General features: G+C 73.2%; 46 protein-coding genes and 2 pseudogenes (2 of these 48 cut by a window edge). 24 read left to right on the top strand and 24 right to left on the bottom strand.

Annotated elements, in window-relative coordinates; translation table 11 throughout:
- The 9 genes from ACIBSW_RS38660 to ACIBSW_RS38620 form a co-directional block, all read left to right on the top strand.
- Positions 1-507 carry the 3' portion of a LysR family transcriptional regulator gene (locus tag ACIBSW_RS38660; RefSeq protein WP_354729633.1) on the top strand. It extends 393 nt beyond the left edge of the window, so only the last 507 of its 900 coding nucleotides appear in the window; its start codon lies beyond the left edge, outside the window; its stop codon occupies positions 505-507.
- Between the two features lie 78 nt (positions 508-585).
- A complete protein-coding gene (locus tag ACIBSW_RS38655) occupies positions 586-1,647 on the top strand; it encodes a class 1 fructose-bisphosphatase (protein ID WP_354729635.1) in 1,062 nt (353 codons plus the stop codon).
- The gene (locus ACIBSW_RS38650; protein WP_354729637.1) at positions 1,647-2,519 is read left to right on the top strand and encodes a phosphoribulokinase; all 873 of its coding nucleotides are present in this window, start codon (positions 1,647-1,649) and stop codon (positions 2,517-2,519) included. The genes ACIBSW_RS38655 and ACIBSW_RS38650 overlap by 1 nt, the downstream gene beginning before the upstream one ends.
- Positions 2,516-3,451, top strand: coding sequence for a phosphoribulokinase (locus tag ACIBSW_RS38645; protein WP_404799593.1), 936 nt, complete (start codon positions 2,516-2,518; stop codon positions 3,449-3,451). The genes ACIBSW_RS38650 and ACIBSW_RS38645 overlap by 4 nt, the downstream gene beginning before the upstream one ends.
- A 5-nt stretch (positions 3,452-3,456) precedes the next feature.
- Entirely contained in the window at positions 3,457-4,191 is a 735-nt protein-coding gene (locus ACIBSW_RS38640; protein WP_354730289.1) for an HAD-IA family hydrolase, read from the top strand.
- Between the two features lie 298 nt (positions 4,192-4,489).
- Positions 4,490-5,158: a response regulator transcription factor gene (locus ACIBSW_RS38635; RefSeq protein ID WP_354730291.1), complete on the top strand. Its 669-nt coding sequence runs from the start codon at positions 4,490-4,492 to the stop codon at positions 5,156-5,158.
- Positions 5,143-6,300, top strand: a complete 1,158-nt coding sequence (locus ACIBSW_RS38630) for a GAF domain-containing sensor histidine kinase (RefSeq protein WP_354730293.1) — start codon at positions 5,143-5,145, stop codon at positions 6,298-6,300. Before ACIBSW_RS38635 ends, ACIBSW_RS38630 begins: the two co-directional genes overlap by 16 nt.
- A 94-nt stretch (positions 6,301-6,394) precedes the next feature.
- On the top strand, positions 6,395-7,021 hold the full coding sequence (locus ACIBSW_RS38625; protein ID WP_354730295.1) for an ATP-dependent Clp protease proteolytic subunit: 627 nt from the start codon (positions 6,395-6,397) through the stop codon (positions 7,019-7,021).
- Between the two features lie 73 nt (positions 7,022-7,094).
- Positions 7,095-7,712: an ATP-dependent Clp protease proteolytic subunit gene (locus tag ACIBSW_RS38620; protein ID WP_354730297.1), complete on the top strand. Its 618-nt coding sequence runs from the start codon at positions 7,095-7,097 to the stop codon at positions 7,710-7,712.
- Here the strand turns inward: ACIBSW_RS38620 and ACIBSW_RS38615 are convergent, their stop codons facing one another.
- The 3 genes from ACIBSW_RS38615 to ACIBSW_RS38605 all read right to left on the bottom strand — a co-directional run bounded on the left by ACIBSW_RS38615 (position 7,713) and on the right by ACIBSW_RS38605 (position 10,041).
- Entirely contained in the window at positions 7,713-8,099 is a 387-nt protein-coding gene (locus tag ACIBSW_RS38615) for a helix-turn-helix domain-containing protein (RefSeq protein ID WP_404799592.1), read from the bottom strand.
- A gap of 93 nt (positions 8,100-8,192) precedes the next feature.
- Positions 8,193-9,161: a hypothetical protein gene (locus ACIBSW_RS38610; RefSeq protein ID WP_354730299.1), complete on the bottom strand. Its 969-nt coding sequence runs from the start codon at positions 9,159-9,161 to the stop codon at positions 8,193-8,195.
- A 70-nt stretch (positions 9,162-9,231) separates the two neighbouring features.
- Positions 9,232-10,041, bottom strand: coding sequence for an NADPH-dependent F420 reductase (locus tag ACIBSW_RS38605; RefSeq protein ID WP_404799591.1), 810 nt, complete (start codon positions 10,039-10,041; stop codon positions 9,232-9,234).
- Between ACIBSW_RS38605 and ACIBSW_RS38600 the strand changes: the two genes are divergently transcribed.
- On the top strand, positions 10,040-10,909 hold the full coding sequence (locus ACIBSW_RS38600; RefSeq protein ID WP_354730303.1) for a hypothetical protein: 870 nt from the start codon (positions 10,040-10,042) through the stop codon (positions 10,907-10,909). The genes ACIBSW_RS38605 and ACIBSW_RS38600 overlap by 2 nt on opposite strands.
- A 4-nt stretch (positions 10,910-10,913) precedes the next feature.
- Complete coding sequence (locus ACIBSW_RS38595; protein WP_354730305.1) at positions 10,914-12,221, top strand: O-antigen ligase family protein; 1,308 nt, start codon at positions 10,914-10,916, stop codon at positions 12,219-12,221.
- Here the strand turns inward: ACIBSW_RS38595 and ACIBSW_RS38590 are convergent.
- Positions 12,168-12,356 carry a hypothetical protein gene (locus ACIBSW_RS38590; RefSeq protein WP_354730307.1) on the bottom strand — a complete coding sequence of 63 codons (189 nt, stop codon included), beginning with the start codon at positions 12,354-12,356 and terminating at the stop codon, positions 12,168-12,170. The two genes, ACIBSW_RS38595 and ACIBSW_RS38590, sit on opposite strands and share 54 nt — an antisense overlap.
- A 279-nt stretch (positions 12,357-12,635) precedes the next feature.
- Here ACIBSW_RS38590 and ACIBSW_RS38585 point away from each other — a divergent pair, with 279 nt between their 5' ends.
- Complete coding sequence (locus ACIBSW_RS38585; RefSeq protein WP_404799590.1) at positions 12,636-14,303, top strand: cellulose binding domain-containing protein; 1,668 nt, start codon at positions 12,636-12,638, stop codon at positions 14,301-14,303.
- Between the two features lie 15 nt (positions 14,304-14,318).
- Here ACIBSW_RS38585 and ACIBSW_RS38580 read toward each other — a convergent pair whose 3' ends face one another.
- Complete coding sequence (locus tag ACIBSW_RS38580) at positions 14,319-16,691, bottom strand: hypothetical protein (RefSeq protein ID WP_354721800.1); 2,373 nt, start codon at positions 16,689-16,691, stop codon at positions 14,319-14,321.
- 79 nt (positions 16,692-16,770) lie between these two features.
- Complete coding sequence (locus ACIBSW_RS38575) at positions 16,771-17,619, bottom strand: ABC transporter substrate-binding protein (protein WP_354721801.1); 849 nt, start codon at positions 17,617-17,619, stop codon at positions 16,771-16,773.
- A 112-nt stretch (positions 17,620-17,731) separates the two neighbouring features.
- On the opposite strand from ACIBSW_RS38575, the gene ACIBSW_RS38570 reads away from it, so the two are divergent.
- Entirely contained in the window at positions 17,732-19,306 is a 1,575-nt protein-coding gene (locus tag ACIBSW_RS38570; protein WP_354721802.1) for a methyl-accepting chemotaxis protein, read from the top strand.
- A 27-nt stretch (positions 19,307-19,333) separates the two neighbouring features.
- Here the strand turns inward: ACIBSW_RS38570 and ACIBSW_RS38565 are convergent, their stop codons facing one another.
- The 3 genes from ACIBSW_RS38565 to ACIBSW_RS38555 are packed head-to-tail and all read right to left on the bottom strand — an operon-like array spanning position 19,334 to position 22,002.
- Positions 19,334-21,052 (bottom strand): acyl-CoA dehydrogenase family protein, encoded by a 1,719-nt coding sequence (locus tag ACIBSW_RS38565; RefSeq protein WP_354721803.1) that lies wholly within the window; start codon positions 21,050-21,052, stop codon positions 19,334-19,336.
- Positions 21,053-21,098: 46 nt separating this feature from the next.
- Positions 21,099-21,677, bottom strand: a complete 579-nt coding sequence (locus ACIBSW_RS38560; RefSeq protein WP_354721804.1) for a PadR family transcriptional regulator — start codon at positions 21,675-21,677, stop codon at positions 21,099-21,101.
- Between the two features lie 25 nt (positions 21,678-21,702).
- The gene (locus ACIBSW_RS38555; RefSeq protein WP_354721805.1) at positions 21,703-22,002 is read right to left on the bottom strand and encodes a hypothetical protein; all 300 of its coding nucleotides are present in this window, start codon (positions 22,000-22,002) and stop codon (positions 21,703-21,705) included.
- 295 nt (positions 22,003-22,297) lie between these two features.
- Here ACIBSW_RS38555 and ACIBSW_RS38550 point away from each other — a divergent pair, with 295 nt between their 5' ends.
- Together ACIBSW_RS38550 and ACIBSW_RS38545 are read left to right on the top strand one after the other, a co-directional pair.
- Positions 22,298-23,020 (top strand): hypothetical protein, encoded by a 723-nt coding sequence (locus ACIBSW_RS38550; protein WP_354721806.1) that lies wholly within the window; start codon positions 22,298-22,300, stop codon positions 23,018-23,020.
- The gene (locus ACIBSW_RS38545) at positions 23,017-24,372 is read left to right on the top strand and encodes a glutamate decarboxylase (protein WP_354721807.1); all 1,356 of its coding nucleotides are present in this window, start codon (positions 23,017-23,019) and stop codon (positions 24,370-24,372) included. The genes ACIBSW_RS38550 and ACIBSW_RS38545 overlap by 4 nt, the downstream gene beginning before the upstream one ends.
- A 60-nt stretch (positions 24,373-24,432) precedes the next feature.
- On the opposite strand, the gene ACIBSW_RS38540 is transcribed toward ACIBSW_RS38545, so the two are convergent.
- The 4 genes from ACIBSW_RS38540 to ACIBSW_RS38525 form a co-directional block, all read right to left on the bottom strand.
- Entirely contained in the window at positions 24,433-27,807 is a 3,375-nt protein-coding gene (locus tag ACIBSW_RS38540) for a Neogenin (RefSeq protein ID WP_354721808.1), read from the bottom strand.
- Between the two features lie 113 nt (positions 27,808-27,920).
- Complete coding sequence (locus ACIBSW_RS38535) at positions 27,921-28,844, bottom strand: ATP-binding protein (RefSeq protein WP_354721809.1); 924 nt, start codon at positions 28,842-28,844, stop codon at positions 27,921-27,923.
- 46 nt (positions 28,845-28,890) lie between these two features.
- A complete protein-coding gene (locus ACIBSW_RS38530) occupies positions 28,891-31,122 on the bottom strand; it encodes an ATP-binding protein (RefSeq protein ID WP_354721810.1) in 2,232 nt (743 codons plus the stop codon).
- Between the two features lie 103 nt (positions 31,123-31,225).
- On the bottom strand, positions 31,226-31,720 hold the full coding sequence (locus ACIBSW_RS38525; protein ID WP_354721811.1) for a hypothetical protein: 495 nt from the start codon (positions 31,718-31,720) through the stop codon (positions 31,226-31,228).
- A gap of 148 nt (positions 31,721-31,868) precedes the next feature.
- Here ACIBSW_RS38525 and ACIBSW_RS38520 point away from each other — a divergent pair, with 148 nt between their 5' ends.
- The 5 genes from ACIBSW_RS38520 to ACIBSW_RS38500 all read left to right on the top strand — a co-directional run bounded on the left by ACIBSW_RS38520 (position 31,869) and on the right by ACIBSW_RS38500 (position 40,628).
- Positions 31,869-32,147 (top strand): hypothetical protein, encoded by a 279-nt coding sequence (locus ACIBSW_RS38520; protein ID WP_354721812.1) that lies wholly within the window; start codon positions 31,869-31,871, stop codon positions 32,145-32,147.
- Positions 32,144-33,352, top strand: coding sequence for an acyltransferase (locus tag ACIBSW_RS38515; RefSeq protein WP_354721813.1), 1,209 nt, complete (start codon positions 32,144-32,146; stop codon positions 33,350-33,352). Before ACIBSW_RS38520 ends, ACIBSW_RS38515 begins: the two co-directional genes overlap by 4 nt.
- 96 nt (positions 33,353-33,448) lie before the next feature.
- Positions 33,449-37,198 (top strand): hypothetical protein, encoded by a 3,750-nt coding sequence (locus ACIBSW_RS38510; RefSeq protein WP_354721814.1) that lies wholly within the window; start codon positions 33,449-33,451, stop codon positions 37,196-37,198.
- Entirely contained in the window at positions 37,195-38,172 is a 978-nt protein-coding gene (locus ACIBSW_RS38505) for a metallophosphoesterase (protein WP_354721815.1), read from the top strand. Before ACIBSW_RS38510 ends, ACIBSW_RS38505 begins: the two co-directional genes overlap by 4 nt.
- Positions 38,173-38,300: 128 nt before the next feature.
- Positions 38,301-40,628, top strand: coding sequence for a right-handed parallel beta-helix repeat-containing protein (locus ACIBSW_RS38500; RefSeq protein WP_354721816.1), 2,328 nt, complete (start codon positions 38,301-38,303; stop codon positions 40,626-40,628).
- A gap of 45 nt (positions 40,629-40,673) precedes the next feature.
- Here ACIBSW_RS38500 and ACIBSW_RS38495 read toward each other — a convergent pair whose 3' ends face one another.
- Genes ACIBSW_RS38495 through ACIBSW_RS38480 form a run of 4 tightly spaced genes read right to left on the bottom strand, consistent with a single transcriptional unit; the run spans position 40,674 to position 45,148 of the window.
- Positions 40,674-41,813 carry a glycosyltransferase family 4 protein gene (locus ACIBSW_RS38495; protein WP_354721817.1) on the bottom strand — a complete coding sequence of 380 codons (1,140 nt, stop codon included), beginning with the start codon at positions 41,811-41,813 and terminating at the stop codon, positions 40,674-40,676.
- A complete protein-coding gene (locus tag ACIBSW_RS38490) occupies positions 41,810-42,664 on the bottom strand; it encodes a glycosyltransferase (RefSeq protein ID WP_354721818.1) in 855 nt (284 codons plus the stop codon). Before ACIBSW_RS38490 ends, ACIBSW_RS38495 begins: the two co-directional genes overlap by 4 nt.
- A gap of 47 nt (positions 42,665-42,711) precedes the next feature.
- The gene (locus ACIBSW_RS38485) at positions 42,712-43,857 is read right to left on the bottom strand and encodes a glycosyltransferase family 4 protein (protein WP_354721819.1); all 1,146 of its coding nucleotides are present in this window, start codon (positions 43,855-43,857) and stop codon (positions 42,712-42,714) included.
- A gap of 13 nt (positions 43,858-43,870) precedes the next feature.
- On the bottom strand, positions 43,871-45,148 hold the full coding sequence (locus ACIBSW_RS38480) for a polysaccharide biosynthesis protein (RefSeq protein WP_354721820.1): 1,278 nt from the start codon (positions 45,146-45,148) through the stop codon (positions 43,871-43,873).
- A gap of 108 nt (positions 45,149-45,256) precedes the next feature.
- On the opposite strand from ACIBSW_RS38480, the gene ACIBSW_RS38475 reads away from it, so the two are divergent.
- On the top strand, positions 45,257-46,669 hold the full coding sequence (locus tag ACIBSW_RS38475; RefSeq protein ID WP_354721821.1) for a thymidylate kinase: 1,413 nt from the start codon (positions 45,257-45,259) through the stop codon (positions 46,667-46,669).
- Positions 46,666-48,945: a hypothetical protein gene (locus ACIBSW_RS38470; RefSeq protein ID WP_354721822.1), complete on the top strand. Its 2,280-nt coding sequence runs from the start codon at positions 46,666-46,668 to the stop codon at positions 48,943-48,945. The genes ACIBSW_RS38475 and ACIBSW_RS38470 overlap by 4 nt, the downstream gene beginning before the upstream one ends.
- Before the next feature lie 79 nt (positions 48,946-49,024).
- Here the strand turns inward: ACIBSW_RS38470 and ACIBSW_RS38465 are convergent.
- Positions 49,025-49,717, bottom strand: a pseudogene (locus ACIBSW_RS38465) (glycosyltransferase family 2 protein); the annotation flags it as partial.
- Positions 49,718-49,837: 120 nt separating this feature from the next.
- Here ACIBSW_RS38465 and ACIBSW_RS38460 point away from each other — a divergent pair.
- Positions 49,838-50,416 (top strand): hypothetical protein, encoded by a 579-nt coding sequence (locus ACIBSW_RS38460; protein ID WP_354721823.1) that lies wholly within the window; start codon positions 49,838-49,840, stop codon positions 50,414-50,416.
- Positions 50,417-50,478: 62 nt separating this feature from the next.
- Here the strand turns inward: ACIBSW_RS38460 and ACIBSW_RS38455 are convergent, their stop codons facing one another.
- From ACIBSW_RS38455 to ACIBSW_RS38430, 6 genes and pseudogenes are all read right to left on the bottom strand, one after another.
- Positions 50,479-51,168, bottom strand: a complete 690-nt coding sequence (locus tag ACIBSW_RS38455) for a response regulator transcription factor (RefSeq protein WP_184995242.1) — start codon at positions 51,166-51,168, stop codon at positions 50,479-50,481.
- Positions 51,169-51,237: 69 nt separating this feature from the next.
- Entirely contained in the window at positions 51,238-52,017 is a 780-nt protein-coding gene (locus tag ACIBSW_RS38450; protein WP_354721824.1) for an EAL domain-containing protein, read from the bottom strand.
- 154 nt (positions 52,018-52,171) lie between these two features.
- A complete protein-coding gene (locus ACIBSW_RS38445; protein WP_354721825.1) occupies positions 52,172-52,651 on the bottom strand; it encodes a glycosyltransferase in 480 nt (159 codons plus the stop codon).
- An 82-nt stretch (positions 52,652-52,733) separates the two neighbouring features.
- A complete protein-coding gene (locus tag ACIBSW_RS38440; protein WP_404799596.1) occupies positions 52,734-53,300 on the bottom strand; it encodes a TetR/AcrR family transcriptional regulator in 567 nt (188 codons plus the stop codon).
- Positions 53,258-54,622: pseudogene (locus ACIBSW_RS38435) on the bottom strand (methyltransferase); the annotation flags it as partial. The pseudogene ACIBSW_RS38435 and the gene ACIBSW_RS38440, both read right to left, overlap by 43 nt.
- The gene (locus tag ACIBSW_RS38430; RefSeq protein ID WP_354721826.1) at positions 54,619-55,509 is read right to left on the bottom strand and encodes a hypothetical protein; all 891 of its coding nucleotides are present in this window, start codon (positions 55,507-55,509) and stop codon (positions 54,619-54,621) included. The gene ACIBSW_RS38430 and the pseudogene ACIBSW_RS38435, both read right to left, overlap by 4 nt.
- A 136-nt stretch (positions 55,510-55,645) precedes the next feature.
- Here ACIBSW_RS38430 and ACIBSW_RS38425 point away from each other — a divergent pair, with 136 nt between their 5' ends.
- A protein-coding gene (locus ACIBSW_RS38425) for a cellulase family glycosylhydrolase (RefSeq protein ID WP_354721827.1) crosses the window boundary here: on the top strand, positions 55,646-57,316 show its 5' portion. It continues 210 nt past the right edge of the window; the window shows 1,671 of its 1,881 coding nt (coding positions 1-1,671); its start codon is at positions 55,646-55,648; its stop codon lies off the right edge, out of view.

Here is a 57,316-nt window from a genome sequence, read left to right as displayed (position 1 = left end):
GTCGCGGCGCTGCTCGCCGATCACCGCCTGGACGTCGTCATCGGCGGGCGGCCCGGCGCCGGCCAGGTCACCCGGGCCACCCGGGCCAACTCGATGGTGGTCGTGGCCGCGCCGGGCGCGGAGGAGGACCTCTCCCGGGTGAACTGGCTGCTGCGGGAGGCCGGCTCGGGCACCCGGGACGCGACGCTCGCGCTGCTGCAGCGGATGCAGCTCGACCCGCCGCTGCTGACCCTCGGCTCGGTCGGCGCGGTGGTGTCGTCGGCGGCGCTCGGCCTCGGCGTCACCCTCGTGTCCACCGACGCGGTCGAGGCGCAGCTGCGCGGGGGCACGCTGCGCCGGATCCCGGCGCCCGGCACCCCGCTGAGCCGGCCGTGGCACGCGGTCACCACGGCCGCCCCGACCGCCACCACGGAGCTGTTCCTGCGCCACCTCACCGAGCCGCGGCACGCGGGCGAGCTGGCGTTCCGGGTGGCCCGATCTCATCCGCCCACCCGCCCGCGCGGGTGAGGCACGCGGGCCGCACCGCCCGTACGTTCGGCGCAGCCCATGACGCCGCCGTCGCGGCCCGACCGTTGGGGGACCGCCGTGCCGAACCTGACCGAGACCGCCGCCGGCCCGGTCGCACCGCCCGGGCGCATCACGCTGACCCGGCACACCATCGAGCAGGAGCACCGGCACCTCGACTCGACGGGTGACTTCTCCGGCCTGCTCAACGCGATCGCCACGGCCGTGAAGATCATCGCCAACCAGGTCAACCGCGGCGAGCTGGCGGCGCCGGCCGCGCGCCTGGCCCGGGTGAGCGACGAGGTGATGACGGCGGAGACCCTGTGGGGCGGGCACCTGGCCGCAACGGCGTCCGCGGCGGGCGCCGGCATCGTCGGGGTACCCGCGCCGTACCGGCGGGGCAAGTACCTGCTCGCCTTCTCCCCGCTCGACGGGTCGGACGGCATCGACGTGAACCAGTCGGCCGGGACGATCTTCTCGGTGCTGCGTACCCCGCGCCCGGGCGCCGATCCGCGGGCCGAGGACTTCCTGCGGCCCGGCACCGAACAGGTCTGCGCCGGGTTCGCCCTGTACGGGCCGGCGACCATGCTCATCCTGACCACCGGCGACGGCGTCGACGGCTTCACCCTCGACCGCGACATCGGGGCGTTCGTCCTCACCCACCCGAGGATGCGGGTGCCCGAGCAGACCCGGGAGTTCGCCATCAACAGCGCCAACGAGCGCTACTGGGAGGCGCCGGTGCGGCGGTACATCGGCGAGTGCCTGGCCGGCCGGAGCGGGCCCCGGGAGCGGGACTTCACCATGCACTGGGTGGCGTCGCTGGTCGCGGACGCGTTCCGCATCCTCACCCGCGGCGGCGTCGTCCTCTACCCGGCCGACAGCAACCCGGGCCGGACCGGCCGGCTGCGGCTGCTGCACGCGTGCAACCCGATCGCGTTCCTCGTCGAGCAGGCGGGCGGGCGGGCCGGCACCGGCCGCGGCCGGACCATGGAGCTCGCGCCGGCGCGGCTGGACCAGGGCGCGCCGCTGGTGTTCGGCTCGCGGGCCGAGGTCGAGCGCGTCGAGCGGTACCACCACCAGCCGGGCGACGAGAGCTTCGACGGCTCGCTGTTCAACGTGCGCTCGATGTTCCGGGCCGGCTGATGTCGGCCGAGCACCCCGTGGTGGCCATCACCGGCTCCTCGGGCGCCGGCACCACGTCGGTGACCCGTACGTTTCAGCACATCTTCCGCCGGGAGGGCCTCACCGCCGCCATCGTCGAGGGCGACTCCTTCCACCGCTACGACCGGGAGGAGATGAAGAAGGAGACCGCCGCGGCGGCGGCGAACGGCAACCCGAACTTCTGCCACTTCGGGCCCGAGGCGAACCTGCTCCCCGAGCTGGCGGAGCTCTTCGAGGAGTACGGCCGGACCGGCACCGGCCGGCTGCGCCGCTACCTGCACGACGACGAGGAGGCCGCGCCGTTCGGCCAGGACGCGGGCACCTTCACGCCGTGGCAGCCGATCCCGCCCGGCACCGACCTGCTCTTCTACGAGGGGCTGCACGGCGCGATCGTGACGCCGGACGCCGACGTGGCGCGCCACGCCGACCTGCGCATCGGCGTCGTGCCGATCATCAACCTGGAGTGGATACAGAAGCTGCACCGGGACCGGACCCAGCGCGGCTACTCCGAGGAGGCGGTGATGGACACGATCCTGCGCCGGCTGCCGGACTACGTGCACCACATCTGCCCGCAGTTCTCCCAGACGCACATCAACTTCCAGCGGGTGCCCACCGTGGACACCTCGAACCCGTTCATCGCCCGCACCATTCCGACCGCCGACGAGAGCTTCCTGGTCATCCGCTTCGCCGACCCGAAGGGCATCGACTTCCCGTACCTGCTGTCGATGCTGCACGACTCCTTCATGTCCCGGCCGAACGTGATCGTCGCGCCGGGCGGGAAGATGGAGCTGGCGATGCAGCTGATCTTCACCCCGATGATCCTGCGGCTGATGCGCCGCCGGATCCCGGCATGACCGCGGCGCGCGCCGCCGGCGGGCCGGTCGGCGCGCGCCCGGTCATGCTCGCGGTCGGCGGCGACAGCGGCTCCGGCAAGACGACCCTCGCCCGCGGGCTCGCCGAGGCGATCGGCCCGGGGGAGTGCACGTCGATCTGCGTGGACGACTACCACCGGTACGACCGGGCGCAGCGGTCGGCGCTGGGGCTGACCGCGCTGTCGCCGGAGGCCAACCACCTCGACATCATGGAACAGCACCTGCAGCTGCTCGCCATCGGCCAGCCGATCCTCAAGCCGGTGTACGACCACCGCGGCGGCACGTTCGCCCGGCCCGAGTACCTGCGGCCGCGCCCGTACGTCATCGTCGAGGGGCTGTTCCCGCTCTTCTCCAAGCTGTCGCGCGCCTGCTTCGACGTCACCGTCTTCGTCGAGGTGCCGGAGGAGCTGCGGCACCGGTGGAAGATCCGCCGGGACACCACCGCCCGGGGCTACACCGAGGCGCAGGTGCGCCGCGAGCTCACCCGGCGCGAGCCCGACTCGGCCGCGTACATCCGCCCGCAGCGCGGCTTCGCCGACATCGTGGTGCGGTTCGCGACGGCGCCGGACGGCTCCGACCCGCCGGGCGCGCCGTCCACCGCCGAGCTCCTGCTGCGCCCGACGGTCCAGCACCCGCCCCTGGCGCGGCTGCTCGCCGGCGGCGCCGGCGCGGCCATGGACCTGGGCGTCGTGCGCGACGACGACGGCAACGCGGTCGACCGCCTCCGGGTTCGCGGGCGCGCGGCCTCGGAGGAGGCCCGGCTGCTGGCGAAGGCGCTCTGGGAGATCGTCGGTCGCGGGCGGGAGCTTCCCCGCGGGCTCGGCCGGCTCGCCGACGGCGCGCACAGCGAGCCGCTCGCGATCACCCAGGAGATGCTGCTGTTCCACCTCATGCAGGAGGTTTATCAACGGTGAAGGCGGTGATCTTCGATGTCGACGGCACCCTCGCGGAGACCGAGCGCGACGGGCACCGCCAGGCGTTCAACCTGGCGTTCCGCGACCACGGCCTGCCGTTCCACTGGGACGTGGCCGAGTACGGGCGGCTGCTGGCCGTGACCGGCGGCCGGTACCGGCTGGCGTGGTACCTCGCGGAGCAGGGCCTGAGCGACCCGGCCGGCGCGGCGCGGGTCCTGCACCGGACCAAGACCGCGCACTTCGCCGCCTGGCTGCACGCCGGCCCGCTGTTCCCGCGCCCCGGCGTGCACGAGCTCCTGGCCGGGCTGCGCGACCAGGGCGTACCCGTCGCGATCGCCACGACCGGCCGCCGGGAGTGGGTGAGCATCCTGCTCAAGCGGCTGTTCGACGACATCGGGTTCGCCGCCGTGGTCACCGGGGACGACGTCGCCGAGCTCAAGCCGGACCCGGAGGTCTACCTGCGGGCGCTGTCCCGCCTGGACGTCGACGCCCGCGAGGCCGTCGCCGTCGAGGACTCCCCACCCGGGCTGGCCGCCGCGACCGCCGCGGGGATCACCTGCCTGGTGGTGGCCTCGGAATACCACCTGGACATGCCGTTCCCCGGTGCGGCGGCGGTCCTGCCGGGCTACCTGGCGACGGACCTGCCCGACGCGGGCACACCCGGGGTCTTCGGCGACGGGGTCACCGCGGACGCGCTGCGGCGGCTGCACTCGGCGGGGCGGGGCCGCGGCGCGCGCTGAGCGTGACTGTCCGATCACGACACCTCGACATCGACCGATGGTACCCGTACTATTCCCTGCAAATGCCGACCAATGACCGGGCCAGCCGCCCGCGCATCGGTCCGGCATCGAGGCAACGACGTCCGGCGCTGGTGACCGACCGGCAGGACCGGACGTGGTTGCGGTCGCGGCTGGACCACGCCTCGCCGCGGCTGACCGCGCGGCTGCCGCACGCGCCGCACCGGGCGGACCCGGCCCGCACCCGCGCTCGACCTCATCCCCGACCGTTCATGCCGTGCGCGCCGGGAGGAGTTTCACCGTGAACAGCCCTAACCGCACGCCGATCCGGGTATTGCTGGTCGACGACCACGAGATGGTGCTGCAGGGGCTGCGGGCCATGCTGGCCCGGTTCCCGGACGAGGTCGAGGTGGTCGGCTCGGCCGGCGACGAGGCCGGCGCGGTGCGGGCCGTCACCACGCACCGGCCCGACGTGGTGCTCTGCGACATCCGGCTGCGCCGCGACAGCGGGCTGGACGTGTGCCGCGCGATGCGGGCCGCGGAACCCGGCACCAGGGTCGTGTTCCTCACCGTCTACGACGACGAGCAGCACCTGTACCAGGCGCTGCGGGCCGGCGCCTCGGGCTACCTGCTCAAGCGGATCGACGGCGACGAGCTGCTGCGCCACCTCGAGAACGTCCAGCTCGGCGACATCGTCATCGACCCCGGCCTCGCCGGGCGGGTGGCGACCGCCGCCGCGCACCTGCGGCACGGCGAGTTCTGGCCCGGCGCGCGGCTCGGCCTGACCCAGCGCGAGAGCGAGGTGCTGGCGCTGCTCGTCGGCGGCCTGTCCAACAAAGCCATCGCGGCGCGGCTGGTGGTCAGCGACGACACCGTCAAGACGCACCTGCGCGGCCTCTACCGCAAGCTCGAGGTCAACGACCGCGGCTCGGCCGTCGCCGTCGCGCTGCGCGAATGCCTCTTCCATTGACCGACCTCATCGACCAGGTCCGCGGCTGGGTGACCCGCGAGCCGTCGCTGCCGGCGGTGTTGGAGCGGGTGGCCGGCGCGCTGACCGGTGCGCTGGCCGCCGACGGATGCCTGGTTTTCCTCGTGGCCGACGACGGCGACCTGGTGCTCGGCGGCGGCCACCCCGCGCCCGGCGAGCCCGGCCTGCGGCTGCCGCGCGGCTTCGGGGTGACCGGGCGGGTGGCGGCCGACGGGATCCCGGTCGTGCTCGTCGACGACCGCCCGCGCAACCCGCGCCACCGGGAGCTGCTGGGGCTCGGCGCCGGCGACCCGGTGTCCCGGCTGTGCGTGCCCGCGCGGGTGCCGGGCGGCGGATGCGTCGCCGTCCTGGCGGTGTTCAGCCGGCGGCGGCGCGCGTTCGGCGCCGGCGAGGTCGACACGGCGCAGGCGGTGGCGGACCTGGTCGCGCTGCGCGTACGCCTGTCCGCGCTGGCCGAGGCCGTCGACGGGTACCGGAGCCTGCGGGACAGCGCGGTCGCGGACACCGTGGCGATGCAGGAGGCCGAGCGCCGGCGGATCGCCGGCGACCTGCACGACGGGGTCACCCAGGCCATCGCCGGCCTCAGCTTCCACCTGTCGGCCGCGAAGGCGGCCCTGCGCGACGGCGACATCGGCGACGTCGCGCGGCAGGTCGGCGCGGCGGCGTCGCTGGCCGATCTCGCGTACGGCGAGACCCGCAGCGCCATCTCCGGGCTCAGCAGCCCGATCCTCGACGACCTCGGCCTCTCGGCCGGCCTGGCCGGACTGGCCCGCAACGTGCCACACCTGCCGATCCGGGTCGACGCGCAGGACCTGCCGCTGCCGGACCACGTCACCACGTCGCTGTTCCGGGTGGCGCAGGAGGCGATCCACAACATCGTCCGGCACGCGGACGCCAGCCGCGCCGTGGTCCGGCTGGGCCGGCAGGGGCGCGCGGCCCTGCTGACCGTCACCGACGACGGGCGCGGCTTCGAGCCGGCCGCGGGGGAATCGCGCCGGGCGCACCCCGGCGGCGGCCTGCGCGGCATGGCCGAGCGGGTCCGCCTGCTCGGCGGCGAGCTGCGGGTCCGCTCCCGGCACGACGAGGGAACCACGATCGAGGTACGGATCCCCGACGTCCTCTGACCCGCTCTGCTGACAGCAGATCGGCTTGGTTCGCGGCCCGCGGGAGTCCCATGGTGGATCGAGTGGTTCGCCCGCCGAGTTCGAGGAGAAGGTCATGCAACTTGCCACCGGGATGACGCAATGGAACGCCGGCCCGATCGACGACCAGCTGGCCACCCGGCTGCTGCACCAGCGCATCATCGTGCTCGGCACGGAGGTCGACGATGCGGTCGCGAACCGGCTCTGCGGTCAGCTGCTCCTGCTGTCGGCGGAGGATCCGTACGGCATGATCAGCCTCTACATCAACTCGCCGGGCGGCTCGGTCAGCGCCGGCCTGGCCATCTACGACACCATGCGGCTGATCCCCAACGACGTGAGCACGCTGGCGATGGGGCTGGCCGGCAGCATGGGGCAGTTCCTGCTCTCCGCCGGCACGCCGGGCAAGCGGTTCAGCCTGCCGCACGCGCAGATCCTGATGCACCAGGGCTCGGCCGGCTTCGGCGGCACCGCGGCGGACGTCGAGATCTACGCCGAGCAGCTCGAGCGGGTCGGCGCCACGCTGCTGCGGCTGACCGCGGAGCACACCGGGCAGCCGATCGAGACCGTGGAGCGGGACAGCCGGCGCGACCGCTGGTTCACCGCGGAGGAGGCGCTCGAGTACGGGCTGATCGACCACATCCTCGACCGCGTCGACGACGTGCGCCCCACGATGGGCCGCCAGCGGGTGGGGCTGGGCGCATGAGCGAGCTTGCGAGCGAATCATCAACTCAGTGTCGAGCTCTTGGCATCGCCGGAGCGCCAGCGGAGGCGATGGCATGAGCCAGTACACGATTCCGACTGTGGTGGAGAAGACGCCGAGCGGGGAGCGGGCGTTCGACATCTATTCGCGGCTGCTCTCGGACCGGATCATCTTCCTCGGCACCGAGATCGACGACGGCGTCGCCAACGTGGTGATCGCCCAGCTGATCCACCTGGAGTCCGCGGGCGAGGGCGAGATCGGGCTGTACCTCAACTCACCGGGCGGCTCCTTCAGCGCGCTGACCGCGATCTACGACACCATGCATTTCGTACGGTGCGACATCGCCACCATCTGCGTCGGGCAGGCGGCGTCCGCGGCGGCGGCCCTGCTCGCGGCCGGCACGCCCGGCAAGCGCTCGGTGCTGCGGCACGCGAAGGTGACGCTGCACCAGCCGTCGAGCCAGGCCCGCGGCACGCTGCCGGACCTGGCGGTCGAGGCGAAGGAGGTGGCGAAGGTCCGCGCCGAGATGGATCAGATCCTCGCCGAGCACACCGGCCAGACGGCCGCCCGGATCCGGGCCGACACCGACCGGAGCATGACGCTGTCCGCGGCGCAGGCCGTGGCGTACGGCCTCGCCGACCAGGTGATCACCGCCCGCCCGGCGCGCTCGTTCCGGCTGGCCGGGGCCGGCTGATCAGGCGGCCAGCAGCATGACGGCGCCGCCGCCGTGCTGCTGCGGCCCCGCCGCGCGGTGCTGGTGCTGCTGCGACAGGGCGTTGCCCAGCCGGAGGAACACGGGTGCGCGGTCGACGGTGAGATCGCGCCCCACCTCGGCGAGCAGGTCGGCCAGCTCGATCCGCAGCGAGTCGCAGACGGCGGCCAGGATCTCGGAGCTCGGCTCTTTGCGGCCGCGCTCGACCTCGGAGAGGTACTGGACCGAGACGCACGCCTCCCGGGCGACCTCGGCCAGCGTGCGGCCCTGCTCGCGCCGGTGGCGGCGCAGCACCTCGCCGACGTAGGTGCGCAGCAGCGGCCGCGGCCGGGGCCGCCCGCCGGGACCGATGTGCGCGATGTCCGCCATCCGGTCACGGTACCCATCGGCGCCGCGCCGCCGATACCCGCCGCGACCCGGTTCCGCCAGCAGCGTAGAAGGCCGGAACCCGCGGGCCGCGCGTCATCGCTCGGGATCCCACAACGACGTGGGTGAGAGGAACGGCCGCGGCAGGCGCCGGGCCATGCCGGCGAGCAGGTCGGCGACCTGTACCCGCGGGTCGTCCCGGGAGTCGACGGTCACCAGGCCGGCCAGCGGCGACGGGCCGGCGCCGTCGGCCAGGGCCGCCTGGAGGCGGGTCAGCCGGCCGGCCGTCAGAGCGCTCTGCTCGTCGTGGATCACCAGCACCCGGCGGCGCCCGCCGCTCCAGAACAGGACGGTCTCGGCGAGCGCCGGCAGCATCGGCTCCAGCGGCGGCGGAATCGACCGGTCGTCGTCGCTCAGCCGGGTCAGCACGGCCCACACGCGTGGCCGGCTCAGCCCGTCGAGGACGCCGGCGGCCGGTGCGGGAAGTCCGCCGCGTACCAGGGCGTCCCGGGCCTGGAAGAACCGCTCGAAGCTGCGGTGGTCCGGGCGGTGCCGCCGCTTGGTCCTGACGAGGTCGACGAAGGCGGCGAGGAGGGCGGCCCAACCGGGCCCGGCCGGGCGCCCGGCCCGGTACAGGCTGAGCGCGGCCGGGCGGTGGTCCTGGGTCAGGCGGGTGCCGGCCGCGTAGGACGGCTCGGCCAGGAACAGGTCGACGATCCGGGTGACGAGGTAGTACTCCTTGTCGACGACGTGCACGTGCGCACGGCCGGTCAGCTCGGCCAGGAACCACGCCGGCGCCGCGCCCGCGTTCGGGCCGCGCAGGAACCGCCCGGATTTGAACTCGCTGGGGGAGTGCACCCAGCCGGAGCGCAGCGCGGCGATCAGGGCGACCGCCTCGGCGACGCTCAGGTCGACGCTCGCGTGCGTGATCACCGGGGTGGCCGGGTCGAGCAGGTTGGTGCCCGAGAACCCGGACTCGTCGCAGGCGATCTCCACGACGGCGCCGGTCACGGGCCCCGTGGGCGGCAGCCCGCCCTGCAACGGCGGCCCGGCCCGTTCCCTCATGGCGACCATGCTCGCCCTCCCGGGGCGGGCGGGGCCACCCAATTGCGCCCCACCCCGCCCCGGGCGGCGTTCAGCCCGCGTCCGGTGTGGCCGCGGCGACCGCCTTCCGTACCGTCCCGGCGTCGGCGGGGGTGCCTACCGGATCGGTGAAGGAGCCGTACGGGGTGACGTAGACCGGCGTGTCCCGCTGGGTGCGCCAGTTCTCGGCGAGCGGTCCGACGTCGACGGTGTCGTAACCGATGCGGTCGAGGAACCCGGTGACGGTGCGCTTGGCGCCGGCGTCGTCGCCCGCGATCGGTAGCGCGGTGCGGTCCGCCGCACCGGCCGGGCGGCTCAGCGTCGCGAGGTGCTTGAAGTAGATGTTGTTGAAGCCCTTGACCACGTGGGCGTCGGCGAGGTGGCGCTGCAGCAGTTCACCGGTGGTGGCGGAGCCGTCCTCGAGCTCGGCGATGACGCCGTCGCGCTCGGGGTAGTAGTTGTTGGTGTCGATGACCACCTTTCCCGCCAGGGCGTCGGCCGGCACGTCGCGGTAGGCCTTCAACGGGACGGTGACGACGGCGATGTCGCCGGCCGTCGCGGCCTGCGCCGGGGTGCCGGCCCGGGCCCGCGGGCCCAGCTCGGCGACCAGGTCCCGCAGGGTTTCGGGGCCGCGGGAGTTGCTGAGCACGACGTCGTAGCCGGCGGCGACCGCCAGCCGTGCCACGGTCGAGCCGATGTTTCCGCTGCCGATGAGTCCGATTGTCGTCATGTCAGCGCGAACCTGCGGCCACCACGCGGGATTCCGCATCCGGGCCGCCCGTGACCGGCGGCACAGGTCCGCGGCCGCCCGTCGGGGCGGCGGGGTATCTTCGGTTCGCGCGGGTACACGGAGGTTGATCATGGTGAAGGTGACCCGTCGGTTCGCCCTCTGGCAGGCGGATCTCGACGGCGGCGTCTGCGCCGTGCCGGAGGAGTGCGTCGACACCCTGCGTGACCGTGAGCGCATTCCGCTCGTGCTCGAGCACCGGGTGCACGGCATCACGCCGGTGAGCCAGGGCTTCGAGACCTCGTTGCGCCACGACGTCGAGTGGCAGTTCGTCGACCTCGCCTGGCCGCCGGACCTGCGGCCTGGCGTGCTCGTCACGGTTTCCTGGCAGGCCGCCAAGGACGAGGTCGTGGTGCGCACCGCCGCCCTGGACGAGCCGATGCGGATCGACGGCGTCGACTACTTCCACGAGTACGACCCGCGGGTGGTCACCCGCGAGTTCGTCGCGGGCGGGTCGAACCGGGGGCAGGTGCTGCACGCGGTGCGCAAGCTGGGCCGGGTCTACTCCGACGGCAGCGCCGTGTTCGCCGAGTCGGGCCTCGCCGCGAGCTGTGGGCTCGGCCGGGGCGCCCGCGGGTCGTTCCTGCTCCGGAACGCCGTCGACCAGTTGATCCGCGAGGGCTATCTGACCCGGGTGTCCGGCAGCGTCAGCTCCGCGGGCTATCCCTGCTATCCGGCTGTCGCCGGGCAGAAGCCCGCCGAGCTGCTGTTCTACTCGCCGCTGGTGGAGCCGGCGCCGTACCCGGGCGACGACGCGGAGGGCGCCGAGGGCGCCGAGCGCCGCGACCACTGGGTCAACGGCTTCGTCCGGCGGCTGCCGCCGGGTGCGCAGCCGTCGGAGAAGCAGCTCACGCTCCACGAACGGGCCGTCGAGAACGCGCAGGTCGACGCCGACCTCGCACCCGGCTACACGTTCGTGAAGAAGCACCACCGCGGCGGCTGACCGAGTGCGCACGAACCGGGGTGCGGAGCTGCCGCTCTGGCCGTTGTACGCGATGTTCGGCCTGATGCCGCTCTGGTGGGTCCTCGGTGGACTCCACCTGTTCTGGCCGTTCTTCGGCCTGCTGCTGGCCGTGCTGCTGGTCAGCCGGGGCCGGGTCGGCCTGCCGGCCGGTTCGCTGCTGTGGCTGGTGCTGCTCGCGCTCGTCGCGGTCAGCGTGACCCGGCTGGACCGGGCCAGCGGCCTGTTCATGTTCTGCCTGAAGCTCGGCTTCCTGGCCACCGCGCTGGTGGTGTACCTGTACGTCTACAACGCGGCCCGGGCCGGCGCGCGGTGGCGGCGGATGTTCGGGCCGCTCTGCCTCTACTGGCTGGGCATGGTGGCGCTGGGCTGGATCGGGGTGTTCAAGCCGACGTTCGCCATCACGACGCCGGTCGAGCTGCTGCTGCCGGACGGCGCCGCCGGCAACCGGGGCATCCGGGCGCTGGTGCACAGCCACGCGACCGAGTACAACGCGCTGGGCCGCAATCCCTACTACCGGACCGCGGCGCCGTACCCGTACACGAACAACTGGGGTACCGGGTTCGCGGTCCTGGTGCCGTGCATGGTCGCGTACCTCGGCTCGGTGCGCACCGGCGCGCTCCGCGTCGCGGTGCTGGTCTCGCTGCCGTTCGCGCTGGTGCCGGCGTTTCTCACGCTGAACCGGGGCATGTTCGTCGGGCTCGGCGCCGGGCTGGTCTATCTCGGCCTGCGGGCGCTGCTGCGCGGTGACGTGCGGTTGATCGCCTCGATCGCGGGCGTCGCCGTGCTGGCCTGGATCGCCACGCTGGTCGTTCCGGTCGGCGACCTGATCTCGAATCGGGTGGAGAACACCGACTCGACCGGCGACCGGGCGGATCTCTACGCGCAGACGGTCCAAGCGGTGTTGCGGTCACCGCTGCTCGGGTACGGCGGCCCGCGGCTGTCCGACACCACCCACGGCGCCGAGCCGCTGGGTACGCAGGGCCAGTTCTGGCTGCTGATGTACAGCTACGGCATCCCGGCGGTGCTGATCTTCGTCCTGGTGTTCGTGATCATCGCGTGGCGGCTGGCCGCGGCGGTCAGCGCGCCCGGCAAGTGGCTCAGCGTCGTCCCGGTGATCGCCTTGGTGATCACGCCGTTCTACGGCTTCACGGACGTCAACCTCTCGCTGATGTGCTTCGGCATCGCGCTGGCCATGGCCGCGGTCGACGGGCCGGTCAACCGCGCACCGGCCGATGGGTCAGAACGTGCCGCCGGTGCCGTCGTCCCGCTTGCTGGACGGGTCCAGGTGTAGCCGCCCGTTACCCGCCATGGAGCCGGGCGCGCTGTCGGCGGGCATGGAGCCGGATCCGTTGCGGCGGCCGACGATGGTCACCGCGCCGATCGCCACCAGGAGCACCACGGCCCCGACCACCATAAGAAAGATCATGATGCGAGGCTAACAGGCCGTCTCGAATGGGGCATCGCCGAAAGTTCCATATACGCAGCGTCAACTTTCGGTGATACGTCAGTCCGGCGCAGTGGCGGCCGAGGCTAGAGGTTCGCCTGTTCATCCTGCTGTTTGCGGGAGCCCGCAACGGTGCTGATTGACATTGTTCGATGTGTTGCTCAACACTGGACGCATCCATCATGGGAGCGCTTCCATGGCCTCGGTACCGAAAGTTCCGGGCGCGGATCGCTTCCGACAGCCACGGAAAGGAGGGTCCCGGTGACCACCGAATCGGGCCGCTTCAAGATCCGTTCGACGGTCGTCGCGCTGGCGGTGACGGCGCTCGCGGTCGCCGGCGCGGCGACGTCGATCCCGAGTTCCGCACCCGCCCGCGCCGCCGCCGCGGCGGCCGGCGTCGAGGACGAGGGCGCCGGCTGCGCGGTGCCCGGACTGCCCGACGCGGGCTCCCTGCCCACCAACGCCAAGCTCCCCGACCCGTTCCGGAAGCTGGACGGCACCCGCATCTCCACCACCGCCGAGTGGCAGTGCCGCCGGGCGGAGATCAAGAAGCTGGCCGAGAAGTTCGTGTACGGCGAGAAGCCCGCCAAGCCGGCGAGCGTCACGGGAACCGTCTCGAGCACCGCCGTCACCGTGAACGTCTCGCACCAGGGCCGCAGCTCCTCCTTCTCCGCCCGGGTCGAGCTGCCCAGCGGCTCCGGGCCCTTCCCGGCCGTCGTCGTCCTCGGCGGCTTCGGCGCCGACACCGCCGCGATCAAGGCGGCCGGCGCGGCCGTCATCAACTACGACCCCTACGCGGTCGGCAAGGAGGGCACGCCGCGCAACAACAAGCAGGGCGCGTTCTACAGCGTCTACGGCGCGTCCAGCTCCACCGGGCTGCTGATGGCCTGGGCCTGGGGCGTCAGCCGCATCATCGACGTCATCGAGCAGTCGGGCGGCGCGATCCTGCGGGCGGACGCGACCGGCGTCACCGGATGCTCCCGGTTCGGCAAGGGCGCGTTCGTCATCGGCGCCTTCGACCAGCGCATCGCCCTGACCATGCCGATCGAGTCGGGCAGCGCCGGCGCGCCGATCTTCCGCGGCATTCCCGGCGAGGGCGCGCAGAGCCTGAGCAGCGCGTACGGCGAGCAGCCGTGGCTCGGCGACGCGTTCGGGTCCTTCACCGGCAGCCCGGCCCGACTGCCCGTCGACACGCACGAGATGGTGGCGATGGTCGCACCGCGGGGACTGTTCATCATGGACAATCCGCACATCGTCAACCTGGGTCCCCGGTCCGCCAGCGTCGCCGCACTCGGTGGCGCGGAGGTCTACAAGGCGCTCGGTGCCGGCGCCGACATCACCTACTGGTCCGACATCCAGGACGGCAACCACTGCGCCAACCGGGCCGAGTGGCGGACCCCGCTGCAGCAGCACATCCAGAAGTACCTGCTGGGCACGGGCAGCGCGGCCGGCGCGATCCGGATCTCCAGCAAGGCGGCCGGCAACCTGGCCGAGTGGCGTGACTGGCAGACCCCGGTCCTCGGCTCCGGCCCGCCCAGCACGCCGCCGACCACCCCGCCGACAACGCCGCCAACGACGCCGCCAACGACGCCGCCGACAACGCCGCCGACGACGCCGCCCACCTCCCCGCCGACGGGTTCGGGCTGCACCGCGGCGGTGTCGGTCAACGCCTGGACCGGCGGGTTCGTGGCTACGGTGCGGGTCAGCGCGGGCGCGGTCGCGGTCAACGGCTGGCGCGTCGGCCTGACCCTGCCCGCGGGCGCCACCATCACCAACGCCTGGAACGTCAACCGCAGCGCCACCAGCGGCGCGGTCCAGTTCACCAACGTCGCGTACAACGGGTCGATACCGGCCGGCGGGTACACCGAGTTCGGCTTCCAGGCCACCGGGACCAGCGCGCCGATGACACCCACCTGCGGCTCGCCCTGACCCGCGGGGTCACCGTCAGGGCGCGGTCACGCTCGACATCCAGCCCGGCTGGCCGTCGCCCTGCCGGTAGGCCACGACCTGGTACGCGGTCCCGGGCCGGCCCGCGGGGTCGGTCCACTGCTGCGTGCCGGTGCCGGCGACCAGGCCGAGCCGGTCGACGAGGTGCACGTTCCCGGCCGCCGCCTTGTCGACCTGAACGAACACCTTGGCGTAGGCGGCTTTCGCCGGTGCGACGCTGGTGTGGCCGCTGGTGATCCAGTTGCCGGCGCGGTCGACCGTGGCGGGGTTGTGGCCGGTGAGCCGGTTGATCCGGACCTTGGCGGCGTCGTAGTACTCGATACCGGCGCGGGACCACCGCCCCGGCCCGGCCAGCGCCCGGAACGAGGCGACGGCGGTGTAGGTCCGGCCCGGCTTGACCGGGATCAGCCGGCCGGCGGCGTTGACGGATCCCGCGGCGACGGCGGTCAACGACAACGAGCCGGCGCCCAGCGCGCCGGTGCCGCGGTGGCGGGCCACCCGCGTGTTGGAGACCGCGGTCCAGCCGGAGGCGGCGGTCTCCACCCCGGCGTCGGCCTTGGCGACCAGGTTGGCCGGGATCGCCGCGCTGCCGACCGGCAGCTCGGCGACCAGTGCGCCCGCGCGGTACACCCGGTAGCCGGCGATCGGCGCGTTGCCGGTCGGGTACGACTCCGCCCAGGTCAGGACCCTGTCCTTGACGATGAGCGACGCCGGGGCGGCGGCGGCCGCCGCGGCCTGGCGCAGGGGGACGCCGATCACGCCGGCGGTGGTGTCGTGCTTACCGGCCGGGCCGGCGAGCACGGTGTTCGTCACGGTGCTCTTGGCGTTGCGGGCGCCGAGCTGGATGCCGTACCAGGTGGTGTGCGGGGTGCGGTCGTCGACGACCTTGTTGCCGTAGATCCGGTCGCCGTCGCCGATGGAGACGCCGATGCCGCTGGTCTCGAACGTGCCGCCGCCGGTCGACATCTCGGTCGAGCCGCCGTGGCCCGCGTTGCGGATCGAGTTGCCGGTGATGCTGTCGGGGCGGTTCTTGACCCGGTCCATCATTCCGGCGATCAGGATGCCGGACTCGGCCGGGCGGACGATGACGTTGTCGCGGACGACGTTGCCGCCGCCCGGGCGCACGATGTGGTCGTCCGGCGCGGTGCTGCGGGTGTCCCAGTCGCCGAGGGTGCCGTAGGTGCGGTCGGCGTCGGCGTAGTCGTCGTAGGTCACTGTCACGCCCGCGCCGAACGAGTCGTACAGGCGGTTGCCGCTCACGGTCGAGCCGCGCGGGTTGGTGATGTCCTTGTTCGCGCCCTTGTGCGAGTACTTGCCGTTGGACTGCAGCACGATGTGGCCGCCCCGCATGAAGTTTCCGGAGACGGTGGCCTCCGGCACGCCCTCGAGGTACATGTCGCCGTACCCGGTGACCTTGCGCGCGACGGCGACGGCCCGCTCGGCGAAGACGGCGTTGGCCCGGATGGTGGTGCGGACGGCGTTGGTGATGTCGATCGAGTTGCCGCGGATCGTCCGGTCGAACTGGTTGTACTCGATCACCGCGCTGTCGTGGCGGCCGCCGCCGCCGATGTTGTCCTCGTCGCCGGACTCGGCGCCGCCCCAGTTGTCGAACCGGTTGTCGACGATGTGCACGTCCTCGGCGTTGTGCAGCCAGAGCTTGAAGTACTCGAGGTTGGTGAAGCGCACCTGGCGCACCGTCCACCGGTCGCCGACGCTGACGCCGCCGCCGACGTTGGTGTTCGCGGCGCCGCCGGCGCGGAAGTCGCAGACCTTGCCCGGTCGTACGGGCAGGTCGGCCGGTTCCGGTGCGCCGGCGCCCTCCCGGCAGTTGCCGTTCACCGTCAGGTCGGAGACGAGGTTGGTGCTGCCGGGCGACGGCGCGGCGTCGTCCTTCCAGCGCACGAGGAAGCTGTAGCTGAAGTTGGGCCAGCTCGACGTGATCATGGAGAGGGTGGTCGCGGTGAGGCCGCTGCCCCGCAGGTCGACGTTCGGCGGCAGGCGCAGGCCGGCGCCGAGCGGGTAGTCACCCGGCGACAGGAAGACCGTCGCCGGCCGCGGCGCGGTCAGCACGGCGCCGTCCGCGCCGACCTCGGCCGGCACCGCCAGCGCGGCGGCGGCCGTGATGGCCTTCTTGAGCGCGGGGTGGTTGTCGCCGGCGATCGGGGCGGGCGCCGCGACGCAGAGCGGATCGGCGGCGCAGTCGGCCGCGGTCATCGCCGCCGGGCTCACCGTCGCGGCGAGCGTGTACGTGGGCTCCGGTTCCGGCCGCTGCTCCTCGGCGAGCGCGTACGCGGTCGACCCAGAGAGGGCCGGCATCACCAGCAGCACCACGGCGAGCGCGCGGCAGGCGCGCGGGAACGGCAGCGGCATCGGTTCTCCGTGGTCGGGGGGCGGTTACGGATTCCGTCGGGCGCCCGCCTCAAGCAGGGCTCAAGGCGGGCTCAAGCCCTTATGCGCCGCCGTTGATGGCGCCCGTACGCAGGGCGCCCTCCTTGACCTTCCACTCGTTCAGCAGCCGGTCGTAGGTGCCGTCGTTGATCAGCGAGTACAGCGCCGTCTGCATGGCGGCGGTGAGCTCCCTGCGGTCCTTCGCCACGCCGATGCCGTACGGGATGGCCTCGATCTGCGGGCCGGAGAGCTCGAGCGTCGGCATCTTCTCGACGTCCAGCGCGGCGATGGGGAAGTCGTTGAGCGCCGCGTCCGCCTTGCCGTCGCGTACGGCGACGGACGGTCCGGCCGTCGGCACGATGGTCAGGCCCTTCTTCCCGCAGTCCTGCTTCTGCGCCTCGGCCATCTCGACGAAGACGGTGTCCGGCTGAACGGCGACCCGGCGGCCGCAGAGCCCGGCCATGCCGCCGATGTCGCCCTGGCCCTTGGGGACCACGATCGACGTGCCGGCGTTGAGGTAGTTGACGAAGTCGGCCTTCTTCTGCCGCTCGGCGCGGTCGAACATCGACGACATCGAGAAGTCGATCTTGTGGCCCTCGACCTGGTCGAGCAGGTCGCCGAAGCCGACGTTCTGCCACTTCACCTTGAGTCCCAGCCGCTCGGCGATGGCATTGCCGAGGCTGGCGTCAAGGCCGGAGAAGGTGGAGCCCTTCATGAAGGTCATCGGCTCGAAGCTCGGGTCGGTGCCGCCGACCAGCACGCCGGACTGCTTGACCGAGTCGGGCAGGGCGGCCCGGGCCTCGGCGAGGCGGTCGACGGGCTGGCCGCCCTCCGGCTCGTCCTGGCCCGCGCAGCCGGCGGCGCCCGCCAGCGTCAGCGTGACGCCCAGCAGCAGGGAAACGATCTTCATGGGAACACCTCCTAAGTATCTAACTGATCTCTTCGGTTCCCGGTGGGCTGAGCTGAGCGGAAGGTGCCCGATATGCGCGCTTTCCAGCTAATCTTCGGTCAGGGAGGTTCCCGTGACGTTCACCATCCGGCGCCAGATCGCCGGCCTCGCCGTGATCGGGTTCGTGCTGGTGATCGTTGCCGGGGCGATCGGCTATCGCGGCACGTCGGCGCTGGCCGACCAGCAGGCGCAGGCGCGCAACTCGGCGGCGGCGCTGCAGGCGGTCCAGTCCGCCGACCTGGCCCGGGCCCTGTACCGGGGCAACGTGCTGTCCGCGCTGGTGACCAACAACGCGACCGAACGTCAGACGGTGCTGGACAGCATGGGCGCCAACGTGGCCCAGGCCCGGGCCGGCATCGACGACGTGATCCGCTACCTGCCCGAGATGCGCGAGCAGGCGGACGCCGTGCTGCCGACCCTGGACGAGCTCATCGCCTCCGGCCAGCGGATCGTGACGTTGGCCAGCCGGGTCGCCTCCGACCCGACCCGCTCGGCGGCGCTGGCCGCCCGGCCCGCGTACGACGAGGTCGACAAGAAGATGGCGGCGAGCCTCGACGCGCTGCGGTCCGAGATCACCGTGGCGGTCAAGGACTCCTACGACGAGGCCAACGCGGCCGCGGACCGGGCGAAGCTGCTCACCGTGGTCGTCGGCCTGCTGGCCGCGCTGGTCCTGGGCGGCGCCGCGCTGCTGCTGGGCCGCCGGATCGCCCGGCGGGTGGACCACTGCCTGGCGGCGGCCAACTCGATCGCGGCCTACGACCTGACCGTGGACGCCGACCTGCCGGGCAGCGACGAGCTGACCCAGCTCGGCGCGAGCCTGAACGCGATCGTCGGCTCGCTGCGCGCGGCGCTGACCGAGATCGCCGGCAACGCGGGCTCGGTCGCGGCGGCCTCCGAGGAGCTGACCGCGACGAGCCGGCAGCTGTCCGAGGGCGCCGGCACGGCCTCGGCGGAGGCGGCGGCGGCCAGCCGCGACATCGGCATGGTGACGGCGAGCGTCGATCAGACGACGGACGCGGCGCGGGGCCTGGAGGGCTCGATCCAGGACATCACCTCGGCCGTCACCGAGGCCGACACGGTGGCCAAGGAGGCGGTGGGGCTGGCGGTCACCACCAACCGCACCATCGAGCGGCTACGCAGCTCGAGCGAGGAGGTCTCCGCGGTGGTCAGCATCATCACGGCCATCGCCGAGCAGACCAACCTGCTGGCCCTGAACGCGACGATCGAGGCCGCCCGCGCCGGCGAGCAGGGCAAGGGCTTCGCCGTGGTCGCCGGCGAGGTGAAGGACCTGTCCCGCGAGACGGCGTCGGCCACCGGGGACATCGCCGCGAAGGTGACGGCGATGCAGACGGACACCGCGCAGGCCTTCGAGGCGATCACCCGGATCAGCGCGGTGATCGACCGGATCGACGAGCTGCAGCGCTCGATCTCCAACGCGGTGGACGCGCAGACGAACGCGACCGGGCAGATCGTCGCGAGCATCTCGTCGGCGGTGGCGTCGGCGTCGGGGGTCTCCGAGTCGATCGCCCGGGTGGCGGACACGACGAACCTGACCCACGAGGCGGCGAGCCAGACCGAGTCGGCGGCGGCCGAGCTGTCCCAGCTCTCCCAGCAACTGCGCACGGTGTCCGACAAGTTCCGGCACTGAGCGCGGCCCGGCCGCCGTCCGGACCGCTTAGGGCCGCATCTCGTACGCGCCGCAGAGCGCGACGGTCTGGTCCCACACCGCCGCGGTCCGGGCCGCGTCGGTCACCGGGCGGCGGACCTGCGCCAGCGCCCACGCGGCCTGCTCGGCGGTGGTGGCGGCCTTGCCGTGCAGCTCGATCGCGTACGCGGAGAAGTCCTGCACCAGGATCGCGAAGATCTCGTCGAGCAGGGTCCGGTCGAGCCCGGTCAGCTCGGCCTGCTCCAGGATCAGCTGGCCGTAGACGACCAGCGCGAAGAGGTGGCCGATCGCGAGCAGGAAGTCCAGGTCGCGCTGCTGCTCCTCGCTGGGCGCGTCGCCGGTCAGCAGGGCGCACAGGCCGTCGGCCTGCTCCCGGAAGCGGGCGACGTTGGGCAGGTCCGCGTGCGCGTCGTAGGCGATGCGCCAGTCGTGGAAGCGGATCGCGCCGAGGCCGCGGGCCGGGCCCTGCCGGAACAGGAACTCGTCGTCGGCCGGGTCGAAGCGCGGCGGCACCGGCGCGTACTCGGCCGGGTTGAGCAGGTAGTTCGGCATGAACTTGAGGATCAGCGCGAGGTTGACGTGCACGGTGCCCTCGAGCTTGGGCAGGCCGCGGATGTCCTTGGCCGCCTTGTCGAAGTAGGTGTCCGCCTCGAAGCCCTTCGCGGCGATCACGTCCCAGAGCAGGTCGATGACCTTCTCGCCCTCGGTGGTGACCTTCATCTTGGTCATCGGGTTGAACAGCAGGTACCGGCGGTCGTCCGGGCCGGCGGACCGGAAGTAGTCGACGGCGCGGTCGCTGAACAGCTTCATCGCGACCAGCCGGGCGTACGCGTCGACGAGCTCGCGCCGCACGTGCTGGAAGTCGGTGACCGGCTTGCCGTAGAGCATCCGCCGGTGCGCGTGCGTGACGGCCTCGTACATCGCGTGCTCGCAGATGCCGATGGCGGCGGTGCAGAGGTTGAACTTGCCGACGTTGACGGTGTTGAGCGCGGCGTCGAACGCGGCACGGCCGGTGTGCAGCACGTCCTGCTCGCGTACCGGGTAGTCCTCGAGCCGGAACTCGCTGACGTACATCTGCGCGTTCACCACGTTCTGCACCAGGTGGTACGCGGGGTGCCGGCTGTCGGCGGCGAAGAAGACGTAGCCGTCCGGCCCGTCGACGTCGGCGCGGCGGCCGAAGACCGACACCAGCCCGGCGACGTTGCCGTTGCCGATGTAGTACTTGGTGCCGCTCGCCACGAAGCCGCCGGCGGCGTCCGGGGTGAGGATCATGTCGGTGGCGTAGATGTCCGCGCCGTGCCCGCGCTCGGACAGCCCGAACGCCATGACGTGCCCGTCGGTCAGCAGCCGCGCCGCGTGCGCCCGGGCGACCGGGTTGGCGCTCTGCCAGACCGGGCCGAGGCCGAGGACGGTCACCTGCCAGGTGTACCAGTAGCCGAGCCCGTAGAAGCCGAGGATCTCGCTGAGGGCGGCGTTGCGGGCGGTGTCCCACCGCTTGGCGGGGTCGTCGCCGTCGGCCGCGGGCGTCATGAACGTCGCGAACAGGCCCTCCTTCGCGGCGAAGTCCAGGAAGTCGCCGTACCAGGCCCGGTCGATGTAGCTGCCGAGGAGCTCCTTCTTGCCGCGGTTCTCGAAGAAGTCGATGGTGGCGCGCAGCAGCCTGCGCGTCTCGGCGTCGAGGTGCGCGGGGTCGTAGGTGTGCGGGTTGAACAGCAGCGAGTTCGCCATGACGGCGTTCCCCTTCCTGCGGGCGGGTGACGGGTGGTTGGCGAGGTCAGCGGTCGAGGCCGCGGAGCGTGGCGAGGACGTCGTCGAGCCAGTCGAGCACCATCCGCTCGTACGCGATGCCGCCGCGCAGCACCACGTGCTGCAGGCGCTGCCCGGTGTCCAGGGCGCCGGCGTCGGGGAAGTCCCGGCGCTCGCCGGTCAGGTAGCGGTCGAGGGTGCCCTCGTGGGTGGCGCGGTAGCGCTCGACCTCGGTGACCAGCGCCGCGCGCCCGTCGGCGTCGTCGAACGCGGCCCCGCGGATCTTGACGGCCAGCTCGTGCCGGACCGCCTCCGGCTGCACGGGCGCCCGCAGCCACGCGGTGAGCACGTCCCGGCCCGGCGCGGCGACGGACCAGGACCGCTTGTCGGGCCGCCCGCCCTGGCCGATCTCGACGGCCGTGACCCAGCCGTCGGCCTCCATCCGCTTGAGGACGTGGTAGATCTGCTGATGGGTCGCGGTCCAGAAGCGGCCGATGGACCGCTCGAAGCGCCGGGCCAGCTCGTATCCGGACCCGGGCTGCTCCAGCAGGGAGACCAGTATCGCGTGCTCCAGGGCGGCAGGTGTGGCCCGCAATCGATTCCTCACGCCGTTCGGTGGTACCGCCGATCGGCTAGATCCCGACGCTGTCGCCGTAGTCCTCGCCGAGGCCGGGGCCGTAGCCGTCGCCGAAGCCGTCGCCGAAGCCGTCGGCGTACCCGCCGTCGCCGAACCCGCCATAGCCGTAGCCGCCGGGCCAGTACGGGCTGTACAGCCCGTCGTCCTCGTCCCACTCGTCGTACGGCCCGCTCGCGACCGAGCTGCTCGGGGCCGCCTGTCCGGTCGAGGCCGAAGCCTGAGCCGGTCCGGTGCCGAGCGTCGCAGCGGCGAGCAGGCCCAGGCCCATCGCTGCTATCCGTGTTGCCTTGTTCATGTCTCCCCTTCTGCGGCAGATGCTATTGCCCGCATATCGGACCATGTCCCGCCGCCGCCTGTCCGCCGTTTACACGGAAGGATTATCGCCCCGGAAATATGTTCGAACGACCTTTTAAATCGTCTTGACCTGGGCAAACGTGGGTATGTGAATCGGGTGTCGCGAATTGACATTCGCGTGCAATCGCAGGGCTGTTGTGATAGTCGACGAATGCAGAATCATCCCGCGCGGGTGAGTCGCGGGATCGGGGTCCCGGGTGAGGCTGGGCCCCTGGCCCTACCGAAGGAGCGGCGGCATGAGGATGCGGCCGGTGCGTCTCAACGCGGCGACCGCGAGCCTGTTCATCGTGGGCTCGTCCTGCTTCGTGGTGGGCTCGGTGCCGGCCTACAGCGACGCGGTCGGGGGAGTCGGCGACGCTCTCACCTACTTCGTCGGCTCGATCTTCTTCACCTCGGCGTCGTACCTGCAGCTCCTGCAGGCGCAGAACCCGGCGATGACCGAGGTCGACGAGAGCGGGCAGCACGCGCCGGAGCCCGTCACACTCTGGCGCTGGCTGCCGCAGGATCGGGGCTGGCTCGCGGCGGTCACGCAGTTCGCCGGGACGCTGTTCTTCAACATGAGCACCCTCGCCGCCCTGGTGCAGAACGCCTCGGTGCAGGAGCAGGACCGGCGGGTGTGGCGGCCGGACGCGGTGGGATCGATGCTCTTCCTGGTGTCGAGCGTCTTCGGCATTCTCGTGGTCGCGAGCCTGCGTGCCGGGCGGCCGCGGTCACTTCCCTGGGCCGTCGCCTGGCTGAACATGGTCGGATCCGTCTTCTTCATGGCGTCCGCCCTGGCCAGCTACGTCCTTCCCAGCACCGGCGACGCGCTCGCCGAGCGGCTCGCCGTCGCCGGCACCCTGCTCGGCGCGCTGTGCTTCCTGGCCGGTGCCGTGCTGATGTTCCCGGCCTGGAGACGGGCCGTCCGGCAGCCCGGCCCGCTGCCGGCGCCCGCGATCGATCTTGAGGAGAGCGAATGACCGCCGTATCCGACGCCGACCTGTTCGGCAACCGGTTCGTCACCACGGAAGTGCCGTCCCGGGAGTTCCCGGAGGCGGGCATGTCCGCACTGGACGCGTTCCGCCTCGTCGCCGAGGACCTGGCGCTCGAGGGCGACCCGGCGCGGAACCTGGCGACGTTCGTCACGACCTGGATGGAGCCGGAGGCGCAGCGGATCATCGCCGACAACCTGCACCGCAACTTCATCGATCACGCCGAGTATCCGCGCACCGCCGAGATCGAGCAGCGCTGCATCCGGATGCTCGCCGACCTCTTCCACGCGCCCGGCGAGACGACCGGCGCGCGCACGCAGGGCTCCTCCGAGGCGATCATGCTCGGCGGCCTCTCGCTCAAGTGGAACTGGCGCAAACGGCGCGGGAGCACGACCGCGAGCCCCAACCTCGTCTTCGGCGGCGACGTGCACGTGGTCTGGGAGAAGTTCTGCCGCTACTTCGACGTCGAGCCGCGGATCGTGCCGCTGCGGCCGGGCAAGTACACGATCGGTCCCGCGGACGTCGAGCCGCACATCGACGAGAACACGATCGGCGTCGCGGCCGTGCTCGGCACCACATTCACCGGGCACAAGGACGACATCGTCGGCATCAACGACCTGCTGGTGCGGATCAAGGGCGAGCGCGGGATCGACGTGCCGTTGCACGTGGACGCCGCCAGCGGCGGGTTCGTGTGGCCCTTCCTCTATCCCGACTCCGCCTGGGACTTCCGCCTCGAACAGGTCCGCTCGATCAACGTCTCCGGGCACAAGTTCGGCCTCGTCTACCCCGGCATCGGTTGGCTGATCTTCCGGGAGACGGCCGACCTGGCCGACGAGCTCGTCTTCAAGGAGAACTACCTGGGCAAGACCGACTCGACGTTCACCCTGAACTTCTCCACCGGCTCGTCGATGGTGCTGGCCCAGTACTACAACCTCGTGCGGTACGGCCGGGCCGGCTACACCTACATCATGAAGAACATGCAGACCAACGCCCGGGCGCTCGGCGAGCAGCTGACGGCGATGGGCCTGTTCGAGCTGATCGGTTTCCACGACGAGCAGCTGCCGCTGGTGGCGTTCCGGCTCGCCGCCGACAACGGGTACGACGAGTTCGACGTCGCCTGGCAGCTCTCGGCCGAGCGCGGCTGGATGGTGCCGGCGTACACCCTCCCGCCCGACGCGCAGGAGGTGACGATAATGCGGGCGCTGGTCAAGGAGACGATGAGCCGCGAGCACGTCGACACGCTCGCCCGCGACATCGCCGAGGCGTGTGCCACGCTCGCGAAGAAGGGCGGCGCGCACCCCTCCGAGCGGCGCAAGATCGTCACCGGCCCGGGTCACTGAAGGCATGCGCGAGGGCCGGGGCTCATGTCGAGCCCCGGCCCTTGCGTTTCATCGGTTCGGTCAGCTGCGCAGGTCCAGAACCACGGACCAGTAGAGCAGCGTCGCGGCCTCGCCGGGGCTCAGCGGCGGGTTCTTGCCGACGGAGTTGACGATGACCTTGGCGCGGTAGTTCGAGTAGTTGCCCTTGGCAAGGGCCGCCTCGAAGTCCTTGAGCGCCGACTCCTGGCCGGTGCCCAGGTACTCCCGCGTCAGCTTGAGCAGCCAGGCGTCGCTCGCCTGGACCGTGTAGCTCACGGACACCGGCGCGGCGGCGTTGCCCGCCTTGTCGACGCCGCCCGCGCAGACCACGGTGTGCACACCGAGGTCGTTGTTGCTGGTGGTCGCCGTCGCCTCGGTGGCGACGCCCGAGACCTGGTCCGCGGTGCGGCAGGTGGCGGACGGCACGCCCTCGGCGCCGTACCTGGCCCCGTTGGTCACGCCGGCCACCGACACGACCGGTGCGGTCTTGTCGACGTTGAGCGCCAGCGTGCTGGTGGTGCCGTTGCCGGCCTTGTCGCTGCCGGTGCCGGCCACGCTGAGGGCGGTGCCCTCGGTGGTGACCGCCTTGGCGGCGGGGCAGGAGGCCACGGCGGAGACCGTGTCGGTGCAGGCGTAACGCACGGTCGGCGCGGTGCGGTACCAGCCGGCGGCGTTCTTCGTGCCGTCCACCGTCGCGGCGATCTCCGGCGCCACCAGGTCGACGTTGACGCTGACCGTGGCGGCGGCGGTGTTGCCCGCCTTGTCGACGGCCGTTCCGCTGATCTTCTGGGCGGCGCCGTTCGTGGTCACCGTCGTGTCGGCCGGGCAGGTGGCGATGCCGGAGCCCAGGTCGGTGCAGGTGAAGTGGACGGTCGGGGCGGTGCGGTGCCAGCCGCCGGCGTTCGGTGCCTGCACGACCGTCGCCGTGATCGCCGGGGCGGTCTTGTCGACGTTCAGCGTGACGGAGGCGGTGCTGGAGTGGCCGGCCTTGTCGACCGCGCTACCCGTGACGACCTTGCCCGTGCTGTCCAGGTCGACCGGCGCGTCGGCGGGGCAGGTGGCGATGCCGGAGCCCGCGTCGGTGCAGGTGAAGTGGACGGTCGGGGCGGTGCGGTGCCAGCCGTCGGCGTTCGCGTCGCCGAGCACCGTCGCGGTGATCTCCGGCGCGGTCAGGTCGGCGTTCAGCGTCACCGAGGTCTCGGCGGTGTTGCCGGCCCGGTCGACGGCGATGCCGCTCAGGGTCTGCGCCTTGCCGTCCGTGGTCACCTCGGTGTCCTCGGGGCAGACCGCGATGCCGGCGCCCGCGTCGGTGCAGGTGAAGTGGACGATCGGCTTGGTGGTGTACCAGCCGTCGGCGTTCGCGTCGCCGACCACCGTCGCGGTGATCACCGGGGCGGTGCGGTCCACGTCGACCAGCACGGTCGTGGTGGAGGTGTTGCCGGCCCGGTCGACCGAGGTGCCGGTGACGGCCTGGTCCGCGCCCTCGCCGTTCACCGTCACGTCAGCCGGGCAGGTGGCGATGCCGGAGCCGGAGTCGTTGCAGGTGAAGTGGACGGTCGGCGTGGACTTGTACCAGCCGTCCTCGCTCGCCGCGCCGATCACCTCGGCGACGATCGACGGCGCGGTCTGGTCGACGCTCAGCGTGACCGACGTGGACGCGCTGTTGCCGGCCTTGTCGACCACGGTGCCGGTGATCTCCTGGCTCACGTCGTCCTTGGTGACCTTGCGGTCCTCGGGGCAGTTCGCGACGCCGGAACCCGTGTCGGTGCAGGTGAAGTGGACGGTCGGCGCGGTGGTGTACCAGCCGTCGGCGTTGGTGTCGCCGGTGACGGTCGCGGTGATCACCGGTGCGACCCGGTCGACGCTGATGGTGACGGTGTCGGTGGCGGAGTTGCCCGCCTTGTCCCACGCGGTGCCGGTGACCTTCTGGTTGGCGCCGTCCTTGGTGATGGCGGTGCCGGTCGGGCAGACCGAGACGGTGTTGCTGCCCGAGACGGTGTCGGTGCAGGTGAAGGTGATCGACGGCGCGGAGGTGTACCAGCCGTCGGTGCCCTTGGTGCCGGACACGTTGGTGACGACCACCGGCGGCGTCTGGTCGATGCTCAGCGCCGTGGTGACGGTGGCGGTGTTGCCGGCGGCGTCCGCGGCGGTGCCGGAGAAGCGCTGGCTCGTCCCGTCCTTGTCGGCGAGCAGGTCGGCCGGGCAGGTCGCGATCGAGCTACCGCTGTCGGCACAGGTGAAGTGGATCGTGACGGGGGTACGGAACCACCCGTTCTTCGGCGCCGCCGAGAGCGTCGCGGTGATCGTCGGAGGCGTCCGGTCGTTGCCGGTGTTCACCGTGGTCGTGGTCGTGGTCGACTCGTCGGACGGCTCGGTCGCCGGGGTGCCGGGCGTGGCCGGGTCGGTCGGCGCGGGGGCGCTCGGCGCGGGGTCGGTCGGCGTGACGGGCGGGGTCGGCTGGGTCGTCGGCGGGGTCGGCGCCGGAGTGGTCGTCGGCACCCAGACGGGCACCGTGCCGGTCACCGCGTTGCTGCCGCCGATCGCGTTGTAGGCCTTGACCTCGATCATCCACGACTTGGTGCTGTCGAGGGTGAGCGTGGCCGAGGTGGCCGGCGCGTCGACCCGGAGCGACTTGGTGATCTTGTCGGTGCCGTAGCTCACCAGGTAGTAGGTGGGCGCGGGGCCGGACGGGGCCGGCTGCCACACCAGCTCGACGGTGCTCGCGGCGTCCGCGCGGCGCTGCAGGACCAGGCCGGTCGGGTCGCCCGGGCGGTACCGGTCGATCGTCGACTTGGCCGTCGCGCACTCGCCGAACTGGTTCGCGGGGGTGACGGCGAGGGTGTAGACGCGGGCCGGGTCGGCGTTCTCGTAGCGGAACGTGGTGTCCGTGGTGGTCTTGTCGACCAGCACGACGCCGTCGCTGATGCGGGTGAAGACGACGTGGTAGCCGGTCAGCGGGGTGTAACCGCCCCAGGAGGGCGCGGTCCACGACTCCGTGACGGTGGTGCCGTTGTCCTCGCGGCCGTTCACCACGCCACCGACGTAGGTCGGGGCCAGCGACTTGAGCGTCCAGTACGCGGTGCTGGAGGTGTTGCCGGCGGCGTCGGCGGCGCCGACGCGGACCTTGTAGTTGCTGCAGACGTCCGGCGCGTCGACCGTGTAGCTCTGAGTCGTGGACGGCACGTTGACGACGGTCTCGACGTTGCCGGCGACGCTCTCGACGACGTAGTGGTGGGCGCCGGCGACCGGCTTCCAGCCCACGTTGATCTTCTTGACGTCGTCGGCCGCGCGGGCGACCGTAAAGCTCGCCGGGGCGGCCGGCGCGGCCGCGTACACCGCCGTCGGCGTGCCGGTGACGATCACCGCCGCTCCGAGCAGTCCGAAGCTCACCTTGGTGAGCAAGCGCCTCGCGTCCATCTGGCCTCTTCTCGATCTTTTACTTGTCGGAGCTCCCGATCGGCGAGAAACCTCAAGCCGACCTCAAGCCCACCTCTGTTTTTGCGCAAGCTCGCGGCCCGAGGGCCGCACGGTCAGCGGGTCATGTCCGCCGCGACCGAGACCTGACCCGCGCCGGTGGGGCCGGCGGCGGGCAGGGTGAACCAGATCCGGGCGCCGCGGCGCACGTTCGGGTCGGCGCCGATGGAGCCGCCGAGCCGCTGCACGATCCGCCGGCAGATGGTCAGGCCGAGCCCGGTGCCGGGGTAGGCGTCCGCGTGCGCCCGGTGCAGCTCGCCGAAGATCGCCTCGTGCTGCCCGTCGGGCACGCCGATGCCCTCGTCGGTCACCTCGACCAGGACGAGACCGTCGTCACCCGTACGCGCGGCGATGTGCACCCGGGCCGGCTCGCCGGGCCGGACGTACTTGAGCGCGTTGCCGACCAGGTTCTCCAGCAGGCGCCGCAGCATCCCGTGATCGCCGCGGACGGCGGGCAGGAAGTCCCAGGTGATCTGCGGCGCGGGCCAGGACGCGGCGCCGGGGCGCAGCTGCTCGACGGCCCGGTCCGCGACGACGTCGTCGATCAGGGCGGCCAGATCGATGGTCGTCAGGTGCAGGGCCGTGCCGCTGACCGTCGAGTAGGCCAGCACGTCGTCGATCAGCCGGCTCATCCGGTCGGTGCCCCGGTTGATCTCCGCGACGAAGTCGTCGTAGTCCGCCGGGCGGGGGCTGCCGACGTCGAGGTAGGTGAGCAGCTGCGCGTACCCGCAGATGCCGGCCAGCGGCGCCTTGAGGTCGTGGCTGATCTCGCGGGCGAAGGCCTCGAGGTCCTGCACCGAGCGGCTCAGCTCGGCGACCCGGCGCTCCAGCTCGGCGTTGCGCAGGCGTTCGCGCTCCAGCTCGGCGTACAGGTGCGTGGCGGGCCGCTGCGTCGTCGAGACGATGTACCGGCGGGACAGCCGGGCGATGTGCCGCCGACGCAGCGACCACCGCTGTGCGCGGGAGGGCACGAGTCGCATGGTGTGACCGTTTCGGGAGTCGTCGGACAGCTCGGGGCGCGGGGAGTCAGCGTCGTACTGCACCGTCGGCCCTCTCGTCGGCGAGGTATCCGGACATCACCCGGATCGCGCCGGCGACGGCGCTCTCCACGTCCGCGACCAGCGCGGTCAGGTCCTGCTCGCTGGTGCCGGCGATCGCGTTGCGCTCGACCTGGGCGCACGCGTGCGCCAGCGGGTCGGCGCCCAGCAGCGCGCTGGACGACTTGAGCGTGTGCGCGGTGGCGCGCAGCGCGTCGTGGTCCTGCTTGCGCAGCGCCTCGGCCAGCGCCGAGCGGCGCCCGTCGAGCTGGGCGAGGAACGTGTTGACGGTGGTGACGACCAGCGCCCGGTCCTCGAGCTGCTCCTCCAGGTCGCGCAGCTTGCTCAGGTCCGGCCCGGCCTCGTCGTCCGCCGCCGGCACCGGCTCGTCCGGCCCGGCCGCCGGCGCCACCGAGAGGTACGGCTCCAGCGCGGCCCGCAGCTCGGGCAGCGTGATCGGTTTGCTGAGGTGCCCGGTCATGCCGGCCTCGAGGCAGCGTTCCCGGTCGCCGCGCAGCGCCGTCGCGGTCAGCGCCAGGATCGGCGTGCCGCAGCCGGCCGACCGGACCTGCCGGGTGGCCTCCAGCCCGTCCACGCGGGGCATCTGCACGTCCATCAGCACCACGTCGTACGTGACGGCGCCGAGCAGCGCGGTCACCGCCGCGGAGCCGTCGGCCACCGTGTCGCACTCGACGCCGAGCAGCTCGATCATGCGGCGGAAGACGGTCCGGTTGACGTCGTTGTCCTCGGCGAGCAGCACCCGGCCCCCGCCCAGCGGCGGCACCGTGATCGGCGCGCCGCGCACGCCGGTCCGCTCCCAGTTCAGCGCCGCGACCAGGCGGCGGAGCACCAGCGGGGCGGTCAGCACGTCGGGCTTGCGGACGATGCCGGTGCGCGGGTCGGTGGTGCTGATCATCTGGGCCCGGCCGGTCGGGCCGAGGAGCTCGATGACCGTGTCGGCGCGGCGCACGGCCTCCGGGTCGTGCGAGTCGTCGCACCATAGGACCGTGTCGACGTCCCGGACCCGGGTGGCGAGGTCCTCGAACTGAACCGGCACCGGCTCGGCGCCCGCGCTCCTGAGCAGCCAGGACAGGGCCAGCGTCGAGCGGGGCGACGGCGCGACGACCGCGATCCGGCGCTGCGTCAGCGGCAGCGGCCCCTGCTCGCCCGGCTGCTGCGGCGCGGGCGTCAGCGGCAGCCGGATCAGGAACTCGGAGCCCTCGCCCGGCTGCGACCGCACCGCGATCGTGCCGCCCATGCACTCCACGAGCCGGGCGGCCAGCGCCAGGCCGAGGCCGGCGCCCTCGTGCCGGCGCGCGGTGGACGGGTCCGCCTGCACGAACGGGGCGAAGATTCGCGCCTGATCGGCCGCGGGAATGCCGGGCCCGGTGTCCGACACGATGATCTGGTACGCGTCGTCGCCGTCGGGCGCGGCCGTGACGATGACCTCGCCGGTCTCGGTGAACTTGATCGCGTTGCCGACCACGCAGGTGAGCACCTGGCGCAGCCGGTGCACGTCGCCGAGCAGCGCCGGCGGCAGGGACGGCGCGGGCGCCGCCAGCAGCAGGATGCCCTTGCGGCGGGCCTGCTGCTGCAGCGGCTCCACGATGGACTCGAGCACCGGGCGTACCGCGACGGGCTCCAGCTCCACCCGCAGCACGCCGGTCTCCAGCCGGGCCAGGTCGAGCAGGTCGTCGGTCAGCGCCTTGAGCGCGTGCACGGAGCGGTGCACGCTGTCGACGACCTCGCGGACCTCCTGCTGCAGCGGCTGGGCGCGCAGCAGCTCCACCGCGGCGACCACGGTGGTGACCGGTGTCCGGATCTCGTGCCCGAGCAGGGCCAGGAACTGCGACTTGGCCTGCGCCACCGCGTCGTCCGGGTCGGTGTCGCCGGCCGGCGCGCTCTCGACCGTGACCAGCCGCCGGTGCGAGCCGCAGTCGCTCTCCAGGTGCGCGACCCGGACGCCGGTGCCGGGCGCGTCGCACCGGCAGGCCAGCACGGTCGGCGGCGACTGGGGCGTCAGCTGCCGGGCGGCGGACAGCAGCCGGCCGTGCGCCGGGCAACCGGCGTCGCCGTCGGCCAGCAGGGCGCCCTCGCACGCGTACGCGGCGTCGCCGTCCGGCCGCCAGCGGCCGTTGGCGACCAGGACGCGGCCGTCGGAGTCCACGATCGCTGCCGGACCGGGGATCGCCTCGACGAGCGTGCGCGCCGCATAACCCATGCGCTGACCTTTCGGGGGAGCGGGACCCGGGGGGTCAGATCCACTCGCAAAAGGCTCGGCGAACCTGGGGGCGATCGGGGAAGCGTTCGGGAGTGGTTCGGTATCAGGCCGCGGCGCGGCTCGACCGGCGGCGGTGCAGGGCACCCAGCAGCAGGCCGCCGACCGCGATCGCGCCGAGCGACCAGGGGAGGAAGTCGACCGGACCGCGGGCCGCGGCCCGCGGCGGGACGGCGGAGATCAGCACCCGCGACGCGCCGGAGATCGAGCGGCCGGCCACGATGATGCTCGCGCCGGACTGGCCGGCGGTGATGAGCGTCTGCGGCACCGAGACCCGCACCTGGCCGTTCTCGTCGCTGCGGGCCTGCTGGATCGGCTCGCTGCCGAGGCGGATGTCGACGATCGCCTTCGGCCGGTACGCGGAGCCGCTCACCTGGAGCTCCTTGCCGCCGTCGGCCCAGCTGAGCACCAGCTTGTCGGCGCCGGCCTTGGTGGCGGCGGCGGCCGGGACCGACGGGGCCAGCAGCAGCGCGGCGCACAGCCCGAGCATCGTCAGGAGGGCGACGAGGACGTGGCGACCGGTGTTGGCTGAGTTCCGCATGTCCACCAGGTTGCGGCATCGCGGGGCCCGGCGGAATGGCTGCGAGTCAACCTTGCCCGTCGCCTGAGCTGAGCTTGATGTTCGCGCGGCGACCGAGCGTGGAAGGCGGTAAGGCTCAACCCGCGGCGGGGCACGCCGATGGAGAGACATGCCGTCCGAAGCGCCTCCGGGCCCGGCCCGCCACTACCGGGTCCTCGACCTGCCCCGGCTCGCCGACCGGCTGTGGCGGGTGCCGCTGGTGCTCGCCGCCGTCGTCTTCGCCGCCTGCGGGCCCGCGCACGCGCTCGGCAACACCGACCTCGTCTACTACGGCGCCCTCGTCGGCCTGGCGCTGAGCGCGTTCGCCGTGCCGCTCGGCCTGCTCGGGCTGCGCGCGCGGCCGCCGTCCGACCGCACCGACAGCGACACCCGGAGGAACGCACCATGACCCAGGCCGTCCGCGCACCGCAGCGGGCCGCGGCGCCCGCGCGACCCGGCCCGCACCGCGCGCTGAACGCGCTGCGGGCCGTCGCGGCCGTCCTGGTGGTCATGTACCACCTGCGCCAGCTGCTCCTCGTCGACCCGGAACAGGCCGGCGACGGCGTGCTCACCACCATCCTGTACGCGGTGACGGGCCTGGGCCCGGCGGCGGTGCTGGTCTTCTTCGTGCTGAGCGGCTACTGGGTCGGCGGCAGCGTCTTCGCCGCGTTCCGCCGGGAACGCTTCCGCTGGTCGACCTACGCCACGGCCCGGCTCAGCCGGCTGTGGATCGTGCTCGTGCCGGCCCTCGCGCTCACCGCGCTGCTGGACCACCTCGGCCTGTCGCTGCTCTCCGGGACCTCCATCTACCTCGGCGATCCCGCGTACCACCACACGGTGCCGGCCGGGGACCTGGCCGGGCGGCTGGGCGTGGACACGGCCGTGGGCAACTTCGCCTTCCTGCAGACGATCGTCGTGCCGACCTACGGCACCAACGCCTCGTTGTGGTCGCTGAGCTACGAGGCGGTGTTCTACGCGATCCTGCCGCTCGCGCTGTACGCCTGGCGCGGCCGCGGCGGCGTGCCCGCGCGCGTGCTGAACGCCGTGCTGCTGCTCGGCATCTGCGCGCTCGCCGGCCCGGCCGTGCTGAAGTACCTGCCGGTCTGGCTGATGGGTGCCGCGGTGGCCTGGTACCGCGAGCCCATCGCCGGCTGGCTCGCCGCCCGCGGCCGGCGCTTCCTGGCCCTGGCCCGGGCCGGCGCGGCGGCGGCGGTCGGCGTCGCGCTGTGGCTGACCCAGGCGAGCTACAGCGGGCGCAACGTGCTGCTGCTGGCGGGCGCCACCACCGTGCTCCTGATCCTGCTGGTCCGGGACCTCGAGTGGCGCGGGCTGCCCGGCGGCCTGCTCTCCACCGTCTCCCGGTACGCCGACTCCTCGTACTCGCTGTACGCGATGCACCTGCCGGTGGCCGCGATGATCGCCGCGCTGCTGACGCCGCGGGCCGGCAACCGCTGGCTGCCGACCCCCGGGCACTGGCTCGCCTACGCCGGGCTCTGCGCGGTGCTGATCCTGGCCGGGTGGCTCTTCGCGCAGGCGACCGAGCGGCACACCGACCGGGTACGCCGGGCCGCGGACCGCCTGATCGGCTCGGCCGGGCGGCGCGGCCGCGGATAGCGCATCCCTCAAGGCGGCACCGCGGCGGCCGATTCTACGGGCGGCGTGTCCGGCCGGGCCGCACCACGAACGTGCTCGACGAGGAGGGGTAGCGACGTGCGACGGCTCCTCCCACGCTCGGCGTGGCCGGCCTCGCGGCCCTACCTGATCGTCCTCGCGCTCAACGCGCTCATCGTCAGCCAGTGGTTCCGCACCGGCACGTTCATCGCCGGCGGCGACATGGGCGCGTTCATCCGGCGTGGGTGGGCACCCGAGGCGACCTGGGCGTGGAACCACCAGACCACCGGCACCGGCTCCGCCGGGTACACCATGGCGCGGGGCTTCGAGTTCGTCCTGATCTACCTGTGCCGCGCCGTCGGGCTCACCGAGTACTCGGCGCAGTGGCTCTTCTACATCTGCATCTACGGCCTCGTCGGCTTCGGCGTGGCGTACCTGGCCGGCGCGTTCGTGCGCAACCAGGCGGCGATCGTGACGGCCGGCGCGTTCGGCCTGCTCAACGGCTTCTTCCTGACCCGGCTGCCGAACCCGCTGAACATCATCTCGGTCGGCTCGGTCGCCCTGATCACCGGCATCGCGATGCGGGTCGCGCAGGGCCGGCGGGTGCCGACGCCGATCGCCGGGTTCGCGCTGATGCCGACGTCGTTCCTCGCCTTCAACCCGCCGATGCTGGTGGTGGCCTACGCGTGGGCGGTCGGCGGCACCCCGCTGCTCGCCGCGCTGGTGCTGGGCCGCAAGCCGGCCGTACGGCTGCTGAAGTGGTTCGTGTTCGCCGCGCCGTGGGCCATCGGGCTCAACGCGTACTGGCTGGTCCCGCTCGCGCAGAGTTTCGTCGGCGGCGGCGGCGCCACCGCGAACGCCACGTTCACCGACCCGACCAACTGGTCCTGGTCGCAGGTGAACAACGTGCCGCAGAACATCATCACGATGGTGGCCAACTGGGCCTGGTTCCGCCCGCAGTACCTGCCGTTCGCCGCGGACCTGGACCGCCCGGAGTGGCTCTGGATCCGCTACCTGCTGCCCGCCCTGGTCTTCCTGGCGCCGCTGCTGGCGCCGCGGCGGCTGCGCCGGGTCGCGTTCGGCCTGATCACCCTGATCCTGGTGTTCGTGTTCCTGGCCAAGGGCCTGCGGCCGCCGTTCTCCGAGATCAACATGTTCCTGTACCAGCACGCGCCGGGGTTCTGGCTGTTCCGGGAGCCGATGAGCAAGCTGGGGCAGCTGCTCATCCTCTTCTTCGCCACCTCGCTCGCGATCGGTGTCGAGGGCACGGTGCTGCGGCTGCGATCGCTGCCCCGCCTGCGGCTGCCGGGCTGGCCGCGGCGGCTGGCGTACGCCGGATCGGTACTCCCGCTGCTGCTGGTGCTCGCCTACCCGTACCCGCTCTACACCGGCGGGGTGATGCCCGACGAGCGGCCCACCCAGCCGTCCACCCACGTGCGGGTCCCGGACGTGTGGTGGGACATGGCCGCGCACATCGACGCCGACGACCGGCCCGGCAAGGTGCTGGTCCTGCCGCTGGACGACTACTACCAGATGCCGACGACCTGGGGCTTCTTCGGCGCGGACAGCATCGCCAACCTGCTCATCGAGCACCCGGTCGTGGCGCCCAAGCCCGGCGGCTACTTCGGCGACGTGCCCGGCTTCGGCGCCGACGTGCACGCCGTGGAGACCGCGCTGCTCGCCGGCGACCTGGCGCCGGTGCCCAAGCTGCTCGACGCGATCGGGGTCAGCCGGGTCATCGTGCGGCACGACCTCGTCCGGGGCCTGCCCAACCGGTACTTCGCCGACGACCGGATCCTGGGCGCGGCGATGAGCCGGGTGCCCGGCGGGCAGCTCGAGCGCGACGGCACGCTGCAGCTGTGGCAGTTCAACGGCGGCGTCAGCCCCACCATGCGCACCTACGACCGGGTCCTGGACGCGCCGGCCCGGCCCGACGCGGGCGCGGCGGTGCTCGGCACCGTCGACACCCGCACGGCGATCGCCGCGCGCAAGGACACCACTCCCGTCGCGCTGAGCCCACAGGTGGACGACAGCATCACGGTCACCCCGGATGTCGTGCACTGGCCGGTGCCGGCCGTCGACAGCGGCACGCCGACGACGACGGTCGACATCGAGACGGCCGGCCGGTTCACGCTCGCGCAGCGGGCCCGCGCGTCCGCCGTGCTCACGCCCCGCCTGGACAAGAAGAGGCCGCTGCTGCTGCTCGAGGATCCGACGGTGGTGAAGGTCGACGGCAAGGCCGTGTCCAGCCGCCCGGTGCTGGCCGTGCCGACACCCGCCGGCCGCAAGATCAAGGCGATCAGCACGGGCGGCCGGACCGTCTCGCTGGACGGCCCGGGCACCGCGGCGACGGTGCCGGTCGGGTCCGCGACCGACATCACCCTGCTGGCGAGCGCGCCCAAGCCGGCCGACACCACCGGGTACTCGCCGGTCTTCGACTGCAACAACTACGAGCCCCGGCCGTGGAAGGAGCTCGGGCTCACCCGCACCGTCAAGGACACCGCGGCGGGCCGTACCGTGCGGCTCAGCGCCGCCGACCACGCCGCCTGCACCAAGGTGGTGGTCCGCAAGGCGGTACCGGGCCAGCTGTACCGGGTCCGGCTGGAGTACCGCAGCGTCACCGGCGCCCGCCCGCAGATCTGCCTGTGGCAGGCCGGGGTCGCCGGGTGCGAGCTGAGCGCCCGCCCGGTCCTGGACAAACAGTGGTCCAGCTACGAGAAGACCGTCACGATGGACAGCCTCGCGGACGAGCTGCAGATCATCCTGCACGCCGACGTCGGCGAGCGGCTCAAGCCGAAGACGGTCACCGAGTACCGCAACCTGACCGTCGACGCGCTGGAGGCGGTCGACACGAAGACCGTCTTCCCGCCGGCGATCCCCGAGGTCAAGGTGCACCTCACCGCGGGAAGTCACGAGCTGCGCGTCGAGGGCGGCATGGCCGGCTCGGTGCTCGCGCCGTTCGAGCCGCTCAACGACTGCTACCGCTACGACGACCAGACCGCCGAGCAGGCCGGGCTGGAGGCCGAGTCGCAGGTCGGCGCGGACGGGGAGACCACCTACACCCTCAAGGCGGTGCGGCACCTGGCCTGCATCGGCGCACCCGTCTCGGACATGGGCGCGTCCTCGCTGTACGAGCTCTCCCTCGAGGCGCGCAGCGTCGCCCTGCGCAACCCCAAGTTCTGCCTGTACCTGCGTGGCCCCGACCTGTGCCGCACGCTGCCGGCGGTGGCGCTATACCAGGGCTGGACGTCCTATGAGGCCCTGGTGCCGCCCGACCCGGACGCGGTCGACGCCCGCCTGTACCTGTACGGGCTGCGCGACCTCGAGGAGCAGCGCCAGTCGCAAGTGGAGTACCGCGGCGTGCGACTGCGCCCGGTGGCCACCACCAGCGCGATCGTGCTGGTGCGCGACGCGACCCCGGAGGAGACCTCCACGGTGGACTTCACCATGGAGAACCCGGCCCGGTTCACCGGCACGATCACCAGCCCCGGGCGCACCGCGGTCGCGCTCGCCGAGAACGCCGCACCCGGCTGGGTGCTCACCGGCGTCGAGGGCGCCACGAAAGTCACCCTCCAGGGGTGGATGGGCGGCTGGCTGCTCCCCGAGGGCGGCGGCAAGGTGACCATGCAGTACGCCCCGGCGGTGATCAGCCGCTACGCGATGTACCTGCTGCCGGTCGCCGTCGTCGCGTCCCTGCTGTTCATGTACGCGTTCCGGCTGCCCGCCGACCGCCCCGGCCTGTGGGCGATCCGGAACCGCTGGCAACGGCGGACGGAGCTGCTCTGGGCGCGCCGGCCGCGGCTGCGGCTGCGCCCGATGCTGCGCAAGCTGTGGAGGCGGTCCCGATGATCGGAACGGTGCTGAAACGCCGCCGGCTGCTGGCGGTCGTCGCCGTGGCCGTGGTGCTGGTCCTCGCCGCGCTGGCGTCGCTGAGCCGCTGCTCGACCGCGCCGGACACCGTCCGGGTGGTCGCGGTCGGTGACATGGCCTGCGATCCGGACGACCCCGACCTCGCCACCGGCGCGAACGACCACTGTCGACACCGGCAGGTCTCCGACCTGGCGGTCGCGCTGAGCCCGGACGTGCTGCTCGGCCTCGGCGACTACCAGTACGAGCTGCCCACTTCGGACGCCTACCGCACGGTGTACGGGCCGAGCTTCGGGCGGCTGCTGAGCCGTACCGCTCCGGTCGTCGGCAACCAGGAGTACAAGGTGCAGGACGCCGGCTCGTACGCCGCGTACTTCGGCAAGCAGGTCAAGGACCGGCTGGGCTACTGGTCGCAGGAGATCGGCCGCTGGCACCTGGTGGTGCTCAACTCCAACTGCGCGGCGGTCGCCGGCGGCTGCGGCGAGGGTTCGCCGCAGCAGGCCTGGCTCGACGAGGACCTGCGCAAGACCGACCGCAAATGTGTGATCGCCGCCTGGCACCACCCCCGCTGGTCGTCCGGCGTCGCCGGCACCGACTCCCGCACCGCCGACCTCTTCCGCACCCTCTACGACCACCGGGTCGAGCTGGTGCTCTCGGGTCACGAGGCCGACTACGAGCGGTTCGCCCCGCTCAACCCCGCCGGTAAGGCGGACCCGCTCGGGGTGCGCCAGTACGTGGTGGGCACGGGCGGGCAGGCGCACTACCGGCCGGGCGCCAATGACGGCGGGCGCGACGAGCACGGCAAGCCGCCGCGGGGCGCCGTCACGGGCGAGTTCGTGGACTTCGACCACCACGGCGTTCTCGACCTGGAGCTGCGGCCGGACTCGTGGAGCTGGAGCTTCCGGGCGGTCGGCGCCGAACAGCCGCTCGACAAGGGCGAGGCGAACTGCCGATGACACCGGCGCAGAGCCGGCCCACCCGGGACTGACCTCCCACCCTGTACCGCCCCCCGACCCACGTCGTGAGGGCTTTGCCCTGTTCCCGCCGCAGGGACCGATTCGGCGGGCGATTGAATGGAGAACCCTTGATCAGGAAGTCCCCACGGGCTTTGGTGATGCTCGGCGCTACCGTGCTGACCACACTCGGCGCCCAGCTCGCGTTCACCCCGGCGGCGCCGGCGTCGGTACCGGAGGGGCCGGGGTACTCCCTGTCCCCGACGGTCGGCGAGCCGGCACTGACCGAGGAGGCCTGCGCGGCCGACCCGGGCTGCGCGGTGGCGGGTGCGCCGCGCGGCGGCGGCCTGGACGACTGGGCCGCGCTCAACGCCGCGGTCACCGCGGCGGCCGCCCGCGGCACCTCCGCCGCGCCGGCCACCGTGCTCCTGCCGGCCGGCGTCTACACCCTGACCAAGGCGCTGATGCTGAAGCCGAACGTCAACCTGCGCGGCCGGGGCATGACCGACACCACGCTGGTCATCGCGCCCGGCAGCCACGTGAACTTCAAGAACTCGTTCATCGTGCGGCCCGACTTCAATGCCGCACCCGTCGCGGGCAGCACCAACCTGGTCTCGGACCTCGCGGTGAACGGCAACTGCAAGGCCGGCGCCGGGCTGACCGACGACGTGGTCCCGCCGGCCAAGACCTGCGACCACGGCTCCGCCACCAACGCGGGCGGCGGCGTCTCGGCGGGCGACCGGTGGACCATTCAGCACGTCCGGTTCACCAACATCGAGTACTTCAAGCTGTGGATCCGGGCCACCACCGGCGTGCGGGTCATCGACAACCGCTTCGACAACCGCGGCGGTGCCGGCTCCGGCGACGAGGACAACATCGGCGGCGGTGGCAACGCCACCGACACGGTGGTCGAGGACAACCAGTTCGACGGCACCGAGCTCGGCAACGCCCTGGACCTCACCAACGCCAAGGGCCTGATCTTCCGCCACAACACCGTGTACACCGACCCGGCGATGCTCACCTTGTTCGACCGGCCCGACAACGGCACGGTCCTGCTCGAGTCGGTCACCGACTCGGAGGTGAGCGAGAACCTGTTCAACGGCGGGCACCTCACCCTCAAGACGAACGTCGGCTACACCCCGACCGGCACCAACAAGGACGTCACCAACCCGGCGCGCAACATCGTGCGCGACAACCGGTTCGTCGGCTCCTACTGGGCCGCCATCACGGTGAACTACCACGACTACAAGGACCCCGACGGCACCATCGGCCGCGTCGACTCGTACGTGGACCCCGCCGACACCACGAACCACACGGTGTGGTCCGGCGGCGGCAACGTGATCACCGGGAACCGCATCGAGAACCCGGCCGAGTCCGGCATCCTCGTGTACGGCTGTTACGAGGCCGCCAAGAGCATGGCGGACACGATCGCCGGTAACGTCATCACGGGCGCCGGTCAGGACGGCACGAGCAGCTACGGCACCGGCTGCGGCACGTTCGAGACGGTCGGCATCGGGCTGGGCGCCGGGCGCGGCGACAAGATCTACGGCAATGTCGTCACGGGCGGCACGAACACCTGGTACGGCGTCCAGATCGGGTCCCGCACGGCCGGCACCACACCGACCGGCACCGTGCTCACCGACCCCACCGGCACCTACCCGGACAACTCCTTCGGCCCCTTCGTGGTCGGCGACTACCGGTACGGGAAGAACACCCCGGAGTCGGTCGAGGCGCAGCCCGCCGTCAGCACCCCGGAGGGGGTCAAGCTGACCTGGAAGGAGGTCTACGCGCTGCCGGACGTCTTCGTCGGCGGCTACCGGGTCTACCGCCGCGGCGAGCTCGTGGCCGACCTGCCCGCGGGCGGGGAGATCCCCGCCAACCTGATGTCGGCGGACGCGAGCACGCTGGAGAACGGCCTCGGCGGCTGGACCGCCGCCAGCCGCACGTCGGTCAGCCGGGTCACCGGTGCGACCGCACCGGGTGTCGGTGCCGCCTCGCTGGCGCTGACGACCACCGGTGCCGGCCAGATCGGCGCGGCCGGCCCGCTGACCCCGGTCACCGCGGGCCAGTCGTACACCGCGGTGGCCTCCTACAAGGCGCAGGCCACCGGCCGCAAGGCGCGTACCGGCATCGCGTGGTTCGACGCGGCCGGGGTGGCGGTCGGTACGAAGCCGTACAGCACCAACAGTTTCACGTTCGACGGCACGGACCGCTGGATCAACAGCACGGTCACGGCGACGGCCCCGGCCGGCGCGGCCTACGCCAAGGTGCTGTCGGCGATCGACAACGCCGTCGTCGGTGAGGTCCACCTGATGGACCGCATCGGGCTGGTCGCCGGCAATGTCACCGAGGGCTGGACCGACACGCAGGGCTCGGGCCCGTACGACATCGTCGCCTATCAGGTCGGCGGCCCGGCGGGCAGCGAGTACTCGATTCCCACCCGGGTGTCGGCGCCGTAGTCCGAACGCGGCGCCGCCCCGGTGACGGGGCGGCGCCGCTGTGTCTCACTGGCGGAGTACGGCGGCGTACGCCTCGGCGGTCGTCTCGGCGACCCGGGCCCAGCCCATCCGCTGCGTCGCCGACTCCAGCCCCGCTTGGGCGTACCGCTGCCAGCTCTGCTCGTCGCGCAGCAGGGTGACCAGCGCGCGGGCCAGGGCCGGCGGGTCGGCCGGCGGCACCGACAGGCCGTTCACGCCGTCCTGCAGGACCGCGCGGACGCAGGCGACGTCGGTGCCGACCACCGGCAGGCCGACGGCCATCGCCTCGACCAGCGCCATCGCCGGCGGCGAGGTGGTGTAGTCGAACTTGAACGGCCAGGTGCCCACCTGCGCGGCGGCCAGCTCGGCCAGCAGGTCGGGGACGGGCTCGGTGACCACCTCGATGGCGTCGCCGGCCGCGCCGGCCCGGGCCAGGATCCGCGGCAGCTCCGGCCGGGGTATCAGCAGCAGCCGCAGCCGCGCGCCGGGTACCGCCGCGCGGACCCGGCCGAACGCGTCCAGCAGGGTGTCCAGGCCGCGGACGCTCTCCGCCCGGCCGGCGAAGACGATGGTCGGCCGCTCGGCGTCGAAGCGGGCCCGGCGCGGGTCGACCGGCGCGCCGGAGCTGAACCGGACGACGTTCAGGCCGCGCCGGCGGCCGAGCCGGTCGGCGACCCGGGGGTCGGGGGTGAGCACGGTGGTCACCCCGGCACGGCGCAGCGCGGCGGCGGCGAGCGGGATCGGCAGGACCGTGGTCAGCAGCACCCGGGCCCGCAGCACGTTCGAGGCGCGCATCTCCGCGACGGTGGCCCGCCGCCACGCACCCGGTCCGGGCAGCGTCGGCCACGCGTACGCGGTGAGCAGCTTGGGGTGCGAGCGCAGCACCGGCAGCAGCGCCAGGAACGGGCCGAGCGCGCCGGCGTGCAGGTGCACCAGGTCCGGCCGGATCCGCATCAGCGCGTCCCGCAGCGCGTCGGAGCGCCCCAGCGGGAACGTCTCCAGCGCGCCGCCGAGCTCGTGCACGCCGGCGAACGGGTCCCGGCCGTCGAGCGCGTGGGTGGTGACCAGGTGGTGTTCGCCGGGTACCCGGTTGACCAGCTCGGTGACCGTGCGGCCCATCGCCTCCTTGGCGGAGAACTCGGCGATCACGTGCGCGACTCTGGTCACGCCGGGCCCCCGTGCCGCACCGCGATGCGGTGCCGGACCTGGCCGACCGCGCCGGAGCCGAACTCGCCGACCTTCATCACCCACAGGCCGCCGTATAGCAGCGGGTGCGAGAAGGCGTACGGGAAGTTCCGCAGGTAGAGGCCGAATCGGTGGAAGATGTTGGTCTGCCACCGGAACGCCTCCGGGTGCGCGGTGGCGAAGAGGTCGGCGGTGCCGGAGTACCCGAGCTTCTTGCGCATGGTCTTCTGCAGCCGCAGGTCGCCCTCGTTGTGGTAGAGGAAGTTGCGGGTCCGGCCGACCGCGTATCCGGCCTTGCGTACCCGCAGGTCGAAGTCCTTGTCCTCGGAGAAGACCATCCGCTCGTCGTGGCCGCCGAGCCGGTCGTAGACCGCGCGCCGCACGCAGCGCAGCGACTCGATCTGCTCCACCCCGTCGTAGATCTTCTTCTCCAGCCACTTGCACCGGGCCCAGAACGTGGTGCCGAACGCCTCCTCGGGGATGACCAGGGCGTCGTACCCGCCGCCGAGCAGCTCGACGCACTCGCCGAGCAGGCCGGGGGTGACCTTCATGTCGGAGTCGAGGTGCAGCAGGATCGAACCGCGCGCCTCGGCCGCGCCGCGCTTGCGGCCCTGCGCCATCGAGTGGTTCTCCCGCAGGTAGGTGACGTCCAGGCCGTCGGCCCGGAACTCCTCGGTCAGTGCGCGGGTGCCGTCCGTCGAGCGCAGGTCGTCGTTGATGATCACCTCGAAGTCCCGGTACTCGGAGGTCAGGCACGCGCCCAGGAAGTCGCGCAGCAGCGGCGCGCTGTTGTAGGCGGGAACGATCACCGACACCACGGGGTGGCTTGTCATCTGACCATTATGAGCTGATTTCACCGCTTCGAGACCGATTTTGCGGGTCAGGCGTCGGCGTGCAGCCGGCTCTCCTGGCCACGCCGGCTCTCGACCACTGCCGTGGCGTGCACGCCGCTCGGCACCCGGGCGTGCAGCTCCACCGCGGCCAGCAGGGTCTCGGCGACCTCGTCCCAGGCGTGCGCGCCGCCGTTCGGCAGCGCGGGGAACGGCTCGCTCAGCCGGGCCGGCAGCAGCTCGGCCAGCCGGCGCGCCAGCGCCGCCGGCTCCGGCGGCACCACGACGCCGCGCGCCGCCCGCGTCGAGTCGCGCAGGCCCGGCACGTCGTACGCGATCGTCGGCGTGCCCAGCGCGGCGGCCTCGGTGACCACCAGGCCCCAGCCCTCGCGGACGCTGGTCGCGAGGTGGATGTGCGCCCGCGCCATCCGGTCGTGCTTCTCCGCCTCGGAGACCCGGCCGAGGAACTCGACGCCCTCCGGTGCGGCCGCGCGCAGCTTGGCGAGCATGGGCCCGCCGCCGATCATCCAGAGCCGCAGGCCGGGAATCTCCCGGCGGGCCGAGCGCACCGCCTCGATCACGTCCCACGGGCGCTTGTAGCTGACCATCCGGCCGCAGAACACGGCGGTCGGCAGCGTCTCCTTGGCGACCGACGGCAGCACCGCCGGCGACTCGTAGCCCTCCGGCACGACGGTGACGTCGCGGGCGCCGAAGCGGGCCAGCGCGTCGCGCGTCGAGTCCGACACCGCCAGGATCGGCGACCCGGCGAGCCGGCGCAGCCAGTACGGCTCGAGCAGGTACCGGCCGAGTTGCGCGGCCAGCGGCGGCGCGTTGTGGTGCCAGATCTCCTCGCAGGTCTGGTGCACCAGCGCGACGGTGCGGGCGCCGTCGTCGACCCACTCGTGCGCGTGGAACGGCACGGTGTTCGTCTCGTCGATGACCACGTCGTAGCGGCCCCGGCCGTAGCGCCGCCACCAGCGGCGGGCCTCGCGGTACACGGTGAACCGGCTGCCGGCGCGCACCACCCGGTAGCCGTCGACGAGCTCGGCGGCGGGCTCACCGGCGACGGCCGCGGCGAACAGGGTCACCTCGTGGCCGGCCCGCGCCCAGCGGCGCAGGACCTGCTCGGTGTACACCTCCGCGCCGCCCGCGGCCGGGTGCTTCAGGTCGCGCCAGTTGAGAACGAGGATGCGCACGGGGCCTCCGGGGTCAGGCCGCGGTCGCGGCGGTAGGTGAACGATCGGCGCCGCCGGCGACGACCTGAGCCGTCGGCCGCGGACCGCGGGCCCACGGCCGGCCCTCCAAGGCGGCCATCAGGAGCAGTGTCGGTACGAGCGCGGCGGCCGAGCAGGCGGCGATCTGCGCCGCCGAGCCGTGCCACACCTCGATGAGCGCGATCTCCAGCACGGCGCCGGCCCAGGGGACCGCGATCGTGCGCGAGCGGCGGGCCAGCGCGGCGTGGGTGAGCACGGACACCAGGCAGGTCAGCGCGGCGACGCCGGCCAGCGCGCGGACCAGCCCGGCCGCGTCGGCGTACCCGTCGCCGTAGAGCACGGTCAGCACCAGCGACGGCACCGCGATGATCACCGCCGCGCCCAGCACGGCCGGCGCGGCGACGGCGGCGCCGCTGGTGAGCAGCGCCCGCCCCCGCCCGGCGGTCGGCCAGGCGGCGAGCAGCCGAGGGAAGACGGCCGCCATGATCCCGGCGGGCAGCGCCAGCACGGTCTTGGCGACGGTGGCGGCGGCGACGTACGAGCCGGACGCGGCGTCGCCCAGGTGGTGCCGGGCGAGCAGCAGGTCGGCGGTGGAGAACAGGAACATGCCGGTCACCGCGATCCCGGCGTACGCGACCGCGCCGAGCCGCAGCCGCGTCGCGCCGGCCGGTCCGGCCGGTGTCCGCAGCCGCCGGGCCGCGACGAGCAGGGCGGCGAGCTCCGAGATCAGGGTCCCGGCCAGCGCGCCGGAGACGCCGAACGGCACCACGAGCAGCAGGCCCAGCGTCAGCCGGACCACGGTGGCGACCAGGTAGGTCATCGCGACCGTGCCCACCCGCCGGTCGCCGAGCAGCAGCCCGCGGGCTGCCGCGGTCACGGCGGCCACGATCAGGTACGGGGCCAGCTGCGCGGCCTCGGCGAGCGACGCCAGGTGGAAGTAGTCGCGCAGCAGCGGCGCGCCGGCGAGCACGACCAGCGCGGGCGGCACGGACCACAGGGCGACCGAGCGCAGCGTACGACGGGTGGTGTCCCGGTTCAGGCCGTGCTCGGCGACCAGGGCCGAGGCGGCGGTCTGCAGCGCGCCCAGCGGCACGCCCAGCATCACCATCGCGCTGAGCACCGCGCCGAGCGCGCCGTACGAGCCCGGGTCCATCAGCCGGCCGACCACCGCGTGGAAGGCGAGGTTGCCCGCGCTCTGCACCGCGACGGCGACCGCGATCGGTGCGGCGCCCACGGCGGCGAGGCGCGCGATGCGGCCGGCAAGGGTGGTCACACCGTCTCTATCGACGGGCGAAGCGCCGACCTGTCCGATTGTCTTGAGCGAACCGCGTCACGAAACCGCGGACGCGGGGCCCGGCCAGGGGTCCATAATCGGGATGAAATGACTTATTTTCGGCAACACGTCGCCCGGATCAGCCGGCCCGCGCTGCTGGCGGCCGTCGCCGCCGCCCTCGACGCCGGCGGGCGGCCCTGGGCCTGGCAGGGCGAGGCCGGCGCCGCCGAGCGCTGGGCGGCCGACACCGGGCCCAAGGACCTCGACGTCTGGTACGCCGCGCCGCCGGCCGACGGCGACCCGGTCGACGCGCTCGCCCGCGGGTACGACGGTGCCCGGGTCGCGCAGGCGCACGACCCGCGCCGGCTGCGGCACGTGAGCCTGTCGATCGAGACCACCACCGGCCCGGCCGTCGTCGACGTGACCTACGGCCACCTCTGCGTCGGCCCCGTGCTGCTGGTGCCCGTCTCGCAGGTCACCGTCGATCCGGCGGCGCACCGCCTCACCGGCGTGGCCGCGGTGGCGGACCTGCTGGTCCGCCCGGTCCTGCGCGGCCGGGTGCCGCACCGGCACCGCCTCGACGAGGCGCGCGCCGCCTGGGCCGCGTCCGGACCCGGCCACCGCGAGGACTTCGCCCGGCGCCTCGCCGCGCAGCTCGGGCCCCGGGTGGCCGCCGAGCTGATCGCCGTCGCCGCCGGCGCGCCGCCCGCCGCCGACCTGACCCGGCGGGCCCGGCTGCGCCTGGCCGCCCGGAGCCTGGCGCCCACCGTGGTGGCGTCGACCTGGGCGCAGCGCCGCACGGTGGTGCCGGCCCTGTGGACCGCCGGCCCGCTGGGCCTGCGCGCCCGTGGCGTGGTCGTCGCCCTGGTCGGCACGGACGGCTCCGGCAAGTCGACGGTCGCCGACGGGCTGCGCGAACGCCTGCACGGCTACGGGCTGACCACCAGCGCGGCGTACTTCGGCATGGCCCGGGGCAACCTGCCCGGCGTCGCGCTCGCCCGCCGCGTGCTCCAGGTCGGCTCCACCGCGCCGACGCCGGACGACGCCGCGCCGCCCCGGGTGCCGGCCACCGCGGCCGCACCGGTGCCGCCCGACCACGCCGGGCTGCGCCGCGCGGCCGCGTGGTTCTACGCCGGCGAGTACCTCTGGCGCTACCTGCGCAGTGTCGCGCCGGCCGTGGCCCGCCGCCGCGTGGTGATCGCCGACCGCTGGGTGTACGACCTGCGCGAGTCGCCGTGGCCCGGCTCCCGCGCCGCCCGCTTCGCCGAGCGGGTGGTGCCGGCGCCGGACGTGCTGGTCCTGCCGGACGCGCCGGCCGAACTCATCCACGCCCGCAAGCCCGAGCGCAGCCTCACCGAGCAGGCGGGCCAGCAGCAGCGGTTCCGGGGCCTGCTCGCCGAGCATCCCGCCCGGCACGCCGAGGTGGTCGTCGACACCTCCGGCGCGGTGGCCGATCCGCTGGCGCGGCTGGTCGCCGAGGTGGTGCAGGCGGCACACGGTACGCCGCGCCGCCGCCGGTGACCGCCGCGCCGCCGGAACGGCGGGGGTCCGGCGGCGCTCCGGGTGGGCTGCCGGACCGGCGACGCCCCGACGGCGGGCGGCGCGATACCCGGCTGACCGCCGAGTCGGCGCTGCTCGGCCTGGTCGCCGGGCTGGTCGTCGTCGCGCCGTGGACCCGCGACGGGTACCTGCTGCTGCTCGACTGGGTGTCCGGGCCGCACCAGGCCGTCGCGTCGGGCCTGTACGGCCTCGACCCGGCCGCGCTCGACGCGCTGCCGTACCGGCTGTTCACGCACGGGCTGCGGACGGTCGTCGGCGCCGGCGCCACCGGCTGGCTGATCGTCCTGTGCTACTTCCCGATCGTCGCGTCCGGGGTGTCCGCGCTCGCCGGCGGCGGCCGGTGGCGGCGCTACTTCGCGGCCCTGTTCGCGTGCTGCAACCCGTACGTCGTCGAGCGCGTACAGGCCGGGCACGTCGCCTTCCTGCTCTCCATCGGCCTGCTGAGCTGGCTGCTCGCCTCCGCGGTCTGGGCCCGCCGGCGCCGCGTGTGGTTCGCCGCCCGGCCCGCGGTCTGGTACGCGCTCGCGATGGTCGTCGGCCCGCACGCCGCCTGGCTCGGCGGCGCCTGCCTGCTCGCGGTGGCGCTGCTGCCGCGGCCGGGGCGCAAGGACCTCGTCCGCACGGCTCTGATCATCGTCTTCGCCGGGTTCGTCTACGCGTACGCGGTCGCGGTGATGCTGAACGCGATCCTCACCGTCCGGGTCGGCGGCCAGGAGCTGGAGGCGTACGCACCGCACGCCGGTCCCGGCGGGATGCTGCCGACGCTGCTGTCGCTGCGCGGATTCTGGCGCGGCGGCGGCGCCGACAGCAGCCCCGAGCTCGCCCTGGGGCTCGTGCCCGTCGTGGTCATGGCGACGGCCGCCGTCTGGGGCCTGGTCCGGCTCTGCCGCCGCGACCCGGTGGCCGGGGCGCCGCTGGCCGCGGTCGCCGTCTGCGGCCTGCTGCTCGGCGCCGGCATTCACGGCCCGCTGGCCTGGCTGTACCGGTGGGCGTTCGACGTCGTGCCCCTCTTCGCCGCGATGCGCGAGCAGCAGAAGTGGCTCGCGCTGACCATGCTGGCCTACGCCGTCGGCATCGGGGTCACCGCGGAGGCGCTCTACTACGCCTGCCGCCGGGCCGGCCGCCCGGCCCGGGTCCGGGTGGCCGCCGGCGCCGCGCTGCTCGCGGTCGCGGGCCTCTTCGCCGTCGTCGCGCCGTCGCTCGCGTGGGGCCTCGGCGGCAGCGTCCGGGTGACCCGGTACCCGGAGTCCTGGAGCACCGCCGACAAGATCATGGGGAACGGCACCGGTGGCGTGCTCTTTCTGCCCTGGCACCTGTACCAGCCGTTCGACTTCACCGGCTCGCGGACCGTCGCGACGCCGGCCGGCGCCTTCTTCCGCCGGCCCGTGCTCAGCAGCGACGCCGTCGAGCTCGGCGCGGTGCGGACGAACTCGGACTCGCTGCGCACGGCGTACGTGCAGCGCCTGCTCGCCGACGGCGTCACCGAGGGTTTCGGCCGCCTGATCGCCCCGCTCGGCATCAGCTACGTCGTGCTGGCGCGCGACCGCGAGGCCGGGCAGTACGCCTGGCTGGAGACCCAGGACGACCTGCGCCCGGTGCTGCGCACCCCGGACCTCGACGTCTACCGCGTCGAGGTGACCGGCACCGGCCGGGTGGTCGGCGCCCGGACGGGCGGCTACGACGAGGCGGTCGACCTGGCCGCGCGGGGCGTCCTGGGCAGCGAGGCGATGCTGCCGGGCGGCCAGGAGCGCGGGCCCCTGCCCTCGGCCGCGTCCGGCGGGATCCACCGGGTCACCTCGACCAGCTGGCGGGTGCTCGCCGGCGCGCCGGGCTGGGTGGTGATACCCGAGGAGTGGTCACAAGGCTGGTCGGCCGGTGGCCTGCCGATGCGGCGGACGGCGGCCGGAACGGTCGCGGTCGACGCCGGCGCCGCGGCGGTGACGGTCCGCTACACGCCCTGGCGTTGGCTGCGGATCGGGCTGTACGTGTCCCTGGTGGCCATTGCGGCGCTGTTGCTGTCGGGTCTGGTCGAGCACCGGCGTGACCTGCTGCGCTGGTTCTCGACGCCGCGCCTGGAGCGTCGCGGCCGGACCGGGCCGCCGGAGCCGGAGCTCAGGCCGCCTCGGCGACCTGCTGACCGTTCCACGAGCCGGCGGCGGTGGTTGCGCCCGGGCGGGCCGGAGCGGCGCCGGCGACCGGGCGGTACTGGCCGGTCAGGTGCAGGCGGCCGAAGATGACGAACGTGTCGCGGATGGTGCGCAGGATGGCCTTGCTGGAGACCGTCGAGCCGGCCACCCGCTCCTCGAGCCGGACCGGCGCGCCGACGAAGCCGCGGATGCCGGCCGCCTTGGCGGCGACGAAGAACTCGAGGTCGAAGGCGAAACGGCGCTCGCGCAGCCGGGGCAGCAGGTCGGCCAGCACGTCGCGGCGCAGGACCTTGCAGCCGGTCTGGGTGTCGCGCATCCCGAGCAGGAACAGCAGGGTCACGAGCGTGGAGTAGAAGGTCGACACCAGCTTGCGGAACGGCGAGGAGGCGCTCGCGGAGCCGGCGTGCCGCTTGTCGGCGTAGACGCCGGCGTGGCCGCCGTCGCGCGCCAGGCGCAGGTACTCGGCCAGGTGGGTCGGGTCGATGTCGCCGTCGGCGTCGACGAAGCCGACCCAGGCGCCGCGCGCGGCGGCGAAGCCCAGGTGCAGCGCGCCGCCCTTGCCCTGGTTGACGCCGCTGTCGATGACCCGGACGCCGGGCAGGCCGGCGAGGGTGCGCTCGGAGCCGTCGGTCGAGCCGTCCGAGACCGCGATGACCTCGTACCCGACCTGCTCGGCGGCGAGGCACTCGACCAGCCGGGCGACCGTCGGGCGAAGCGCGGCGCCCGGGTTGTAGAACGGCACCACGACGGTGAGCTCGACGGCCGGGTCGGCCGCTGCCCACAACCGCGCGGCGTTGAAGAGCGCCGGGCGGACGGGGGCGGTAGCGGTCGAAGCGGGGGCGGAGAGCAGCGTCGCGGTCATGCCGGGTAGTTCGGCCCGCAACCTCAACGCAACCTCAGGCCGCCGTCAAGCCGGGTGCAAGGATCGGCCGGGGGCTCGCCGCGAACCGTTTGGCAACCAGGACGTGTCACTATCGGGCTCATGATCAGTCACCGCACCCGCCGCCTCGGTCCGTTCCTGCTGGCCGCCGCGGCGCTGGGCGCGTTCACCGGACCGGGCGCCGCGCTGGCCGACGGGCCGGGATACGGCGGCACCGCCGACGCGCTGACCGTGCAGTGGCGGCCGCGCGCGGCCGACGGCGACGGGCTGGCCGTGTACGCACTCGGCTTCAAGGGCGGCTCGCCGGTGAACCTGCGGGTCGGCGCCGCCGCGGAGCGGACCGTCGTCGCGGACGCCGCCGGCGCGCTGCGCGTTCTGGTCGTCAGCGCCGCGGCCCCCGCGCCCGCGCCGACGCCCGACACCACCGTGCTGCCGGTCACCGACGGCTCGACCGGCAAGCTCTCCTCCGGTACCAGCGTGCTCGCGATGGGTACCACCCCGACCGGCATGAAGCGGACGCTGGTCGGCTCGGTCCCGCCGGAACAGGCCGGCCGGGGCATTCAGGACCTGGCGTGGTGGGCCGCCGCCGCCGCGGCGCTCGGCGCCGTGGCGTTCCGGTACCGCCGCCGCGGCCTCGCCGCGGTGACCGGCGTCGCCGGGCGCCTGCGCAACCGCGGCTGATCCCGGACACGACGAGGCCCACGCGCTGGTGCGCGTGGGCCTGGTCGTACGGGTACGGGAGATCAGGGCTCGAAGCGGTATCCCACGCCACGCACCGTCCGGATGTGCCGGGGCGCCGAGGCGGACTCGCCCAGCTTCTTGCGCAGGTTGCCGACGTGCACGTCGATGATGTGGTCGTCGCCGTACCAGTTGTCGCCCCAGACGTCCTCGAGCAGCTGGCCGCGGGTGAACGTGCGGCGCGGCGCGGAGGAGAGCAGGTCCAGGAAGCCGAACTCGATCTTGGTGAGCTCCAGCACCCGGCCGTCGAGGGTCACCTCGCGGACGTCGGGGTCGATGCGCAGCAGGCCGTACTCGCGGACCGCCGTGCTCGCCGCCGCCGCCGAGCTGCGGGGCCGGCGGCGCATCGCCTGGATGCGCGCGGCCAGCTCGCGGGGCGAGAAGGGCTTGGTGACGTAGTCGTCGGCGCCGACGGACAGGCCGACGATCTTGTCGACCTCGTCGGTGCGGCCGGTGACCATGACGATGTAGGCGTCGGTGAACTGCCGGATCTGGCGGCACACCTCGATGCCGTCGACGTCGGGCAGGCCGAGGTCGAGGATGGCGATGTCCGGGCGCTCCTTCTGCGCCTGTTCCACCGCGCCCTTGCCGTCGGTCGCGACGACGACGTCGAAGCCCTCCTTCTCCAGGAGGTGCTGGCAGAGCAGCATGAATTCGGGTGAGTCCTCGACGACGAGCGCGCGCGGCCTGGCCACGGGACCTCCAGTCTTCCTTGACGAGGTGAGGGACGGGCACCGCGCACGGGGGTGGCGCGGTTCCGAGTCCTATCGGTCGGTCCGGGGGGAAACGAAGATTTCGCCGGCAGGTAGGCCCGTGGCGGTGATCTCGGCCCGGTCCGGCAGCGGCCCGGGCCGCGCCATGAAGTAGCCCTGGCCGAGCGTGACCCCGAGCGCCTGCAGCTTCTCGTGCTCGGCGACGGTCTCGATGCCCTCGGCGATCAGCATCGCGCCGATGTCCTTCGCGAAGCCGACCAGCGAGCGCGCGAGGGCCATCCGGACCGGGTCGGTGTCGACGCCGCGGGTGAGGGTGATGTCGAGCTTGATGATGTCGGGGCGCAGCTGCAGGATGTGGCTGAGGCTGGCGAAGCCGGCCCCGGCGTCGTCGACGGCGATCAGGATGCCGGCGGCGCGCAGCTCCTCGGTGACCTTCACCAGCGACGGGTAGTCGTGCACCTGGGTGTGCTCGGTCAGCTCGACGGCGATGCCGCGGTCGCAATGATCGAGCAGGGTGCTGTGCACCCGCGGGTCGAGCAGCGCCTCCACCGACAGGTTCGCGCTCAGCCACGCCTGCGACGGCATCTCGTCGAGGTACGCGAACGCCCGCTCGAGCGCGAGCAGCTCCAGGTCGACGCCGACACCGGCCGCCAGCGCGGCGGCGAACGCGTCCGCCGGGCTCGGGAAGTGCGCCTTGTCGAAGCGCGCCAGGGCCTCGTACGCCTTGACCACGCCGTCCTCGAGGCGGACGACCGGCTGGAACGTCGGTTGGATCGCCTGCGAGTGGATGACTTCCCGGAGGTTGCGCATGGCGGGCGCGTTGAGGGTCATGGTTCATGGTTCGGCCGCAACCCTCAAGGCAGGCTCAACCCGGTTTCAAGACCGCGGCAAGTCTCGGCTTTGTCCGGACATGAGCTGACCCCGGCGCGCGTGGGGGGACGCGGGCCGGGGTCAGGGGTCCGGGGTGGTGCGGGTGGTGTCGGGCTCAGGCGGCGGCCGCGAGGGCGGCGGCGGTCTCGCGGGCGGCGGTCTCGCGGGCGGCGGCGGTCTCGCGGGCGCGGTGCAGGCACTCGATCAGCTCGTGCGGGTCGATCTCGGTCTCCATGTCGGCGTCGACGTCGATGCAGCCGACCCACTCGCCGCCGGCCGCGGCGATGCCGGACTGCAGGGCGGCGCCCTTGTCCTGGAGCTCGGGGTCGGCGATGACCCGCAGCCAGGGCAGGCCGTCGAGGGTGCGCGCCGAGCCGTCGCGCGTGCCGCCGGGGACGGCGATCATCTCGAACGAGATGTTCTGCGCGTAGAGGGTCTCGGCGACCCGCTCGATCGCGCGGCGCAGCGTGGCGCCGGGGTTGTGGAAGGGGACGACGACGGAGAACTCGACCGCCGCCTCGCCCGCAGACGAAGCCTGCTGGGCGGGACCGGCGACGACGAAGGGAGGGACGGCGATGAGGCGGGCGACAGTCATGCCCCGTAGTTCGGCGCGCTACCTCAACGCCGTCTCAGGCCGTTCTCAAGCCGGGCGCAAAGGTTCGCCGGGTTGCTGAAGGTCAGCGCGCGACGCGGGTGAGGCGCCTGCGCAGCGCCCGCCGCGCGAGCGGCCCGAGGTCGTCCATGACCTCGATGAGCACCGCGAGCCGGTCGAGGGCGGCGAGCGCCTGGCCGGCGCCCTCCTCGTCGACGCCCTCGTACAGCTCCAGGCCGATGAACGCGGCCGAGACGGCCCGGGCCAGGCCGGGTACGTCGGCGATCTCCGCGGCGGGGGACCCGGCCAGCAGCCGGGTCAGCACCTTCTCTATCTCCACGACCCACAGCCGCACGGCCGCCGCCGTGGTCTCGGCGATGCGCTCGCTGTGCTGCCCGGCCGCGAGCATGTGCGCCAGCACCGACACGTTGCCCTGCCGGACCTCCTCGGCGTGCAGCACGCGACCCACCTGCAGCAGCTCGCGCAGCGAGGTCACCGCCGCGAAGTGCTCGGCGTACGCCGCGACGCGGGCCCGCGTCGCCTGCCGGCACGCGGTGGCGAGCAGCTCCTCCACCGTGCCGTAGTGGTAGAACACCAGCGCCTGGTTGACCCCGGCCGCCGCCGCGATCGTGCGCGCCGAGACGCCGGCGATGCCGTGCTCGCCCAGCGCGGCCAGGGTGCCGTCGAGGAGCCGCTGCTTGGTGTCGGTCATCCCTCTCCTAAGGCGTGCGGCGCCGGCCCGGCCGGGTGCGGCGGTGCGATCAGCGCGTCGGTGACGAGTTGCGCGAGCCGGTCGACGACCGGCAGCTGCAGGAACCACCCGGCGTACGCCCAGCCGAGCGTGACATGCCCCAGTCCGCGCGCCACCGCCGCCACCCCCGACGCGGGTACGTCGCCCGGCCCGGTGTACCGGGCCCGCCACAGCGGCACCGGGCTCTCCCGGGCCGGCAGGACGCGCAGGCGCGAGCCGCGGCGGCGGAAGAACCCGGCGACCGCGCTGCACGGCCCGCAGTCGTCGTCGAGCCACAGCCGGCCCGGCGGCCCCGGCTCGTACGGCCGCAGCCGCGGCGACCAGTCCCGCACCTGCCGCCGGTACGCCAGCCACGGTGCGCCGTGCCGGTGGCGCATGTCGTGGCGTTCGTGCGGCGCCGCGACGGCCGCGGCGAAGACGACCGAGACGACCGCGCCCGCCGCCAGCGTCAGGCTCTGGGTCGCGGCGGCGAGCAGGAGCAGCAGCAGGGTGGCGCTGAGCTGCATCGGGTTGGCGAGATAGGCGTACGGCCCGGTGGTGACCAGCCGCCGCGGCGGATCCCAGGGGAACGGGGTGCCGTCGCCGTGCGTCACGAACTCGCGCACCGCGGCCAGCGCCGGCACGGCCAGCGCGACGCCGGCCTGTGCCAGCACCGGCAGCCACCCGGCGGGTACCCGGTCCCAGCCGCCGTCGCCCAGGGTGAACGCCACCGTCGGCAGCAGCCAGAAGATCAGCCCGGTGAAGACGACGAGCTGCAACAGGGCCCGTCCCGCCAGCCGCCGCCGGTCCGCCGTCCAGCGCCCGAGCAACTGGGCCGGCAGCGCCACCGCCGCCAGCCCGAGCAGCTCGCCGGCCAGCCAGTGCGGCCCGAGGCGGACCAGGAGCGGATCCAGCGCGGGCATCGCCACCACGTCGACCCAGAACAGCAGCCCCAGCAGCACCGGCAGCGGCGCGGCGCGGCGCAGCAGCACCGGCAGCGGCCCCCACAGCACCGCCCAGCCGAACCACAGGTCGACCGGCAGGCCGCGGTAGGAGCCGTCGACGGGTTCGAAGGCGTACCAGCCGGCGGCGCCGGCGGCCTCGTGCAGCGCGGCGATCCCGACCAGCGCGGCGAGGAAGGCGAGGAACGCACCGGCGCGTTCGCGCGGTTCCGGCCGCGCCCGCGCGGCGATCAGGACCGCGAGCGCCGGCAGCGCCAGGCACAGATAGCGGGCCGTTGTCACGGCAGGGCCAGCATGTCGAGCACGTGCTCGCCGCCGGCGTGCATCAGCCGGTCCTGGATCGGGCCGAAGTACCAGGACGGATCGAGGCGCCGCTGGTACGACAGCACGACCGTCACCTCGGTCCGGCCGGCGCCGGCGGCCTGCCAGCGCACCGAGGCGCCACGCCAGCGCAGCCAGCGGGCGGTGATGGTGTCGTCCGAGACCACGTCGAAGTCGATGTGCTGCGGTCCGGCCGCGCGTACCTGAGTGACGATCGCGCCGCCCGAGCCGTGCGAGCTGCCGTGGTAGCCGAACATCCACCGGTCGCCGGGCTCGAGCCCGGCGCCCATCACGTGCTCCGGCGCGGGCGCGCTCAGCAGCCGCAGTAGGAGTGGGTCGACGGCCACCGGCCGGGGCCCCGCCGCCAGCCGCTCGTGCACGGCTGCCGGTTCGAGCGCGACCACCCGGCTGACCTCGACCGACTGGTCCGGCTGGAACCGCAGGTCCGGGCTGGTGCCCTCGATCCCGCCGGCCAGCAGCAGCGGCAGCGGCAGGATCGCCAGCGTGCGCGCGCCGCCCTGCCGGGCCAGCCGGATCACGGCCGCGGTGCCGTGCGCGACGGCATAGACCAGCGGTGACGCGATCAGTACGCAGATGGCGCCCTCGTGCAGGGCGACGGCCGCCAGCAGCAGCGCGATCGTGGTCAGCCGGAAGACCCGGCCGTGCGTGGTCCGTCCCGGCGTCAGGGCGAGCGCGGCGGCCAGCAGCGCCGGGAGCACGACGAAGAGCAGGGCGCTGTCGGCCCGGCCGCTGGACACCGTGTAGCAGAAGGCCGCGAGCCCGAACGCGGCGATCAGCCCCGCCAGGATCCAGTTGGCCCGGCCCGGGCGTGGTTTCCGCACTGTCATCCTCATTCCCCCGATTTGAGCGATCGCTCAACACGCTGCGGGGGATGCTACACACGGTTTGAGCGATCGCTCAAGCCATTCCCTTTCGGTCACGCCTGGGCTTTGATATAGATAACTTCCAATAAGGTGGCTGATCGTGCGCGTACCGCTGCTTTCCCTGCTCATCGCGCTGATCGCGCTGCCGGGCGTGCCCGCGGCCGCCGCCACCGGGGCCGATGGCGCGGCCGACGCCGGCTGGGCGGCGCCGCTGAGCACCCGCGGGCGCTACATCGTCGACGCCGACGGGATGCGGTTCAAGCTGATCTCCGGCAACTGGCACGGCGCGAGCGGCACCTGGAACGGCTCGGGCGACGACACCGACGACGCCAACCATCACGCCGGCGAGAACGCCGGCCGGGTACCGCTCGGCCTCGACCGGGCGCCGCTCGCCGAGATCGTCGCCGGCTTCCGGTCGATCGGCCTCAACAGCCTGCGGCTGCCGTTCTCCGGCGAGATGCTGCACGACACCCGGCCGGTGACCGACGCGGCCGTCGCGGCCAACCCCGGCCTGCGGGGCATGACCCCGCTGCGGGTGTACGACGAGGTGGTCGCGGCGGCGACCGGCGCCGGGCTCGCGGTGATCCTCAACAACCACACCAACACCACCCGCTGGTGCTGCGGCGTCGACGGCAACGAGCGGTGGAACGCGAGCCAGTCCGCGGCGCACTGGGAGGACGACTGGCTCTTCATGGTCCGGCGCTACCGGGACAACCCGCGGGTGGTCGGCGCCGACCTCTACAACGAGGTACGCCGCACGGTCTGGGACGACCCGAACTGGGGCGGCGGCGACGACCACGACTGGTTCGCCGCCTCGCAGCGGCTCGGCGACCGGATCCTGCGCGAGGCCAACCCGAACCTGCTGATCATCGTCGAGGGCATCAACTGGACCGGCATCCCGGTCGACGGCTTCGCGCACGGGCGCCCGACGCTACGGCCGGTCGCCGCGCTCTCGCACACCCTGGTGCGGTCCGGCAAGCTGGTCTACGCGGCGCACTTCTACGACTACACCGGGCCGAACCACTCCGGCGCGACCGGGATCGGCGAGACCAGCGACCCGCGCTACCGCGATCTGAGCCGCGCCGACCTCGCCGCCGTCCTGTACCGCGACGCGTTCTACGTCGGCGCCGAACCCGGCCGGCACTTCACCGCGCCGGTGTGGATCAGCGAGTTCGGCGTGGACGGCAACGCGGCGCCCGGCTCGAAGCAGCGGGACTGGTTCGGCGCCTTCACCGACCAGCTGATCCAGGCCGACGCGGACTTCGCATACTGGCCGGCGGTCGGCTGGGCCGAGAAGCGCGCCACGAACGGCTGGGCGCTGCTGCACTGGGACCGCGACGGCAGGCGCGCGGGCCCCTACGACGGCGGCGACTGGCGGGCCGGCGACTGGAGCCGGCTGGTCACCGCCACCGCCCGCACCGGGTACGTCGATCCGGTGCCGCACTGGTCGATGCTGAGCCCGGACCACGGCGACTTCGTCCAGTCGCTGCGCATGCGCGACCGGCCGGACTGGGACTCCGGCGCCCGCAAGGCGGCCTGCCCGGACGGGCAGCGCCTGCTCGGCCTGGCACACACCGGCAACCGCGGCCTGTGCACCGACGCGAGGGCGGCGGACCTGTGGGCGCCGTCCGCCGCACACCAGGTCGTCACCGACGAACGCCACGTCACCGGCGACTGGGCCCGCGGATACACCAAGCTCCAGTGCCCGGCCGGCTCCTTCATCATCGGGTACGCGGTGCGCGGCGCCGCGGTGTCCAGCGCGCTGTGCGCG

The sequence above is a fragment of the Actinoplanes sp. NPDC049668 genome, assembly GCF_044465445.1.
GTDB lineage: Bacteria > Actinomycetota > Actinomycetes > Mycobacteriales > Micromonosporaceae > Actinoplanes.
The sequence above is the reverse complement of the archived record's forward strand: the minus strand, read 5'-3'. Positions and strand labels throughout refer to the sequence as shown.

Bases quoted from the DNA above. Each gene is read 5' to 3' on its own strand.
- ACIBSW_RS38650 (WP_354729637.1), top strand. From the start codon at position 1,647: ATGTCGGCCGAGCACCCCGTGGTGGCCATCACCGGCTCCTCGGGCGCC.
- ACIBSW_RS38645 (WP_404799593.1), top strand. From the start codon at position 2,516: ATGACCGCGGCGCGCGCCGCCGGCGGGCCGGTCGGCGCGCGCCCGGTC.
- ACIBSW_RS38630 (WP_354730293.1), top strand. From the start codon at position 5,143: ATGCCTCTTCCATTGACCGACCTCATCGACCAGGTCCGCGGCTGGGTG.
- ACIBSW_RS38625 (WP_354730295.1), top strand. From the start codon at position 6,395: ATGCAACTTGCCACCGGGATGACGCAATGGAACGCCGGCCCGATCGAC.
- ACIBSW_RS38620 (WP_354730297.1), top strand. From the start codon at position 7,095: ATGAGCCAGTACACGATTCCGACTGTGGTGGAGAAGACGCCGAGCGGG.
- ACIBSW_RS38615 (WP_404799592.1), bottom strand. From the start codon at position 8,099: ATGGCGGACATCGCGCACATCGGTCCCGGCGGGCGGCCCCGGCCGCGG.
- ACIBSW_RS38610 (WP_354730299.1), bottom strand. From the start codon at position 9,161: ATGAGGGAACGGGCCGGGCCGCCGTTGCAGGGCGGGCTGCCGCCCACG.
- ACIBSW_RS38600 (WP_354730303.1), top strand. From the start codon at position 10,040: ATGGTGAAGGTGACCCGTCGGTTCGCCCTCTGGCAGGCGGATCTCGAC.
- ACIBSW_RS38605 (WP_404799591.1), bottom strand. From the start codon at position 10,041: ATGATCAACCTCCGTGTACCCGCGCGAACCGAAGATACCCCGCCGCCC.
- ACIBSW_RS38590 (WP_354730307.1), bottom strand. From the start codon at position 12,356: ATGATCTTTCTTATGGTGGTCGGGGCCGTGGTGCTCCTGGTGGCGATC.
- ACIBSW_RS38580 (WP_354721800.1), bottom strand. From the start codon at position 16,691: ATGCCGCTGCCGTTCCCGCGCGCCTGCCGCGCGCTCGCCGTGGTGCTG.
- ACIBSW_RS38575 (WP_354721801.1), bottom strand. From the start codon at position 17,619: ATGAAGATCGTTTCCCTGCTGCTGGGCGTCACGCTGACGCTGGCGGGC.
- ACIBSW_RS38565 (WP_354721803.1), bottom strand. From the start codon at position 21,052: ATGGCGAACTCGCTGCTGTTCAACCCGCACACCTACGACCCCGCGCAC.
- ACIBSW_RS38555 (WP_354721805.1), bottom strand. From the start codon at position 22,002: ATGAACAAGGCAACACGGATAGCAGCGATGGGCCTGGGCCTGCTCGCC.
- ACIBSW_RS38550 (WP_354721806.1), top strand. From the start codon at position 22,298: ATGAGGATGCGGCCGGTGCGTCTCAACGCGGCGACCGCGAGCCTGTTC.
- ACIBSW_RS38545 (WP_354721807.1), top strand. From the start codon at position 23,017: ATGACCGCCGTATCCGACGCCGACCTGTTCGGCAACCGGTTCGTCACC.
- ACIBSW_RS38540 (WP_354721808.1), bottom strand. From the start codon at position 27,807: ATGGACGCGAGGCGCTTGCTCACCAAGGTGAGCTTCGGACTGCTCGGA.
- ACIBSW_RS38535 (WP_354721809.1), bottom strand. From the start codon at position 28,844: ATGCGACTCGTGCCCTCCCGCGCACAGCGGTGGTCGCTGCGTCGGCGG.
- ACIBSW_RS38530 (WP_354721810.1), bottom strand. From the start codon at position 31,122: ATGGGTTATGCGGCGCGCACGCTCGTCGAGGCGATCCCCGGTCCGGCA.
- ACIBSW_RS38525 (WP_354721811.1), bottom strand. From the start codon at position 31,720: ATGCGGAACTCAGCCAACACCGGTCGCCACGTCCTCGTCGCCCTCCTG.
- ACIBSW_RS38520 (WP_354721812.1), top strand. From the start codon at position 31,869: ATGCCGTCCGAAGCGCCTCCGGGCCCGGCCCGCCACTACCGGGTCCTC.
- ACIBSW_RS38515 (WP_354721813.1), top strand. From the start codon at position 32,144: ATGACCCAGGCCGTCCGCGCACCGCAGCGGGCCGCGGCGCCCGCGCGA.
- ACIBSW_RS38505 (WP_354721815.1), top strand. From the start codon at position 37,195: ATGATCGGAACGGTGCTGAAACGCCGCCGGCTGCTGGCGGTCGTCGCC.
- ACIBSW_RS38490 (WP_354721818.1), bottom strand. From the start codon at position 42,664: ATGACAAGCCACCCCGTGGTGTCGGTGATCGTTCCCGCCTACAACAGC.
- ACIBSW_RS38475 (WP_354721821.1), top strand. From the start codon at position 45,257: ATGACTTATTTTCGGCAACACGTCGCCCGGATCAGCCGGCCCGCGCTG.
- ACIBSW_RS38460 (WP_354721823.1), top strand. From the start codon at position 49,838: ATGATCAGTCACCGCACCCGCCGCCTCGGTCCGTTCCTGCTGGCCGCC.
- ACIBSW_RS38450 (WP_354721824.1), bottom strand. From the start codon at position 52,017: ATGACCCTCAACGCGCCCGCCATGCGCAACCTCCGGGAAGTCATCCAC.
- ACIBSW_RS38445 (WP_354721825.1), bottom strand. From the start codon at position 52,651: ATGACTGTCGCCCGCCTCATCGCCGTCCCTCCCTTCGTCGTCGCCGGT.
- ACIBSW_RS38430 (WP_354721826.1), bottom strand. From the start codon at position 55,509: ATGACAGTGCGGAAACCACGCCCGGGCCGGGCCAACTGGATCCTGGCG.